This window comes from Pseudomonas sp. PB120, assembly GCF_009761815.1.
Classification (GTDB): Bacteria; Pseudomonadota; Gammaproteobacteria; order Pseudomonadales; family Pseudomonadaceae; genus Aquipseudomonas.
On record NZ_RWIN01000137.1, the window covers coordinates 1 to 46,095 of the forward strand.

Genomic DNA, 46,095 nt, shown 5'->3' on the forward strand with positions numbered 1-46,095 from the left:
TCCCGCTGGACTGCGCAGCAGGCCTTTTTTTGGGGCCGCTTCGCGACCCAGCGGGAGCAAGCTCCCTCGCCACAGGTTCAGCGAAACAGCATTGGGTTTATCCCGCCCATAAAAAAACCGGCCTCAGCGGCCGGTTTTTTTATGCCTCGAACCTGGCTTACAGCTTGCCAGCGTTCTCGGTCAGGTAAGCAGCGACGCCTTCGGTCGAAGCGGTCATGCCTTTGTCGCCTTTTTTCCAGTTGGCAGGGCAAACTTCGCCGTGCTCTTCGTGGAATTGCAGAGCGTCGACCAGACGGATCAGCTCTTCCATGTTACGGCCCAGCGGCAGGTCGTTGATGATCTGCGAGCGGACAATGCCTTTGTCGTCGATCAGGAACGCGCCACGGAAAGCCACGCCGCCTTCGGACTCAACGTCGTAGGCCTTGGCGATTTCGTGCTTCATGTCGGCAGCCATGGTGTATTGCACCTGGCCGATGCCGCCATTGTTCACCGGGGTGTTGCGCCATGCGTTGTGGGTGAAGTGTGAGTCGATCGAAACAGCGACCACTTCAACGTTGCGTGCCTTGAAGTCTTCCATGCGGTGGTCCAGAGCGATCAGCTCGGACGGGCAAACGAAGGTGAAGTCCAGTGGGTAGAAGAACACCAGGCCGTATTTGCCTTTGATGGCCGAGGACAGGGTGTAGCTGTCTACGATCTCGCCATTGCCGAGTACGGCCGGGACGGTGAAGTCTGGGGCTTGTTTGCCTACGAGTACGCTCATTGGATATCTCCTGGTGTAAAGACGTGAAGAACCGGGTTCGCATCAGCCTGCCACCCTGAGGCGACAGCCCTGTGACACGATCCCGTTTCGCAAAGACCGGCCATCATACACTGCGTGTTTGACCTGTCCAAAAAAGCGTCCTCTACAACTGGACGTGAATCCCCCAGAGTAAAAACCGTTCGTCGGTCATACCCTTTTATGCCGCAAAGGTCTTAGAAACCACTTTGACAATCATTCTCGTTAACATTAAGATCCATCGCAATTGAGTCACAACCAGCGACGGTTTTCACTTATGTATGTTTGCCTCTGCACTGGCGTCACCGACGGTCAAATCCGCGATGCAATCTATGAAGGTTGCTGCAGCTACAAAGAAGTCCGTCAGGCCACCGGCGTTGCGAGTCAGTGCGGCAAATGTGCCTGCCTTGCCAAGGAAGTGGTTCGCGAAACCCTGACCAAACTGCAATCGGCCCAGGCAGCGATACCTTTTCCAGTTGAATTTACAGCCGCCTAAATCTCGTATTTCAAAGAACCGGACTCATGTCCGGTTTTTTTATGCCCGCAAATCAATTGCTTAGACGCTAGACGCGGAACACAAACATTCTTATTCCGATTAATTTTCACTTAAGTTTCAATAACTTAGGTTTGACACTCTTAATTACGCGGCTCAAACTCTGTTTTATAGACGGCTAATACAGGGCAGGACCCCATCATGAAAGGCGACGTTACAGTCATCCAGCATCTCAACAAGATCCTTGCCAATGAGCTGGTCGCGATCAATCAATACTTCCTGCATGCACGCATGTACGAAGATTGGGGCCTGAACAAGCTCGGCAAGCACGAGTACCACGAATCCATCGACGAGATGAAGCACGCGGACAAGCTGATCAAGCGCATTCTGTTCCTGGAAGGCCTGCCGAACGTGCAGGATCTGGGCAAGCTGCAGATCGGCGAACACACCCAGGAAATGCTTGAGTGCGACCTGCGCATCGAACGCACCGGCCATGCCGATCTCAAAGTAGCCATCGCTCATTGCGAAACCGTGGGCGACTTCGGTAGCCGCGAACTGCTTGAAGAAATTCTTGAGTCCGAAGAAGAACATATCGACTGGCTGGAAACTCAGCTGGGCCTGATCGATAAAGTCGGCCTCGAGAACTATCTGCAATCGCAGATGGGCGAAGAGTAAGTTAGCGCCTGCTAGACTCGAAACAACAAAAAGCCCCGCGCTCTTTTGAAGAGGCGGGGCTTTTTGGTTTCTTCAGGGCCTGCCGGGCTTGGGAATATTCCTAAAGCCTGCCCCGAACAAGTCGATAACCCGGCATCGAGAGCTGTTGGCGATCCCCTGTCGCCCGCCACCTTTTTCCACAGAAGGTTTTTATGTCTTCCAACAAAGCCCGCGCAGATTCACTTTCGCTTCTGCTGTTCACCTTGCGCAGCGGCAAGCTCATGGCAATCAACCTGCTGAAAGTCAGTGAAATCATCCCCTGCCCGCCCCTGACCCGACTTCCGGAGTCGCATCCCCACGTCAAAGGCATTGCGACCCTGCGCGGTGCTTCGTTGTCGGTGATCGACCTGAGCCGCGCCATCGGCGAGCGTCCGCTGGAAGACCCGAACGGTGGCTGCCTGATCGTCACTGACGTCAGCCGCTCCAAACAAGGTTTGCATGTTCAGGCGGTGAGCAAGATCGTCCATTGCCTGACCACTGACATCCGCCCACCGCCCTTCGGTTCTGGCGGCGTGCGCTCCTATATCACCGGCGTGACTTCCGTCGACGGCACGCTGGTGCAGGTGCTGGACATTGAAAAAGTGATCCACGGCATCGCCCCGGCACAGATTGAAATGGCCCCGACGGAACTGAGCATGGAAGACGCCGAAGTCCTGGGCAACGCACGAATTCTGGTGGTGGATGACAGCCAGGTCGCGCTGCAGCAATCGGTTCACACCCTGCGCAATCTCGGCCTGCAATGCCACACCGCCCGCAGCGCCAAGGAAGCCATCGATTGCCTGCTGGATCTGCAAGGCACGGCGCAGCAGATCAACCTGATCGTGTCCGACATCGAAATGTCCGAGATGGACGGTTATGCCTTCACCCGCACCCTGCGCGAAACGCCGGATTTTTCGCATCTCTACGTGCTGCTCCACACCTCTCTGGACAGCGCGATGAATAGCGAAAAGGCGCGTCTTGCCGGGGCCAATGCGGTACTGACCAAGTTCTCTTCGCCAGAACTGACCAAGTGCCTGATCGAAGCGGCCAAGGCCGTTGCCGAACAAGGTCACTGAGTGTTGGCCGAAGCGTTCTGCTTTCTGATGCGGCGCAATCTTGCTGAGGATGTGCCCGCCATCCAGTGGCCCGACGGAATTGAGTTGACCCACTACCGCCCCGAACTCGCCGACGCCGTTCATCACTTGATGCAACTGGGCTACAAGTCCGGCGGCGGTCGCGTGCCGGCACTTGATGCCTGGCAGCAGCGCTTCGAATCCGATCCTGAATACGACCCCGGCCTGTGCTTTATTGCCCTGGATGCCGATGGCGTCGTCGGTGTTGCTCAATGCTGGACCAGCGCCTACATCAAGAACCTGGTGGTGCATCCCAGCGCTCAGCGCCAAGGCCTGGGCCGCGCGTTGGTGCTGCATACATTCAGCGTGTTTAAGCAGCGCAGGGAAGGCTTCGTGGATCTGAAGGTGCTGGAAGACAACCTTCGTGCACAGCGGCTGTATGAAAGCGTCGGGATGCGCGTAGTCCGCCGGGAACCGGTCCCTGTCTGACAGACTCCAACCTTGGCCAATTCGCCCAAGGATGCCTGAACCGTGAAAATCTCAACCCTGACCTTCCTCTGCCTGACTGCCCTCGCCAGCCAGGCTCACGCCTCCAGCCCTGACGCATGGGCCGCCTACGACAAAGTGGTCATCGCCAGTTGCACCAAGGCCAGCGGCCTGAAAAACGCCAAACCTGTGGGCAACGCCGCGCAATTCGATGACCGGGTCGGCTATACCGCCCTTCTGCTCCAAGGCCAATACCCGCAAAAACACATGAAGGGCCTGCAAGGCTCGGAACTGTGCCTGTACAACAAGAAAAGCAAAATCGCGTACGTCACGGAGTGGGACTCGATCCGTCCGACAGTGAACGCGCAGTGAGTGGCGCATAACTTGCTTCGATGCAGCCCTTCGCGGCGGCATTCTGACGCCGCTTCACGCCCCCGGATGCGACTGACCGCTCAATGAATACGACATTTTCCTGCGTAGGCTGCGGCAAATGCTGCACTGACCACCACGTGCCCCTGACACTGCCGGAAGCCCGCATGTGGGCGAACGACGGCGGGCAGGTCATTGTGTTGGTGGAAGGTTTCCTGGGGAACGGTCTGGGCCTGCCCGCGCAGCAACGTGAACACGCCGAACGCCGTTCGGTGGTGGTCCAGAGCGGCAACACCAAGGCCTGCGTGGCGATTACTTTTGCCGCCTACAATGTCGGCCGCTGCCGAAATCTGGACCAGGACAACCTCTGCCAGATCTACGAACGCCGGCCGCTGGTGTGCCGTATCTACCCGATGGAAATCAATCCGCACATTCCGCTCAACATCGCGGTGAAGGAGTGTCCGCCCGAATCGTGGGAAAAAGGACCGGACCTGATTGTCGGTGGTGAATTGGTGGATCAGGAGCTGATCAACTTGATCCAGCGCTCCCGTCAGGCCGATCGCGATGACATTCTCATCAAAGAAGCGATTTGCGCGTCTTTGGGGATTCGTACTACGGCGTTGAAAGGCGACGGGTTTACCGCTTATCTGCCGGACATGAATGCGTTGGTGGCCGCGATTGACCAGGCAGCCGGGCAGCCGCTGACGGAGTTGGCCAGTGAGTGGCAGTTCCATGTGTCGGGTGACGATATCGCAGGGCAAGTACAAGCGGCCGGGGCGCGAGTGGCGACGGATGCGCCACTGAACTATGCGTTCATTTCGTTGCGGGCCGCTTGACCCAAAGCTTGCAGCCTGCGATGGGCCCATCGTTTCAAAACTTGAAATTCAGCGCTTGCCCATCGAACGGCGAGTCCCTGGAGGCGCGGCGCCCGGGGTTTTGGTGTGGCCATTCTTGGCGCCGTTCTTGTACCACGGCTGGCTGGCGTTCTTGGCTGCAGCCAGGTCACCCGGTTTGAACGGGAACTTGAACGCCGGAATTGCGGCTTTGGTTTCGCTGTCTGCGCTGGAGTCGACGCTGTCTGGCAGGTCTGCCTGGTCGTCGCTCGAAACGTCGGCAACCGGCGGTTGTGTCGGGGATGTCATGAAAGCTCCGGGTGATGCAATAAAGTCGGGCCCGGTCAGCGAGCCACGAAAGGCGGCAGTATACCTGTCTCGGGAGCGGCAAGCTTCACACAGCAAGCAAGCTGGTCGGGTTTTGTGTTGACCGCGCTGCCGCCTTCGCGAGCAGGCTCGCTCCCACAGTTGATCTACGTCGAACATAAACTGTGTATTTCACCACCATCCAGTGTGGGAGCGAGCCTGCTCGCGATGAACGATAACTCGGTCACCCCGACTGAACGCCCAAACTGACAGCGCCGTCAGTTAGCAGTCACTTTCCTGACCGTCGCACAGGTTTATAAAGGAAGGTATAAACCTGCCCCTACTCCCGACCACCCAGCCCCGGCGCCCCACTCGCATGCGAATTCAGAAAAAACCCGTCTTGCTCGCCGCCCTTCTGATTGTTCTGGCAGCGCTGGGCCTGTGGTACGCCACCAAACCCGCCACCACCAAACTCGCGGCCTCGACGGCCATTCCGGTGCGGGTGGTCAGCGTCGCCAAAAAAGACGTGCCCCGTTACGTCAGCGGCATCGGGTCGGTGTTGTCCCTGCACAGCGTCGTGGTCCGCCCTCAGATCGACGGCATCCTCACCAAAATCCTGGTCAAGGAAGGCCAACTGGTGAAGCAAGGCGACTTGCTGGCCACCATCGACGACCGCTCGATCCGCGCCAGCCTCGACCAGGCCCGGGCCCAATTGGGTGAAAGCCAGGCGCAACTGCAAGTGGCGTTGGTCAATCTCAAGCGCTACAAGTTGCTGAGCGTTGACGACGGCGTTTCGAAACAGACCTACGACCAGCAACAAGCCCTGGTCAACCAACTGAAAGCCACCGCCCAAGGCAATCAGGCCTCGATCGATGCGGCCCAAGTGCAGCTTTCCTACACGCAGATTCGCTCCCCGGTGTCCGGTCGTGTCGGCATTCGCACCGTGGACGAGGGCAACTTCCTGCGCATGACCGACGCCCAAGGGCTGTTCACCGTGACCCAGATCGACCCGATTGCCGTGGAGTTCTCCTTGCCGCAGCAAATGCTGCCGACCCTGCAAGGCTTGATCAGCGATCCCGAGCACGCACAGGTGAAGGCCTACATCGGTGCCGACACCGACGGCGAAACCGGCAACCTGCTGGGCGAAGGCCACCTGACATTGATCGACAACCAGATCAACGCCAACACCGGGACCATCCGTGCCAAGGCTGAATTCAACAACGCCGGGCAGAAACTCTGGCCGGGCCTGCTGGTGACGGTAAAAATCCAGACGGCGCTGGAGAAGGATGCGCTGGTGGTGCCTCCAACCGTCGTACAACGCGGCCTCGATCAACATTTCGTTTACCGGATCAACGGTGACAAAGTCGAAACCGTTCCGGTGCAGATGGTCTATCAAGGCAGCGGCCAGGACATCATCAAAGGCGTGAAACCGGGCGATGTGCTGGTCAGCGATGGCCAATCAAGGCTCAAACCCGGTTCGACCGTGCAGGTGCTGACCGACCCACCGCAAGTGGTGCAAACGGAGCCGAAACCATGAAGGGCCACGGCTCGGTTTCCGCGTGGTGCATCGACCATCCGGTGGCCACCATTCTGCTGACGTTTGCCCTGGTATTGCTCGGTGTCATCGCCTTCCCGCGACTGCCGATCGCCCCGCTGCCCGAAGCCGAGTTCCCGACCATCCAAGTGGCCGCGCAACTCCCCGGTGCCAGCCCGGAAACCATGGCTTCGTCGGTGGCCACACCGCTTGAAGTGCAATTCAGCGCCATCCCCGGCGTCACCCAGATGACCTCGAGCAGCGCCCTCGGCTCGACCAACCTGACCCTGCAATTCACCCTCGACAAGAGCATCGACACCGCCGCGCAGGAAGTGCAGGCCGCGATCAACACCGCCGCCGGCAAACTGCCCAAGGACATGCCGACCCTGCCGACGTGGCGCAAGGTTAACCCCGCCGACAGCCCGGTGCTGATCCTCAGCGTCAACTCATCGCAGATGCCCGGCACCGAGCTCAGCGACCTGGTCGAAACCCTGCTCTCCCGTCAGATCAGCCAGATCGACGGCGTAGGCCAAATCAACATCACCGGCCAGCAACGTCCGGCGATCCGTGTTCAAGCCTCGGCGGACAAACTGGCGGCCATCGGCCTGACGCTGGCGGACATACGGCTGGCGATCCAGCAGACCAGCCTCAACCTGGCCAAAGGCGCGCTGTATGGCGAGTCGAGCATCTCAACGCTGTCGACCAACGACCAATTGTTTCATCCCGAGGAATACAGTCAGCTCATCGTTTCCTACAAGGACGGCGCACCGGTTCATCTGAAGGATGTCGCCAAAGTCGTCAACGGTTCGGAAGATGCCTACGTGCAAGCCTGGGCCGGCGACAAGCCCGGGGTGAACCTGGTGATCTCCCGGCAACCGGGGGCCAACATCGTCGAAACCGTGGACCGCATTCAGGCTGCACTGCCCGCGCTCGAAGCCATGCTGCCGGCGTCAGTAGAGGTCAAAGTGCTGGTCGACCGCACACAGACCATTCGCGCCTCGCTGCATGAAGTGGAAGTCACCCTGCTGATCGCGATCATGCTGGTCGTAGCGGTGATGGCACTGTTCCTGCGCCAATGGTCGGCAACCATGATTGTGTCGGCGGTGCTCGGCGTTTCGCTGACCGCCAGTTTCGCCCTGATGTACATCATGGGTTTCAGCCTGAACAACCTGACGCTGGTGGCGATCGTGGTGGCGGTGGGGTTTGTGGTCGACGACGCGATTGTGGTGGTGGAGAACATTCACCGCCATCTGGAGGCCGGTGACGGCATGCGCGAGGCGGCGATCAAGGGCGCGGGCGAGATTGGTTTTACCGTGGTCTCGATCAGTTTCTCACTGGTGGCGGCGTTCATTCCGCTGCTATTCATGGGGGGTGTGGTCGGGCGACTGTTCAAGGAATTTGCCCTGACGGCCACGTCGACGATCATGATTTCGGTGGTCGTGTCGCTGACCCTGGCGCCAACGCTGGCGGCCCTGTTCATGCGTGCGCCGGTGCATCACGCCCACAGCAAGGCAACGTTCGGCGAGCGCTTGCTGGCCGGTTATGAAAAGCTGCTGCGCCGCGCCCTCGCCCATCAGAAATTGATGATCGGCGTGTTTGGTCTGTCCCTCGGCCTGGCCATCGCCGGTTACATCTTCATTCCGAAGGGGTTCTTTCCTGTACAGGACACTGGTTTTGTCCTCGGCACCACCGAAGCCGCCGCTGATATTTCCTACGGCGACATGGTGAAAAAACACCTGGCGATGGCGGAAATCGTCGCCGCAGACCCAGCGGTCGAGGCGTTTTCCCACTCGGTCGGCGTATCGGGCAGTAACCAGACGATTGCCAACGGTCGCTTCTGGATTTCCCTGAAAAAACGGGGTGATCGCGACGTCTCCGCCAGCCAGTTCATTGACCGCATCCGTCCGCAACTGATGAAAGTCCCGGGCATCGTGCTCTACCTGCGCGCCGGCCAGGACATCAACCTCAGCTCCGGCCCGAGCCGTGCACAATACCAATACGTGCTCAAAAGCAACGACGGCCCAACCCTCAGCACCTGGACCCAGCGCCTCACGGAAAAACTGCGCAGCAACCCGGCGTTCCGCGACATTTCCAATGACCTGCAACTGGGCGGCAGCATCACCCACATCAGCATCGACCGCAGTGCGGCGGCACGTTTCGGGCTGACCGCCAGCGATGTCGACGAAGCGCTGTACGACGCTTTCGGCCAGCGGCAGATCAACGAATTCCAGACCCAGATCAACCAGTACAACGTGATCCTCGAACTGGACACCAAACAACGCGGCAAAGCCGAAAGCCTGAACTATTTCTACCTGCGTTCGCCGTTGAGCGGGGAAATGGTGCCGCTGTCGGCGCTGGCGAAATTCGATGCGCCCACGGTGGGGCCACTGTCCATCGCCCATGACGGCATGTTCCCGGCCGCCAACCTGTCGTTCAACCTGGCGCCCGGTGTGGCACTGGGCGACGCGGTCATCATGCTCAATCAGGCCAAGGCCGAAATCGGCATGCCGGCGGCCATGAGCGGCAACTTCCAGGGCGCGGCCCAAGCGTTCCAGAGTTCGCTGGCCAGCCAGCCATGGCTGATCCTGGCGGCGCTGGTGGCGGTGTACATCATTCTCGGCGTGCTTTACGAGAGCTTCGTGCATCCGTTGACCATCATCTCGACCCTGCCGTCGGCCGGCCTCGGCGCAGTGATCATGCTGTGGATCTGCGGGCAGGACTTTTCGATCATGGCGCTGATCGGGCTGGTGTTGCTGATCGGGATCGTGAAGAAAAACGGCATCCTGATGATCGACTTCGCCCTCGATGCCCAACGCAACGGTGGTTTGCCACCGGAAGAAGCGATCTACCAGGCGTGTATCACCCGGTTCCGGCCGATCATCATGACCACCCTCGCCGCCCTGCTCGGCGCGCTGCCGCTGATGCTCGGCTACGGCACCGGCGCCGAACTGCGCCAACCCTTGGGGATCGCGGTGGTCGGTGGTTTGCTGGTAAGCCAGGCGCTGACACTGTTTACCACTCCGGTCATATACTTGTGGCTTGAGCGGCTTTTCCACCGGCCCAAACCCGCACCGCTGCCGGTGCTGGCGACCACAGACTGAGGCGGGGTCATGCGCGTTCTGATTATCGAAGACGAGGAAAAAACCGCGGACTATCTGCACCGCGGTCTGACGGAACAGGGTTACACCGTGGACCTGGCCCGAGACGGTGTCGAAGGCCTGCACCTGGCGCTGGAAAGCGACTACGCGGTGATTGTGCTCGACGTCATGCTGCCGGGCCTCGACGGCTTCGGTGTACTGCGCGCCTTGCGTGCGCGCAAACAAACGCCGGTGATTATGCTGACCGCCCGCGAACGGGTCGAAGACCGTATCAAAGGCCTGCGCGATGGCGCCGACGATTACCTCGGCAAACCGTTTTCCTTCCTTGAACTGGTGGCGCGCCTGCAAGCCCTGACACGGCGCAGTGGCGGTCACGAGCCGGTGCAAGTGAGCATCGCCGACCTGTGGATAGATTTGATCAGCCGCAAAGCCACCCGTGCCGGCACCCGCCTGGACCTGACCGCGAAAGAGTTTTCGCTGCTCAGTGTGCTGGCCCGTCGGCAAGGGGAAATCCTGTCGAAAACCGCCATCGCCGAAATGGTCTGGGACATCAATTTCGACAGCGATGCCAACGTCGTCGAAGTCGCGATCAAACGCCTGCGCGCCAAACTCGACGGTCCGTTCGACGAAAAACTGCTGCACACGATTCGTGGCATGGGTTATGTGCTGGAGAGCCGTGGTGTCCAGTAACTCCATTGCACTGCGCCTGAGCGGGATGTTCACGCTGGTGGCGTTGCTGGTGTTCCTGTTGATCGGCTGGGCGCTGTATCAACAGGTCGACAAAGGCCTGGGCCTGCTGCCCGAAGCCGAACTGGACGCACGTTACAGCGTGCTCGAATCCACTGTCGGCCGTTACGGCACGCCTGAGCATTGGGTGAAGATCAACAACAAGCTCAAGCTGCTGGGTGAAGAAGACAAGCGCATCAGTTTCTGGATCATCAGCGGCGATCCGCACTACGAATACGGCAACCTGACCCCACAGATTCGCGCCTTCGCCGAAGGGCCGCTGGGCATGCGTGATTTGCAGCTACCGGACCAGCCTTATCCACAGAAGGTTCTGGTCAGCCAGTTCCCGGCCAAGGATCAACGACCGTCGTTGCGCTTCATGATCGGCATCGACACCGAGACGTTTTTCCAGACCCAGCATCATTTGCTGATCGCCCTGATCAGCCTGGCGATCATTGGTGTGCTGCTTGCGTCGGCGTTGGGTTACTGGGTGGCACGGATTGGCCTGAAGCCTCTGATCAAGTTGTCCCAGGAAGTCCAGCGCCTGGCGCCGCCGTTGCGTTCAGGACGGTTGCGTTTGTCGTCGCTGCCCCCCGAGCTGAACCAGTTCGCCAACTCGTTCAATTCCACGCTGGGGCGGGTTGAACAGGCTTACACACGGTTGGAATCGTTCAACGCCGATGTCGCCCATGAACTGCGTTCACCGTTGACCAACCTGATCGGTCAAACGCAAGTGGCGCTGACTCGCGGTCGTTCGGCGGAACACTATTTCGAAGTGCTGCAATCCAACCTGGAAGAACTTGAGCGATTGCGTTCGATCATCAACGACATGCTGTTCCTCGCCAGCGCGGACCAGGGCAGCAAAGCGACCAAACTGACCTCCACTTCATTGGCCGATGAAGTGGCAACCACGTTGGAGTATCTGGATTTCATTCTTGAGGACGCGCAGGTTCAGGTACAGGTCAGTGGCGATGCCCAGGTGCGCATCGAGATCGCGCATTTGCGTCGTGCGTTGATCAACTTGCTCAGCAACGCGGTGCAACACACTGAGCCCGGGCAAGTGATTCAGGTAACGATCGAAGCGGAGGACCATCAGGTCAGCATCGGTGTCGCTAATCCCGGTTCGCCGATTGCCAGCGAGCACCTGCCACGCCTGTTCGAACGCTTCTACCGGGTCGATGCGTCGCGCAGCAACAGCGGCAACAACCACGGCCTGGGCCTTGCGATCGTCAAGGCGATTGCGTTGATGCACGGCGGGGATGTGTTTGTACGCAGTGATCACGGCATGAATACCTTTGGTATCCACCTTCCCGTATAAATAACCCCGATCCCCTGTGGCGAGCGAGCTTGCTCGCGCTGGGCTGCGAAGCAGCCCCAAATCAATGAACGCTCTCCTCGCAGGAAAATCGCATTTACCCTTTTGACGACTGCTGCGCAGCCGAGCGGGAGCAAACTCCCTCGCCACAAGAGCACAGCAATCGACTATTGCCTTAACCGCAACAGTCCTTTCAAGAATCCACTCTTTTTCCCTTCTCCAAATCGCCTTATCTTTGCCCGCACCAAACAGCACTTGCCAAGCAAGAAGGTCTTAAAGATGTCCAACACTATGGGTATTGCCAGCGCTTTCGTTTTGTCCTCTTTGTTCCTCTCCCCGTTCGCCATGGCTGAAGAGTCGCCGGCGTTCGTCGCACACAACGCAGCGCGCGCCGCCGCGTACGAAGCGTATCAGGGCGAGATGACGGCCAAGGCTCAGGACGCTGCGCAAGCCCCTCAAGCGGCGACTTCCCAGGCCCAGCCACAGGCCGGGAAAGACAGCTGATTGCAACTAACTGCTCTGTTTCCCTCGACACTCTTCATCGGCTCTTCCCTTTGAAAAGTTGTCTTCAAAGCCGCTGTGATCAGCGGCTTTTTTTTGCCTGTTCATTACATCCCCTGCAAAGATGAAACGGTAGGAGCGAGCGAGCTCGGGAAAAACCCCAGAGCGCCGCTGGGCATCTGGTTTACGCGTCATCGTTCACGACCTTCGCGAGCAAGCTCGCTCCTACAGTTAAGGAACTACGCTTACTCAGTCATTCCCGCAGATTTGAGCCCCATGACCGTACGCAGTACTCCCCATCGTTCAAACCGCGCCGGTCGGCCAGAGATCCTGGTGATCCTCGGCAGCAGCCTGACGGTCATTGCCATTCTCTGTATTGTCACCTTCCTGCTGATTCGCGAACACGCCAACGCCCAGCATGAAGCCACCCGCAGCGCGACCACCATCGCGCAGTTGATCGACGCCGACGTGCTGCGCACCGTCGAACTCTATGACTTGACCCTGCAAGGCCTGATCGCGGCCTCGCAACGAGACGACCTGAAACAGGTTTCGCCGCAGATCCGCCATCTGGTGCTGTTCGACCGTTCCACCGCCGCTCGCTTCAAAGGCGACATCATGTTGTTGGACAAGCATGGCGACGTCCTCGCCGATTCTTCGTTGCTCGAACCCAAACCGGGCAACTTTGCCGATCGCGACTATTTCCTGGCCCATGTCAGCAACACTGACACGGGCATGTTCATCAGCAGGCCCTTCAAACCCCGGTGCGATTGCGACGACAAAAACGAATGGCGAATCAGCTTCAGCCGCCGCATTTCGTCGACCACCGGTGAATTTATGGGCGTCGCCGTGGCGTCGATGCGCCTGAGCTACTTCGATCAGTTGTTCAACAGCCTGAACATAGGCACCGGCAGCACGCTGGCCATCATCAACCGCGATGGCATCCTGCTGGCGCAAAAGCCGCACCTGGAAAACGACCCGATCGGCAGGAGTTTCGCCAACCGCCCCAATGTATTGCGCATGCTGAGTGAGGGCAGCGGCAGTTTCGATAGCGTGTCCAGCGTCGATCAGCAACAGCGCCTGTACACCTTTTCCCGGGTCGGTAACCTGCCATTGACGGTGATCGTCGCGCTCTCCGGCGAGGAAGTGTTCGCCACCTGGAAACGCACGGCGGTGGTGATCAGCGGTGCGACCGGCGTGCTGTGCATTGGCCTGCTCTGGCTGACGTGGTTACTGTGCCGGGAGCTGAGCCTGCGTCACCACGCTGAGCAGGAGCTGGCGCAACTCGCGGCCACGGACGCCCTGACCGGCGTGGCCAACCGTCGGATGCTGGATCAAACCCTGCGCCATGAGTGGTTTCGCGCTCAACGCTCCGGCAAACCGCTGTCGGTGCTGATGATTGATGCCGACCACTTCAAGGCATTCAACGATCAACATGGCCATCAGGCCGGTGATGACGCACTACGCGCATTGGCCAAGGTGATTTCCGACAACGTGCGCCGCCCCGCAGACCTGGTTGCCCGATACGGCGGGGAGGAGTTTTCGGTGATCCTTGCTGAAACCGATAGTGCGGGTGCGCAGCAGATCGCCGAACACATCCGTTTGGCGGTGGAACGATTGCCCTTCGTGGCGGGCGTGGAATCACCGATTACTGTCAGTATCGGTATCAGTACCTGGACCCGGAATTCCGATATCAGCCTGGAGCAGCTGCTGTTTGCGGCGGACATGGCGCTGTATCAGGCCAAGGATGGGGGGCGCAATCGGGTGGTGGCTGCGCAGTGAGTTATCCAGTGCTGCGACCGGCCTCATCGTCGGAACGCCGCCCGCAGCAAGCTAGCTCCTACAGTGGAATGCATTCCAAATGTGGGAGCCAGCCTGCTGGCGATGAGGCCCGACCAGACACCACAAAATCCAGGCATAAAAAAAGGCCACCCGAAGGCAGCCTTTAAAAACTAGAGAGGTTTTTTGCTTACACCGCCGCGACGGGACGCATGTAAGAGATCGGTGCAGTGCTGGCGTCTTCGAAAGTCACGACTTCCCAAGCATCTGTCTGCTCAATCAACTTGCGCAGCAGCTGGTTGTTCAATGCATGTCCGGACTTGAAGCCCTTGAACTCACCAATCAGGCTATTGCCCAGCAGGTAGAGGTCACCAATTGCATCGAGGATCTTGTGCTTCACGAATTCGTCTTCGTAGCGAAGGCCGTCTTCGTTCAGTACACCATCCGCGTCGACCACAATAGCGTTTTCAACGCTGCCGCCGAGTGCGAGGTTGTGCTTGCGCAGGTACTCGATATCACTCATGAAACCAAAGGTACGGGCGCGGCTGACTTCTTTTACGAACGAAGTGCTGGAAAAATCCACGCTTGCACTTTGTGTGCGGTCACGGAAAACCGGGTGATCGAAATCGATCTCGAAGCTCACTTTGAAACCTTCGAAAGGGACGAAAGTGGCGCGCTTGTCGCCGTCTTCCACTGTCACTTCCCGCAGGATCCGGATGAACTTCTTGGCTGCGTCCTGTTCTTCCAGGCCGGCCGATTGAATCAGGAATACGAAAGGTCCAGCGCTACCATCCATGATCGGAACTTCGGACGCGGAGAGCTCGACGTAGGCGTTATCGATGCCCAGGCCAGCCATGGCCGAGAGCAAGTGCTCCACCGTATCCACTTTGGTGTCACCACTGACCAACGTGGTCGACATCGTGGTTTCACCAACGTTTTCCGCGCGGGCAGGAATCTGCACCACAGGGTCGAGATCGGCACGACAAAACACAATGCCGGTGTCGATAGGTGCTGGCTTGAGGGTCAGGTATACCTTCTCCCCGGAGTGCAGGCCTACACCTGTGGCACGGATAATATTTTTCAGTGTGCGTTGTTTAATCATGGCTTGGGCCGCTTCAGCGCAAATTGCGAACTGGTATCAACAAAGGCTGGCGATGATAGCAGACCAGACCTTTGCTGAACACCAATCACCTTCATAGCCCTGATACATTCCATTAATCGGCCTGACGACGCAGGAAAGCCGGGATGTCCAGGTAGTCCAGATCATCTTGCGGATTCATCTTCGCGGCAGCCGCAGCACCGGCTTGAGCCTGGTTGCGCATGACGGTCGGACGGTCGAGATCACGGTAGTTCACAGCCGGCGCGTCCTGACGAGCAGGCGCTTGTTGCTGTGGCTGGGCGGCCATGGAAGTGTGAACGGTATTGTCGATGACCTTGACAGGCTTCTCGATTTTAGCGCCCAGACCGGTGGCAACCACGGTCACGTGCAGCTCGTCGCGCATGTCCGGATCGATAACGGTACCGACCTTGACCATGGCGTGCTCGGAAGCGAAGGCTTCGATGATGCTACCCACGTCGGAGTACTCGCCCAGGGACAGGTCAGGACCGGCGGTGATGTTCACCAGGATGCCGCGTGCACCTTGCAGGTTCACGTCTTCCAGCAACGGGTTGCGAATGGCCGCTTCGGTGGCCTCGCGTGCACGGTTCGGACCGCTGGCGCAGCCAGTGCCCATCATCGCCATACCCATTTCGCTCATCACGGTACGTACGTCGGCAAAGTCGACGTTGATCATGCCCGGACGCTTGATGATGTCGGAGATACCGCGAACGGCACCGGCCAGTACATCGTCTGCCTTGGCGAAAGCCGACAGCAGGCTGGCGTCTTTACCGAGGATGGTCAGCAGCTTCTCGTTGGGAATGGTGATCAACGAGTCGACGCTTTCCGACAGCAGGCGGATGCCTTCGTCGGCCAGCTGCATGCGCTTGCGACCTTCGAACGGGAACGGACGGGTCACCACCGCAACGGTGAGGATCCCCATTTCCTTGGCCACTTCAGCAATGATCGGCGCAGCACCGGTACCGGTACCGCCGCCCATGCCGGTGGTGATGAACACCATGTTAGTGCCCTGCAGGACTTCGGCAATGCGCTCACGATCTTCGAGAGCGGCCTGACGACCTACTTCAGGGTTGGCGCCGGCGCCCAGACCTTTGGTCACGCCGGTGCCCAGTTGCAGGATGGTCCGCGCGCTGATGCTCTTCAGCGCCTGGGCATCAGTGTTGGCGCAGATGAATTCAACGCCTTCAATGTTGCTCTTGACCATGTGATTGACAGCGTTGCCGCCGCCTCCGCCAACACCGATAACTTTAATGACCGGGCTTGCGGGGATGTTGTCTACGAGTTCGAACATTTTCCCTCTCCTTTGATTCTCTAGTTTTTTCGCCTACTGCCTGTATCTACAACGGTGCTGCGGTAATTCTTTTAGAAATTGCCTTGTACCCAGCTCTTGATGCGATCGAGCAAGGCGGCTTTCGGTTCGTCATTGCTGTAGCTGTCGCGGCTGCTGATGCCCGAGAACGAAACCCCGTCGGACTGCTTCTGCAGGCCGTACATCAACAGGCCGACGCCGGTGGAATAAATCGGGTTGCGGACCACGTCGTCCAGGCCCTTGACGCCATGCGGCACGCCCAGGCGCACCGGCATGTGGAAGATTTCCTCGGCCAGTTCGGTGGCGCCTTCCATCTTCGACGTACCGCCGGTCAGCACGATGCCTGCCGGGATCAGGTCTTCGTAGCCACTGCGACGCAGTTCGGCCTGGATCAGCGTGAACAGTTCGTCGTAACGCGGCTCGACCACTTCGGCCAAGGCCTGACGGGACAGTTCGCGCGGTGGACGGTCGCCAACGCTTGGCACCTTGATGGTTTCACCGGCACCGGCCAGCTTGGCCAGGGCGCAGGCGTAGCGAATCTTGATTTCTTCGGCGTACTGGGTCGGAGTGCGCAACGCCATGGCGATGTCGTTGGTCACCTGATCGCCCGCAATCGGGATCACCGCGGTGTGACGGATCGCGCCCTCGGTGAAGATCGCGATGTCGGTGGTGCCGCCGCCAATGTCCACCAGGCACACGCCCAGTTCTTTCTCGTCGTCGGTCAGTACCGAGTACGCGGACGCCAGTTGCTCGAGAATGATGTCGTCGATTTCCAGACCGCAGCGACGCACGCATTTTTCAATGTTCTGTGCGGCGTTGACGGCGCAGGTCACTACGTGAACCTTGGCTTCCAGGCGTACGCCCGACATGCCCAGTGGCTCGCGAACGCCTTCCTGGTTATCGATCACGTAATCCTGCGGCAGGGTGTGCAGCACGCGCTGGTCAGCCGGGATCGCCACGGCCTGGGCCGCGTCGAGCACGCGCTCAAGATCGGCGGAGCTGACTTCGCGATCACGGATGGCAACGATGCCGTGGGAGTTCAGGCTGCGGATGTGATTGCCCGCCACGCCCACGAACGCCGAGTGGATCCGGCAACCGGCCATCAGCTGCGCTTCTTCGATCGCGCGCTGGATCGACTGCACGGTGGACTCGATGTTCACCACCACGCCTTTTTTCAGGCCGCGGGACGGATGAGTGCCGATCCCGACGATTTCGAGCGTGCCGTCGTCCGAGACCTCGCCGACCAGCGCCACCACTTTGGAGGTGCCGATATCGAGACCGACGATCATTTTTCCGCTTTGCACGTTTGCCATGGGGTCCTGCCTCTCTTAATTCTTCGCGACAGCGGGTTGGGCTGTCGTAGGCGCTACAGGTTCCCGCCAGCCAACAGCGAGGCCGTTGGCGTAGCGCAGATCGATGCGCGCAATGTTCGTAATCTGTTCTTTAAGCGTCTTGTCGTAGATGGCGATAAAACGGCGCATCTTTTCCACCAGGTTGCCGCGGCCCAGCAGCAGTTCGATCCCCGGGCCGGCACTGCCGGGACCGGTGGTCAGGAACCAGCTGCCCCGTTCACGCAACTCCAGGCGTGCAATCGAGAAGCCCAACGGCCTGAGCATCTGGCTCAGCACCTGGTATTGCTGCATCACTTGCTGCTGAGCCCGCTGTGGGCCGAACAGCTGTGGCAAGTGTTCGTAGTTCGCCAGCTCACGCGGAGTGAATGCCTGGCCCTGGTTGTTCAACAGCGATTCATCACCCCAACGGGCCACCGGCAGTTGTTCTTCCAGGCGGATCACCACTTGATCCGGCCACACCCGACGCACTTCGGCGTGGGCAATCCATGGCATCGTTTCAAGCTCGGTGCGCATGCTTTCCAGGTCGATGGTGAAGAAGCTCGACGCCACGTAAGGGGCGATCCGCTGCTGCACCGCTTGCTGGCTGATGTAACTCAAATCGCCCTGCACGTTGATCTTGGTGATCGGCCGGTCGGCGTACGGCAGCAAGCGCTGTGCACCTTCGTAAGTGCCGAACCCCAGCGCGACCAACAACACCGGCCAGAACAGGCTTTTCAGAAAACCAAAATTGGCTTTCGGCAGGCGCGCGGACATCGGCTCTTTGGCCACCATTCGGCTGGCACCCCGTGGCACCGGCTTGCGGCCGGGTGCGGGAGGTGGCTGATGTCTTAGCTGAGCGCCTTGCATGGTCTTAACCTCGCGGCTCGTTGTTGCCGGCAATGCTGGCGGCCAGAATCGCCAGGACCAGTTGCTGGAAATCCAGACCGGCAGCACGGGCCGCCATCGGCACCAGGCTGTGATCGGTCATGCCCGGTGCGGTGTTGACTTCCAGGAACCAGAACTGCCCATCGGCGTCCTGCATCACGTCTGCCCTGCCCCAACCGGCAATACCCAGTGCCTCACAGGCTTTCGCCGTGAGGTCCATGAGTTCTTTTTCCTTGTCGCTGTCGAGGCCGCACGGGATCCGGTACTGGGTATCGGAAGCCACGTACTTGGCGTCGTAATCGTAGAAACTGTGCGTCGTGCCCAGGGCAATCGGTGGCAACACCTGGTCACGCAGGGTGGCGATGGTGAACTCGGGACCTTGAATCCATTGTTCAACCAACACTTGCGAATCGTAGGTACTGGCCGCTTTCCACGCGTCGATCAATTCGGGCGTGGAAGTCACTTTGGCCATACCGATACTTGAACCTTCATGGGCCGGTTTGACGATCAAAGGGAAGCCCAGTTCCGTCGCTGCGGAAATACAATCGGCCTCGCTGCTCAATACCGCGTGACGCGGCGTCGGAATGCCCAGGCTGTGCCAGACCTGCTTGGTCCGCAGCTTGTCCATCGCCAGTGCCGACGCGAGGATGCCGCTGCCGGTGTAGGGAATGCCCAGGCATTCGAGCAGGCCTTGCATGCTGCCGTCTTCACCGCCACGACCGTGGAGGATGATGAAGGCGCGGTCGATTTTTTCGTTCAGCAAACGCTGCAACAGGTCGTCGCCCACGTCGAGACCGAACGCGTCCACGCCCGCACTTTTCAGCGCTTCGAGTACTGCGTTGCCCGACTTCAGGGACACCTCGCGCTCGGCACTCTTGCCGCCGAACAGCACGGCGACGCGGCCGAAATCTTTCGGCGCGAGCGTGGAGACGAGATTGGCGTAAGCAGCAGTCATTTCAACTTCCCCACACTTGGCGCGGCAACGGCGCCAGCGAACAACGGACTCTTCAACAGTTTTGGAGCAAGGCCACCGATATCACCGGCGCCCTGGCACAGCAGGATGTCGCCGGCACGCAGCAGCGGCTTGACCACTGGCGCGAGGTCGACACCGCGCTCGATATAGATCGGGTCGAGCTGACCGCGCTGACGGATGCTGTTGCACAGCTTGCGGCTGTCAGCGCCCGGGATCGGCTCTTCACCGGCCGGGTACACTTCCATCAGCAACAGGACGTTGGCGTCGGCCAGTACATTGACGAAATCGTCGTACAGGTCGCGCGTGCGACTGTAACGGTGCGGCTGGTAGACCATCACCAGGCGACGCTCCGGCCAGCCACCGCGCACGGCCTTGATCACCGCGGCGACTTCGGTCGGGTGGTGACCGTAGTCGTCGACGAGCATCACGTTGCCACCGTCTACCGGCAGTTCGCCGTAGACCTGGAAACGTCGACCCACGCCCTGGAACCCGGACAGGCCCTGGACGATGGCTTCATCGCTGACGCCCTCGTCGCTGGCAATGCAGATGGTCGCCAGTGCGTTCAGCACGTTGTGGTTGCCCGGCATGTTCACCGAGACGTCCAGCGGCTCGCGCTCGGGACGCAACACGGTGAAGAAGGTCTGCATGCCTTGCTGGCGCACATTGATGGCGCGCACGTCGCAGTCTTCGCCGAAGCCATAGGTGACGGTCGGACGCTTAACCAGCGGCAGGATTTCACGGACCACCGGATCGTCCAGGCACACCACGGCCAAACCGTAGAACGGCAGGTTGTGCAGGAACTCGACGAAGGTTTTCTTCAGTTTGTTGAAGTCACCGTCGTAGGTCGCCATGTGGTCGGCGTCGATGTTGGTGACCACGGCCACCAGCGGCTGCAAATGCAGGAAACTGGCATCGCTTTCGTCGGCTTCGGCAATCAGGTAACGGCTGGTGCCCAGCTGGGCATTGGTACCCGCGGCGTTCAGACGGCCACCGATGACGAACGTCGGGTCCAGGCCACCGGCTGCGAACACCGAAGCGATCAGGCTGGTGGTGGTGGTTTTGCCATGCGTACCGGCCACGGCGATGCCATGGCGGTAGCGCATCAGCTCGGCCAGCATTTCGGCGCGCGGCACCACGGGAATACGGCGCTCCAGCGCAGTGGCGACTTCAGGGTTCGACGTATTGACCGCACTGGAGACCACCAGCACGTCGGCAGCCGCAGCGTTTTCGGCGCGGTGGCCGATGAAAATCTGTGCACCGAACGATTCCAGACGCTCGGTCACTGGCGAAGCTTTCAGGTCGGAACCTGACACGTCATAGCCCAGGTTCAACAACACTTCGGCGATTCCGCACATGCCCACGCCGCCGATGCCGACGAAGTGGATGCGACGGATGCGGCGCATTTCCGGTTGCGGCATGGCTTTCTGATTCTCAACCATGGGCCACCTCCAGGCAGGTATCGACCACGCTACGTGTTGCATCGGGTTTGGCCAGGCGGCGTGCCGCCGTGGCCATGTCGGTGAGTCGTTGTGGTTGCATCAGGACCTCTGTCAGGCGTGCGGCAAGATCCGCTGCGCCAGTCGTTCTTTGCGGCATCAGGAAGGCAGCGCCTTCACGGGCCAAATAATCGGCGTTGCGGGTCTGGTGATCGTCGATCGCGTGGGGCAAGGGCACCAGCATCGAGGGCAGACCGGCGGCGGCCAGTTCACTGATGGTCAGCGCACCTGCGCGGCACACCACCAGGTCGGCCCAGCCATAGGCTTGGGCCATGTCTTTGATGAAGGGCTGCACCTGCGCCTCGACGCCAGCCGCGCGATAGCGCTCTGCAGTCACTTCATCGTGGTTTTTGCCGGCCTGATGGAACACCTCCGGACGCAGGTCGGGGGCGACTTGCGACAGGGCTTCAGGCAGCAACTTGTTCAACGGTTCTGCGCCCAGGCTTCCGCCCAAGACCAGCAAACGCGCCTTGCGACCGGCCAGGGCTGGTCGCTGTGTGTCGAGGAACAGCTCGGTGCGCACCGGGTTACCGGTGGTCCGACGGCTGTCCGACAGGGTAAAGGTGTCGGGGAACGCTTCACAGACTCGAGCGGCCAACGGCACCAGCAACCGATTGGCGGTACCGGCCACGGCGTTCTGTTCGTGAACGATCACCGGCACGCCGGCCAGTTTGGCTGCGACGCCACCAGGGCCGGTCACATAACCACCGAAGCCGACAACGCACACTGGCTGCAGCTGACGAATGATCGCCCGCGCCTGCCAGACGGATTTGAGCAACATGAACGGAGCCTTCAGCAGGGACAACTTGCCTTTGCCGCGCAGACCGCTGGCATTGATCCGGTGCAGCTCGATACCGGCCATCGGCACCAGGTCGTTCTCGATGCCGCGCGGTGTCCCGAGCCAGTGCACGGTGTAACCACGGGCCTGGAACTCGCGAGCACAGGCCAGCGCCGGGAACACGTGGCCGCCGGTGCCGCCCGCCATGATCAAGACGTTAGCGCCCATGGGGTGTCTCCTCGGCGAAGTCACTTTCATGGAACTCCGTCTCCTCACTGCCCAGATGGGTTCGACTCTCCCACTCGATGCGCAGCAACAGACCGAGGCACGCGCCACAGATCACCAACGAACTGCCGCCATAACTGAGGAACGGCAGGGTCAGCCCCTTGGTTGGCAGCAGGCCCACGTTCACCCCGATGTTGATCAGGAACTGACCGATCCACAGGAACGACAGGCCATACGCGATATACGCGGCGAAGAACTGCTTGGCCTTCTCGGCCCAATAGCCGATGTACATGCCGCGAATACAAACGAAAACGAACAGCGCGACCGTGCACAACGAACCCACGGCACCCAGTTCTTCAGCCAGGACCGAGAACACGAAGTCGGTGTGGGCTTCCGGCAGGTAGAACTGTTTCTGCACGCTATTGCCCAGGCCAACGCCCAGCCATTCACCGCGACCGAACGCGATCAGTGCTTGCGACAACTGGTAGCCAGCGCCGAATTGGTCAGCCCATGGGTCGGCAAAGTTGGTCAACCGCGCCATTCGATACGGCTGCACTTGAATCAACAGCACCACCGCCGCGACCGCCAGAACCACCATCAAGGAGAACCGGAACAGCCCGACGCCACCCAGGAACAGCATCGCTGCCGCAGCGCCCATCATCACGACGGTGGCACCGAAGTCCGGTTCCATCAGCAACAGGCCGGCCATTGGCAGCAACACGATGAAGGGCTTGAAGAAGCCCATCCAGCTTTCGCGCACTTCTTTCTGGCGACGTACCAGGTAACCGGCGAGGTAGATCACCACGAACACCTTGGCGATCTCGGAAGGCTGGACGTTGAAGAAGCTGAAGCCGATCCAGCGCATCGAACCGTTCACTTCACGGCCGATCCCCGGCACGATCACCATCACCAGCAAACCGAATGCACCCAGCAACATCAGCCAGCCCAGACGCTGCCAGGTGGCGATCGGAATCATCATGGTGATGACGCAGGCACCGAGGCCCAGCACGATGTAAACAAGGTGGCGAATCATGTAATACAGGGCGCTGCCCGACTGCACGGCCCCCACTTCGGTCGACGCCGAGGCGATCATGACCAGCCCCAGGCCGATCAATGCCAGGCAACCGGCGAGCATCGGGAAGTCGAGGTCGATACCACGCCCGGTGATGATCGGCGATGGATACGGCTTGATGATATTCAACAGGCTCATGCCAGATCCTCCACAGCGCGGACGAACTGGTGACCACGGTCTTCGTAATTCTTGAACATGTCGAAACTGGCGCAGGCTGGCGACAGCAGCACTACGTCGCCCGGTTGCGCGGCGGCGCGGCATTGCTCCACCGCTTCGACCAGCGACCCGACGCGGATCAGCGGCACGGCGTCGCCGATGGCTTCGCCGATCTTGTCGGAGTCACGACCCATCAGGATCACGGCGCGGCAGTTGGCCGCCACCGGATCACGCAGGTCCTTGAACTCGGCGCCCTTACCGTCGCCACCGGCGATCAGCACGACCTTGCCGTCGATATCCGCGCCCAGGCCTTCGATGGCGGCCAGTGCGGCGCCCACGTTGGTGGCTTTGGAATCGTTGTAGTAGCCCACGCCATCCAGGTCGCGGACCCATTGGCAGCGATGCTCAAGCCCGGCAAAGGTGCGCAGGCTCGCCAACATCGCGTCGAACGGCAGGCCGACCGCATGGCCCAGCGCCAGAGCCGCCAGGGCGTTGGACTGGTTATGGGCGCCGCGAATTTTCAACTCGCGTACGGGCATCAGGTTCTGGAATTCGAAGGCCAGGTACTTCTCGCCGTCTTCTTCGCGGATACCGAATGCCTTGAAATCGGGTTTGCTCAGACCAAAGGTCCAGCAGGGTTGGCCTTCGCCCATCAATGGACGGCTCAGGGCGTCCTGACGGTTGACCACGAACTGCCTGGCACCACGGAAGATCCGGTGCTTGGCCAGGTGATAGGCCGGCAGGCCGCTGTAGCGATCCATGTGGTCTTCGCTGACGTTGAGCACGGTGGCCACTTCGGCGTTGAGTTGATCGGTGGTTTCGAGCTGGAAGCTCGACAGCTCCATCACGTACAGCTCGACGTCGTCGCGCAGCAGGTCCAGCGCCGGAGTGCCGAGGTTACCGCCGACGGCGACACGCTTGCCGGCCGCTGCCGCCATCTCGCCCACCAGCGTGGTCACGGTGCTTTTTGCGTTGGAACCACTGATGGCCACGATCGGCGCCTTCGCGTTACGCGCGAACAGCTCGATGTCACCGGACAATTTCACGCCACGGGCGGCGGCGGCCTGCAGGGCCGGGGTCGCCAGCGCCAGGCCGGGGCTCACGTAGAGCTCGTCGGCACGGCACAGGAATTCGACGTCCAGCTCGCCACAACGCACTTCCACGTGCGGATAGTCACGCTTGAGCGTGGCCAGTTCCGGTGGATTTTCCCGCGTATCGGCCACAGCAAACGACGTGCCCCGGTTCGCCAGGAAGCGAACCAGGGACATGCCGCTCTTGCCGAGGCCGACAACGATGCGGAAGTGGTCAGAAGCGATCAGAGACACGAGTTTCTACCTCAGCTTCAGGGTGGCAAGGCCGACCAATACGAGAATCACGGTGATGATCCAGAAACGGACGATCACGCGCGGCTCGGGCCAGCCCTTGAGTTCAAAGTGGTGGTGGATCGGTGCCATGCGGAACACACGGCGACCGGTCAGCTTAAAGGACGCAACCTGAATGACGACTGACAGGGTTTCCATCACGAACACGCCGCCCATGATGAACAGGACGATTTCCTGACGGACGATCACCGCGATGGTGCCCAGGGCTGCGCCGAGCGCCAGCGCGCCGACGTCACCCATGAAGACTTGTGCCGGATAGGTGTTGAACCAGAGGAACCCCAGACCGGCACCGATCAATGCGCCGCAGAATACGATCAACTCGCCCGCGCCCGGTACGTAAGGGATCAGCAGGTATTCAGCGAATTTCACGTTACCCGACAGGTAGCAGAAAATACCCAGGCCACCGCCCACCATCACGGTCGGCATGATTGCCAGGCCGTCGAGGCCGTCGGTCAGGTTGACCGCGTTGCTGGAGCCGACGATCACGAAATAGGTCAGGACAATGAAGCCTGCGCCCAGCGGAATGCTGTAGTCCTTGAGCATCGGCAGGATCAGCGTGGTTTCCACCGGTGTCGCTGCGGTCATGTACAGGAAAATCGCCGCGCCCAGGCCAAATACCGACTGCCAGAAATACTTCCAGCGGCTCGGAAGGCCGCGGGAGTTCTTCTCGATGACCTTGCGGTAGTCGTCGACCCAGCCGATGGCGCCGAACAGCAGCGTCACCAGCAATACGACCCAGACGTACCGATTGGTCAGGTCAGCCCACAACAATGTGCTGACACCGATGGACGACAGGATCAGCGCGCCACCCATGGTCGGCGTGCCGGACTTGGACAGGTGCGATTGCGGACCGTCGTTGCGAACGGACTGGCCGATCTGACGATTCTGCAGAGTACGGATCATCCACGGGCCATAGCACAGCGACAAAACCAGCGCGGTCAGCACACCCAGAATCCCGCGCAGGGTCAGGTACTGGAAGACCGCGAAGCCTTTGTAGAACTGTTGCAGATACTCCGCTAGCAGCAGCAGCATTAATGTTTCTCCAGACTGGACCCGCACAAAGCGGCAACGACGTTTTCCATCGCAGCGCTGCGCGAGCCCTTGATCAAAATGGTGGTGTTTGTGTCTTGCTCGGCGCCCAGGGCCTTGATCAGCTCCGCCTGAGTGGCAAAGTGAAAAGCCTGCTGGCCGAATGCGTTCACGGCGTGCGTCATCATCGGGCCGACGGCATACAGCGCGGAAACCTTGCCCCGGGCGTATTCGCCCACGTCGCGGTGCCCCTGCTCCGCCCAATCGCCCAACTCGCCGATATCCCCGAGCACCAGGACGGTGCGGCCGGAAAAGCCGGCAAGTATATCAACGGCGGCGCACATTGAGGTGGGGTTCGCGTTGTAGGTGTCGTCGATAACGCGCATGCCGTTGGTGGCCAGTTGCGCAACGGTACGACCCTTGACCGGCTGCACCGCACCGAGGCCGGTAGCGATGCCGAACAGCGACACGCCCAAGGCATGCGCGGCAGCGGCGGCGGCCATGGCGTTGGCCACGTTGTGGGTGCCGAGCAGGTTCAGTTGAACGCGCTCCACACCTTCTGGGCTGTGCAGGTTGAATGCCGGGCATCCACGGGCATCGCGATCCAGGTCGCTGGCGTAGAAATCGGCGCTGACATTGCTCAGGGCAAACGACAGCACTTTGCGGCCGGCAGCGCGGGTTTTCCAGATGTCGAACGCCTTGTCGTCAAGATTGAGCACGGCGACGCCATCGGCCGCCAGACCTTCAATGATCTCGCCCTTGGCTTCAACGATTTTTTCAGGCCCGCCGAACTCGCCAACGTGGGCGGTCCCTGCGTTATTGAGGATGGCCACGTGCGGCTTGGTCATGCCGACGGTGTAGGCAATTTCACCAAGACGCGAAGCGCCAAGTTCGATCACGGCGGCGGTATGTTCCGGCGCCAGTTCGAGCAGGGTCAGGGGCACGCCGAGTTCGTTGTTCAGGTTGCCACGGGTTGCCAGCACCGGACCGCGAGTACGCAGGATGCTCGCGAGCATTTCCTTGACCGTGGTCTTGCCACTGGAACCGGTGATGGCGGCCACTGGCTTGGTGAAAGCGGCACGGTTGAGTGCGCCCAATTGGCCCAGCGCCTGGCGTGTGTCCTTGACCAGCAATTGCGGCAGCGCACTGTTCGCGACTTCACGCTCGACCAGCGCCGCCACGGCACCCTTGTTGGCCACGTCGTTCAGGTAGTCATGGCCGTCGAAGCGCGGGCCGGTCAGCGCGATAAAGAGCTGGCCCGGCTTGATCGCACGGCTGTCGATGCTGACACCGTCAAAAGTGGCATCGGCCACGATCAACCGCCCATTCAAGGCGTCGGCGATTTCGCTCAGTTTCAAGGTTTTAAGCATGAGCCACCTCCCACGCGGTCAAGGCGTGATCGGCCTCGACGAGATCGGAGAAATCGTGACGTTCGCCGTTGATTTCCTGATAGTCCTCATGACCTTTGCCGGCCAGGACAATCACGTCATCCACCGAAGCACTGGCGATCAACTGGGCAATGGCTTTGCCACGACCCGCGACAAAGCTGACTTTATCCACCGCCGTGAAACCGGCACGGATGTCGTCGAAAATCAACGCAGGGTCTTCGGTGCGCGGGTTGTCATCGGTTACCAGAACGCCGTCGGCCAGGCGTTCGACCACTTCGGCCATCAGCGGACGCTTGCCGCGATCGCGATCACCGCCGCAACCAAACAGGCACAGCAAACGACCTTTGGCGTGCGGGCGCAGGGCCGTCAGTACTTTTTCCAGTGCGTCCGGGGTGTGGGCGTAATCGACCACCACCAATGGCTGGGTACCGCCACCCAGGCGCTGCATGCGACCGGCCGGGCCTTCGAGTTTCGGCAGCACCTTGAGAATTTCGTCCAGCGCGTAATCCAGCCCAAGCAGTGCGCCGACGGCGGCCAACACGTTGCTCAGGTTGAATCGGCCGAGCAAGGTGCTGCGCAAATGGTGCTCGCCCTGGGGCGTGACCAGCGTGGCGCGCACGCCTTCATCGTCGAATTGCGCTTCACGGCAATACAGGTAGGCGTTGCTATCGAGCAGGCTGTAGGTGATCAACCGCGACTCGCGTTTTTCGGCGGCCAGTTGCCGGCCGAACTCGTCGTCGAGGTTCACCACCCGGCATTTCAAATCATTCCAGGCAAACAGCTTGGCCTTGGCTTCGCCATAGGCCTGCATGGTGCCGTGGTAATCCAGGTGATCGCGAGACAGGTTGGTCATCACCGCAACATCGAACGCCAGCGCGGTGACGCGCCCCTGATCCAGGCCATGGGAAGAGACTTCCATGGCCACGGCTTTGGCGCCGGCCTTTTTCAGGTCGGCGAGGGTCGCTTGCACGGCGATCGGGTTCGGCGTGGTGTGCAGACCGCTTTCCAGCGCGCCGTAGAAACCGGTGCCCAGGGTGCCAACGATGCCGCAATGCTGGCCGAGCAAATCCAGTGCTTGCGCAACCAGTTGCGTCACGCTGGTTTTGCCATTGGTGCCCGTCACGCCTACCAGGTTCAGGTGGCGGCTCGGGTCGCCATAGAACCGTCCGGCAATGTCCGACAGCTGCGCTGCCAGGCCTTTGACGGGAATCAGCGGCACATCGGTGATAGGCAGCACGTTGGCGCCTTCGACTTCATAAGCTACGGCAGCGGCACCGCGCTGCAACGCGTCGGTGATGTGCGCACGACCGTCGAACTTGGCACCCGGCACGGCGAGAAACAGATCGCCTGCGCGCACGCTACGACTGTCGAGGCTGAGCTCGCGGATCAGCAGATCGCGGCCGGCGTGGGCAAAAATCTTGTTCAGACTCAGAGACATCAGCCGCGCCCTCCATTGGCTTTCAGCGGAACGACCGGTGCAGCGTTGGCCTGTTGAGTAGGTGGCAGGTTGTCCGGCGTGATGTTCATCAGGCGCAGCGTCCCGGACATCACTTTGCTGAACACCGGTGCCGATACCAGACCACCGAAGTAACCGGCCTTGGTCGGTTCATCGATCACCACCACGATTGCGTAACGCGGATCGCTCATCGGGCCAAAGCCGGCGAACAGCGAGCGGTACGAGTTTTCGGCGTAGCCTTTAGAGCCCACCGAAGTCTTGCGTGCGGTACCCGACTTGCCGGCCACGTGGTACGCCGGTACCTGCGCACGGAATACACCGCGCGGGGCCTCGATCACCTGGGTCAGCATGCCTTGCATGGTTTTGGCGACGGCTTCCGGCAGCACTTGCGTGGTTTGCGGCGCCTTGTCGGTCTTGATCAGGGTCAGCGGCGCGAGGCGACCGTTGTTGGCCAGGGCCGAGAAGGCATGGACCAACTGGATCGCGGTCACGGAAATACCGTAGCCATAGGACAGCGTGGCGGTTTCAGCCTTGCGCCATTCGCGGTAGTTCGGCAGGTTGCCGACGCGCTCACCCGGGAAGCCCAGGCCGGTGTCCTGACCCAGGCCGACTTTTTGCGCCAGACGGAAAATGGTTTCACCGCCGATATCGAACGCGACCTTACTCATGCCGACGTTACTGGAGTTGATCAGAATGCCGGTCAGGTCGAGCACCGGACCTTCAGTCTTGGACACGTCCTTGATGGTGTATTTACCGATCTGCAGGCTGCCCGGATACACCTCGACGGTGTCGCTCGGCTTCCAGCGCCCGGTTTCGATAGCGGCGCTCATGGAAATCGCCTTCATCGTCGAACCCGGTTCGAACACGTCGATCATCGCGCGGTTACGCATCATCGCCGGTTGCAGGTTGCGGCGGTTGTTCGGGTTGTAGGTCGGCTGGTTGACCATGGCCAGGATCTCGCCGGTCTTCACGTCCATGATCACCAGGCTGCCGGCCTTGGCGCCGTTCTCGATGATCGCGTTGCGCAGCTCGCGGTTGGCCAGGTATTGCAGGCGCAGGTCAATGGACAACGCCAAGGGCTTACCGGCCTTGGCGTTTTTGGTCACCTGAACATCCTTGATAAGTCGACCACGCCGGTCCTTGATGACCTGTCGCTTGCCGGCGACACCGGCCAGCCATTCGTCATAGGCCAGCTCGACACCTTCGCGACCGTGGTCATCGATATCGGTGAAACCGACCATATGGGCGGTGACTTCACCGGCCGGGTAGAAACGACGGAACTCTTCGATCCCGTAGACGCCCGGGACTTTCAGGTCGAGCACGGACTGGCCCTGCTCAGGGGTCAGCCCGCGCACCAGATAAATGAATTCTTTGTTGGCTTGTGCCTCGAGGCGCTCGGCCAGGGCTTTAGGGTCTTGGCCCAGCGCGGCCGCCAGGGCTGGCCACTTCTCTTTGGCCAGTTGCATTTCCTTGGCGTTGGCCCACAGGGTGGTGACCGGGGTACTCACGGCCAAAGGCTCGCCGTTACGGTCGGTAATCAGACCACGGTGAGCCGGAATCGGAATATGACGAACGCTTCGCGCATCGCCCTGCCCCTTGAGGAAGGCACGGTCGACGACTTGCAGGTCGATGATACGCCAGCAGATAGCAATCACCATGACGCCGAGCAAACCCAGCACCACGCGGAACCGCCATGGAAAGAGTGCACCTTCGAGTTTCATCATGGCGCCACCATCTGCACTTCAGCTGCGCCAGGAATGCGCATCTTCAGTTGCTCGGTGGCCAGCACTTCGATCCGGCTGTGGGCGGTCCAGGTGCTCTGCTCGAGAATCAGGCGACCCCATTCAGCCTGCGCCTTGTCGCGCACGCTTAGCTCGTTGTACAGCGAGTTCAACAGCTGACGGTTCCAGTGGGCGCTGTACGACACGCCGATCGCCGAAACGAGCACGCCAATAAACAGCAGCAGCATGAAAAAGCTTCCGCCGGGAAGTGGCTTGGCGAAGAGCTTGCTCACCGCAGCTTCTCCGCGACGCGCATGACGGCGCTACGGGAACGTGGGTTGGCTTTGAGTTCGGCCTCGGAGGCGGACTGCGCTTTGCCATGGATTTTGATGATCGGTTCGAAGGCGACGTGGCGCACCGGCAGATTGCGCGGCAAGTTGTCGGCTTCGCCTTTTACCAGCTTGCGCATGAACAGTTTGACGATGCGGTCTTCCAGCGAGTGGAAGCTGATCACGACCAGGCGGCCGCCCACTTCCAGGCATTCCAGTGCGGCTTCGAGGCCGGCTTCCAGGTCGCCCAGTTCGTTGTTGACGTGAATACGCAGGCCCTGGAACGCACGGGTTGCAGGGTTCTTGCCTTTCTCCCACGCCGGGTTGGCCACTTTCAGGACTTCTGCCAGGTCGGCCGTACGCTCGAACGGCTTGATGTCGCGGCGCTCGGCCACGGCACGGGCCATGCGACCGGAAAAACGTTCTTCGCCGTATTCCTTGAACACGCGGGCGATTTCTTCCACCGGCGCAGTGTTGACGAATTCGGCGGCGCTGATCCCGCGGGACGGGTCCATGCGCATGTCCAGCGGGCCATCGTTGAGAAAACTGAAGCCACGCTCAGGGTCGTCGAGCTGCGGCGAAGACACGCCCAGGTCGAGCAGCACACCGCTGACCTTGCCGTCCAGGCCACGATCCGCGACTTCCGAACCGAGCTCGGCAAAGCTGCGCTGCACAACGACAAAGCGGCCGTCTTCGGCCGCTAGCGCTTGCCCGGTGGCAATCGCTTGTGGATCTTTGTCGAATCCAAGCAACCGGCCATCAGGCCCGAGCTGGCTGAGAATCAACCGGCTGTGTCCGCCGCGCCCGAACGTGCCGTCCAGATAGCAGCCATCAGGACGTACGGCGAGAGCCTCGACGGCTTCGTCAAGCAGTACGGTGATGTGGTTAAAGCCGCTATCAATAGTCACAGGATCAAATCACGCAGTTCATCAGGCATGGCGCCCGGTTGTTGAATAGCAGCCAGGTCAGCGGCAGCAACCGCATCCCAGGCATCCTCGTCCCATAATTGGAACTTGTTCAGTTGGCCTACCAACATCGCGCGCTTATCCAACTTGGCATATTCACGAAGACGCGGCGGAACCAGAAAACGACCACTGCCATCGAGCTCGAGGTCGACGGCATTACCAATCAGCAAACGTTGCAGGCGGCGGTTCTCTTCGCGAAGCGAAGGCAGTGCGCGCAGTTTGGTTTCAATAATTTCCCACTCATCAAGCGGGTAAACACACAAACACGGATCAACGGCATCAATTGTGATGATCAGCTGTCCGGAACTACGCGAAACGAGCTCGTCACGGTACCGGCTCGGCATAGCGAGACGGCCCTTTGCGTCGAGACTGATAGCGTTGGCTCCGCGAAACACGACAGCGTTTCTCCAAATTTTAGCGTTTTGCGTTTAAAAAACCCACTTTATGCCACTTTCCGCCACTTGTGCACACTATAGGAATGCGGCCACCGCAGCGTCAAGGCGCGGATTAAAGGAAAACCCTTACAGAACTGAGATTTAGGAGCGTATCGAGAGGGGTAACGAGAATCTGGGAGATGAAACTGTGTAATAACTTGAGTCAACACAGAAGGCTGCGCTCAGAAGTTAAAGTAGTTTGTTAAGAGTAAGATTTTTTCGGTATTACGAAAGTGCTTCTGCTGATGATTCTGGAAGGAGGGAAATTGCCATTACGAGCGCCCTGCTCAATGATTCAAACAGGGAGGGGAAAAAGGTGGAGAGTCGATCTGTAAGCCGGGTTCTGTCTTGAACAGTCATTCGTCTACGATGGCCATCACTGGACATCTTTAGCAACCTACCCGGTCCCAGCGCGGGCCACGCCTTGGGACCCTATTTGGTCTTGCTCCAAGTGGGGTTTACCTAGCCACGAACTGTTGCCAGACGTGCGGTGCGCTCTTACCGCACCTTTTCACCCTTACCGGCGCCGAAGCGCTTAGGCGGTTATTTTCTGTGGCACTTTCCGTAGGCTCACGCCTCCCAGGCATTACCTGGCACTTCGCCCTATGGAGCCCGGACTTTCCTCCCCCCCCTAATTTTCATAGAGGGCAGCGACTGTCCGATCGACTCTCCGCCGCGAAGGTTAACGGCAGAGCGGCCGAAGAACAAGCGCTAAACGCCGCAGGGCACGCCTGCACGTCGGGATTTACTCGCCTTTTTGTTTATCCAGCGCGACCTGATAGAGAACATTCTTACGTTCGCCGGTAATTTGTGCCGCCAACGCGGCGGCACGCTTGAGCGGCATTTCCTCGAGCAGCAGATTCAAAATACGCATCGCCTCGCTGCTGACGGCATCCTCGGACTCGGGAGCCGACCAGCCCGCCACCAGCACGACGCACTCGCCCCGCTGCTGATTGCTGTCCGACTCGACGAATTCGCGCAACTCGGCCAGCGGCAGGCCTTTAAGGGTCTCGAACGTCTTGGTCAGCTCCCGCGCCAGCAATGCCGGACGCTCCGGACCGAAGACCAGCTCCATGTCCTGCAGGCACTCGAGGATGCGGTGCGGAGCTTCATAGAAGATCAACGTGCGCGGTTCTTCCTTGACTAGCTCCAGACGAGCGCGCCGCCCCACGGCCTTGGCCGGCAGAAAGCCTTCGAAAATAAAACGATCCGACGGCAACCCCGCCGCCGACAACGCAGCAATCAAGGCACAGGCGCCCGGCACCGGCACCACATTGATGCCCGCTGCACGCGCCTGACGCACCAGGTGATAACCCGGATCGGAAATCAACGGCGTCCCGGCGTCCGAGATCAACGCCACATCGTCACCCGCCAGCAGACGGGTGATAAAGCGGCTACCTTCATCCCTTTCGTTATGCTCATGGCACGCGGCCAGCGGCGTGGGAATACCGAAATGTTGCATCAGCCGCTGGGAATGACGGGTGTCCTCGGCAGCGATCAGGGCGACGTCGCGCAGGATTTTCAACGCTCGCGCGCTGATGTCGTCCAGGTTGCCAATGGGCGTCGCCACCACATAAAGCGAGCCAGCGGCGGAATTCAAAGCACCTGGAGCAGTCAAAGCGCACACCTCATGATCGGTAAAACCGCCATTGTAGCGCGTAGCGACGCTCACGATACGAGCAAGCCGCTCGTGGTTTTTCGGTCTTTTGTGGCGTGCAGCAACATTTGCACGAGCTAAATTGATCGATTCACGCCAGTAACATCGCGCCCCGGCCAGTGCTTGGGTACAATTCCACGCTAATTTGATCGAGTATCAGGAACACTACATGATCGCTTGCCTGCGGCTGTTCACTGCCCTCTGCCTCGCTGCCTTGCTGGCGGCTTGCGCCAGCTCGCCCTCCTCCAGCCTTGGCGAACTTCCACGGACCCCGGATGCCAGTATCGAGCAACTGCTCGAACAGGCGGCTCAAAGCAAAGACCCGGAAAAAGCCTCGCTGTTGCGCCTGAGCGCGGCGGACCTGGCGTATCGCCAGGGCAATGCCGGCCAATCAGCACAAATCCTGCAACAGGTACCGGTGGAACAACTCAAGCCTGGCCCACAGGTTTTCGCCCAGACGCTGGCCGCCGAACTGGCCATGGCCCGCAACCAGCCGAAAGCCGCGCTGACTGCCTTGAGCCATCCGAGCCTGCAACGCCTGGGCGAACTGCCCGTTGAGCAGCAGGTGCGCACCGGCACCGTTCACGCCCGCGCACTGGAGGCCGATGGCCAGACCCTGGCCGCTGCACGTGAGCGCATCTTTATCGCGCCGATGCTGAGCGGTGAAGCCGCCAGCAAAAACCACGAAGCGATCTGGGCCCTGATCGCCTCGCTGCCCACCGATCAATTGCAACCCTCCACCACCGATGACCTCGGCGGCTGGATGGGTCTGGCGCTGGCGGTGAAGTCCGCTGGCACCGTGGAACAGCAGCAAGCAGCGATCGACAACTGGCGCAAACAAAACCCCAAACACCCGGCGGCCATTCAGTTGCCACTGGCACTGACCAAGCTCAAGGAACTGGCCGGCCAGTCCCTGAGCAAGATCGCCCTGCTACTGCCGCAAGACGGCCCGCTGGCATCGGTCGGCAAAGCGCTGCGTGAAGGCTTCATGGCCGCGCATTACCAGGCACAACAAGCCGGGCAGAAGCCACCAGCCATCGAGTTTTATGACAGCTCGCGCCTGACATCCATGGACGAGTTCTACCGCAAGGCCCAGGCTGACGGCGTGCAACTGGTTGTAGGCCCGCTGGAAAAACCGCTGGTCAAACAGCTCAGCACTCGTCCGCAATTGCCGATCACTACCCTGGCGCTGAACTACAGCGAAGGCGAACAAGGTCCGCCACAGCTGTTCCAGTTTGGTCTTGCCGCTGAAGACGAAGCCCGCGAAGTGTCCCGTCGCGCTCGCGCCGATGGCCTGCATCGCGCCGCCATCATGGTGCCGAAAGGCGAATGGGGTGATCGCGTACTCAGAGCCTTCAGCCAGGACTGGCAAGCCAATGGCGGCAGCATCGTCGCCACCGAACGCGTTGACCAGCCGGTGCAACTCGCCCAGCAGATCGCCGATATGTTCCAGCTGCGTCAGAGCGAAGGTCGCGCCAAGAGCCTGCAAAGCACTGTGGGTTCGCAGGTAGCTGCCCAGCCATCGCGCCGCCAGGACATCGAATTCATCTTCCTGGCCGCAACCCCGCAACAGGCCCAGCAGATCAAGCCGACCCTGAACTTCCAATACGCAGGTGACGTGCCGGTTTACGCCACGTCCCACGTGTTCAGCGCCAGTGGCGACGTGAACCAGTACAACGACATGAACGGCATTCGCTTCTGCGAAACCCCATGGTTGCTGGACGCCAATGATCCGCTGCGCAAACAAGTCACGGCACAATGGCCGCAAGCCGCTGGCAGCCTGGGTCGGTTGTATGCAATGGGTGTCGATGCCTATCGCCTGGCACCACGCCTGGGTCAACTCAAGGCACTTCCGGACAGCCGCATCGAAGGTCAGTCGGGCAGCCTGGGCATGACGCAGAACCAGCGCGTCGTACGCCAGTTGCCATGGGCGCAGTTCGTCAGCGGTCAGGTTCAACGCCTGCCAGACACCCCGCGCTGATGCCCGACAGGTCTCGCCAACAAAGCGGCAAGGATGCCGAGCGCCATGCGCTCGAGCATCTTCAACAACAGGGTCTGCGCCTGCTGGCGCAGAACTGGTTGTGTAAACGCGGCGAGCTTGATCTGGTCATGCTTGATGGCGATACAGTAGTATTCGTTGAAGTTCGCTATAGAAAAAACACTCAATGGGGTGGCGCGCTCGATAGCATCGATGGGCGCAAACGGCAGAAACTGATAGTTGCCGCGCAGTATTTTCTTCAGCGCGAGTCGCGTTGGGCCAATTCCCCTTGCCGTTTCGACGTGGTTGCCATCGACAGCAGCCTCGATCAGTTGAACTGGTTGCAGAATGCCTTCGACAGCTGATCGCGCACGTCCTGAACCGGACACCTTTACCCAACACTTTTGCTCTTTGCTTTGCGGGCTGCACATTCATGTGCCAAGTAGCCGCGCTAATTAAGGTCACACAGATGGACATGCAATCCCGAATTCGCCAGCTTTTTCAGGCCAGTATCGACACCAAGCAACAGGCGATGGAAGTACTTGCACCGCACATCGAGCAAGCCAGCCAGGTCATGGTCAACGCCCTGCTCAACGAAGGCAAAATGCTCTCTTGCGGCAACGGCGGCTCCGCCGGCGATGCCCAGCATTTCTCGTCCGAGCTGCTCAACCGCTTCGAACGTGAACGCCCGAGCCTGCCAGCCATCGCGCTGACCACAGACAGCTCGACGATCACCTCGATCGCCAATGACTACAGCTACAACGAAATATTTTCCAAACAGATCCGCGCCCTTGGCCAGCCGGGTGACGTATTGCTGGCAATTTCCACCAGCGGCAACTCGGCAAACATAATTCAAGCGATCCAGGCCGCACATGATCGCGAAATGATTGTCGTAGCATTGACGGGACGTGATGGCGGAGGCATGGCATCGCTGCTTTTGCCTGAAGATGTCGAGATTCGCGTACCGGCCAATGTCACCGCACGTATTCAAGAAGTCCACCTGCTGGCGATCCATTGCCTTTGCGACTTGATCGACAGCCAACTGTTCGGGAGTGAAGAATGACCCCTAATCGCCTAGGCCTACTGGCCTTGACACTGTGCCTCGGCATCAGCGGCTGTACCTCGGTAGTTAACGCCAGCCGTGAAGCACCGATCGATGACGACCGCGGCACCCGCACCTTGGGCAGCAAGATCGACGACTCCCTGATCGACACCAAAGTGGGCGTGAACATCGCCAAGGCCGATCCGGCGCTGGATAACGACTCGCACATTGTTGTCACCAGCTTCAACGGTGTCGTGCTGCTCGCCGGACAAACCCCGCGCGCGGACCTCAAGGCCAAGGCTGAACAGGCCGCCGCCGCTGTCCAGCGTGTGAAGACGGTTCACAACGAACTGCAGGTCCTGCCACCTTCCGGCTTCCTGGCTCGCCAGAACGACACCTGGCTGACCTCCAAGATCAAGACCCAGATGCTCACCGATCCGAGCATCCCGGGCTCGCGCATCAAGGTAGTCACCGAGAACGGCATCGTCTATCTGCTGGGCTTGCTGACCAAGCAGGAAGCGGCTCAGGCGACCAATCTGGTGCAAGGCGTTTCGGGCGTGCAAAAGATCGTGAAGTTGTTCGAATACATCGACTGATAACCCTGCAGGAGCGAGCTTGCTCGCGAAGAACGTTCGGTGAACGCATTTATTCAGACGGCACGCATCAACGTTCACGTCCATCGCGAGCAGGCTCGCTCCTACAGAGGCAATAAAAAAGGCGATCCATTTGGATCGCCTTTTTTGTTACTTCACCACTTTCAGACTTGGTCGACCGCTAGGACGCGGCGGCTCGGAGTCTGGCGGCGGAAGATCATCTTCCGGCTCAATCTCTTCCTCGTCTTCCATAGGCGATTCCAGATCGAACACCATGCCCTGGCCGTTCTCCCGGGCGTAAATACCCAGGATCGATGCGATAGGCACGTACAGGGTGTGCGGCACGCCACCAAAGCGACCTTCGAAGCTGACGGCGTCGTTGTCCATGTGCAAATGACGCACGGCGGCCGGTGATACATTCAGGACAATCTGTCCGTCACTGGCAAAACCCTGAGGCACCTGCACCGACGGATACTCGGAATTGACCAGCATGTGCGGGGTGCAATCGTTATCCACAATCCACTCGTAGAGCGCGCGGACCAGATAAGGTCGACTGGAGTTCATAGCGGCTCCTTAAGCCTTAGCGCATATCGCGTTCGACACCAGACAGACTCGCCTGGAAAGCCTCACGCGCAAACGAGCGCTCCATATAATCAAGCAGCGGCTTGGCAGGCCGCGGCAGTTCAATACCCAGAATCGGCAATCGCCAGAGTATTGGCAATAGGCAGCAATCCACCAGACTTTGTTCCTCGCTGAGGAAAAACGGCTTGTCGGCGAACAACGGCGACACACCTGTCAGGCTCTCACGCAGCTCTTTACGAGCTACGACACGGGCAGCTTCCTTGGTCCGCGAATCCAGGATCAGATCCACCAGACCACACCAGTCACGCTGAATACGGTGAATCAGCAGACGGCTGTTTGCACGCGCCACAGGATAAACCGGCAGCAATGGCGGGTGCGGGTAACGCTCATCCAGATATTCCATCACCACGGTCGACTCCCACAACGCCAGGTCACGATCGACCAGGGTGGGCAAGCTGCCGTAAGGGTTCACTTCGATCAGTTTAGGCGGCTGGCGGCCAGCTTCCACGTAAATGATCTCTGCGCTGACACCCTTCTCTGCCAGTACGATACGCACTCGGTGGGAATAGTGGTCGGCGGGGTCGGAGTAACAGGCCAACCGATTGGTCACGCCCATGGCGGTCCTCCTCGCTTGTAGAAATTATCGGAAGCGGAAAAACGCGCGCGCCCAGAGGACGCCTCCCGTAACGCCTGGAGAACCAGACTCGTTACACCTTCAGAGACGCCCCTGGGCGCGCGCGATCAACAGCAATGGTTACAGCTTAATCAATGGACGTCTTTCCAGTATTCACGCTTGAGCAAGTAAGCGAATACGAAGAAGAACGCCAGGTACAGCAACACATAGGTACCGATGCGCTGATGCTGCAGCTTCACCGGGTTGGCCGAATAGGCCAGGAAGGTTACCAGATTCTTGACCTTCTCATCGAACTGCTCTTGGTTCAGCGTGCCGGTTTTCGGCAGCACGGTCAGCTGATCGCACGCTTCATGGGTCAGAGGCGTACCGGTCAGCGGATCGTATTGCTTCTTGCCGTCTTCGACGATTTGAACTTGTTTGCAGCCTACCACCTGACGACCTTGCAGGCCGACCAGCACGTTAGGCATCCCGACGTTCGGGAAGACCTTATTGTTCACACCCCAAGGGCGCGACGGGTCTTCGTAGAACGAATGCAGGTAACCGTAAAGCCAGTCAGTACCCCGCACGCGAGCGACCAGGGTCAGGTCGGGCGGTGCCGCACCGAACCAGGTCTTGGCGTCCGCTGGCTGCATGCCGATGCTCATGTGGTCACCGATCTTGGCGCCGGTGAACACCAGCTTCTCGAGCATCAGTTCGTGCGGGATGCCTAGGTCATCGGCAACACGCTCGTAACGCTGGAACTTGGCACTGTGGCAGCCCATGCAATAGTTGGCGAAGGTGCGCGCGCCATCCTGCATCGCAGCCTTGTCGGAAACGTCGATATCGACCTTTTCCAGCTCAGGACCACCGTGTTCAGCCGCGAAGGACAGGACAGGCAAGGCAGCAAGCATCAATACAGCAAATAGTTTTTTCATCAGCCAGTCACCCTTTCCGGAACCGGTTTGGTCTTCTCGAGCCTGGTGTAGAACGGCATCAGAATGAAGTAGGCGAAGTACAGGAAAGTGCAGACCTGCGACAGCAACGTACGCTCAGGGGTCGGCGCCATAACGCCCAGCCAGCCCAGAATCACGAACGAAATACAGAACACCCAGAGCCAGATCCTGCTCAGCCAGCCCTTGTAGCGCATGGATTTGACCGGGCTACGGTCAAGCCAGGGCAGCACAAACAGCAAGGCAATCGAAGCACCCATGGCGACTACGCCCAGGAGCTTGTCCGGAACCGCCCGCAAAATCGCGTAGAACGGGGTGAAGTACCAGACCGGAGCAATGTGTTCTGGTGTCTTGAAGGCGTTCGCCACTTCAAAGTTCGGCTTCTCGAGGAAGTAACCGCCCATTTCCGGGAAGAAGAACACGATCGAGCAGAAGATGAACAGGAACACCACCACGCCGACGATATCTTTCACGGTGTAGTACGGGTGGAAGGCGATGCCGTCCAGCGGTACGCCGTTTTCGTCTTTGTGTTTCTTGATGTCCACGCCGTCCGGGTTGTTCGAACCGACTTCGTGCAGCGCCAGGACGTGCAACACCACCAGACCGAGGATCACGATCGGCAAGGCCACGACGTGCAGGGCGAAGAAGCGGTTCAGGGTAATACCGGAAATCAGGTAGTCACCACGGATCCACTGGGTCAGGTCGTTGCCGATGACCGGGATCGCACCGAACAGCGAGATGATCACCTGGGCCCCCCAGTAAGACATCTGGCCCCACGGCAGCAGGTAGCCCATGAAGGCCTCAGCCATCAGCGCCAGGTAAATCAGCATGCCGAAAACCCACACCAGCTCACGGGGTTTCTGGTACGAACCGTAGAGCAGACCACGGAACATGTGCAGATAAACCACGATGAAGAACGCCGAAGCGCCGGTGGAGTGCAGCAGTCGCAGGATCGAGCCGTACTCGACGTCGCGCATGATGTATTCGACGGAAGCAAACGCCTCTTCTGCCGAAGGGGTGTAGCTCATGGTCAGCCAGACACCCGTTACGATCTGGTTGACCAGAACGAGCAGGGCCAGGGAGCCAAAGAAATAGAAGAAGTTGAAGTTCTTCGGGGCGTAGTACTTGCTGAGATGGTCTTCCCACATTTTGGTGGCGGGAAAGCGCGCATCAACCCAATCCATGAACTTGCTCATCACGCTTTCTCCGTATCGACGCCAATGACAATGATGTCATCGGTCTCATAGGAATGCGGGGGAACTGGCAGGTTCAAGGGCGCAGGTTGCGACTTGTAGACGCGGCCAGCCAAATCGTAGTGGGAACCGTGGCAAGGGCAGAAATAACCACCGACCCAGTCTTTGCCCAAGTCCGCGGGTGCCACTTCAGGACGGAAGGTTGGCGAGCAACCCAGGTGCGTGCAGATGCCGATCAGCAGCAGAACTTCTGGCTTGATCGAACGCGTTTCCGGGTCGACATAGGTCGGTTGTGTCGAGTTCTTGGAGGTAGGGTCAGACAGCTGGCCCTCGATCTTCTTCAGATTCCCCAGGATTTCCGTAGTACGGCGGACAATAAACACCGGCTGGCCGCGCCACTCAGCAATCATCTGCTGGCCTGGCTCGATCTTGCTGACATTCACTTTCACCGGTGCACCTGCGGCTTTCGCCTTGGCACTGGGAAACCATGACCCCACGAACGGGACCGCAGCCCCCACCGCTCCTGCAGCACCCACCACGGATGTGGCTGCTACCAAGAAGCGACGCCGGCCTGCATTCACGCCGTCATTGCTCATTCAGTCCTCTCCCATCAGCTTTGTGGCCTGTTAAATCAGGCATCTACTAAGTAAATCTATGTACTTATAAAAATTTTGCCGAATGGTAATGAAAAGCCCCAATTCTGACAAGGTAATTACCGAAGGGCCCCACTCCCAAGCCTTGTAGTATAGGGGCTCTACGGATGTGGCAAGTTGTCACAGCGCAATTCTTTAATAAATCGCACGCACAAAAAAACGCCCAGCTCCGTGAGGAAACTGGGCGTTCTTTTTTGAACGTGAAAGCGAATTAACGCTTCGAGTACTGCGGACGCTTACGCGCTTTACGCAGACCGACTTTCTTACGTTCAACTTCACGAGCATCGCGAGTTACGAAGCCAGCTTTGCGCAGAGCGCCACGCAGGGTTTCGTCGTAGTCCATCAGAGCGCGAGTGATGCCGTGGCGGATTGCGCCAGCTTGACCACTTACACCACCGCCGATCACGGTGACGTAGATGTCGAATTTCTCGACAGTCTCAGTCAATTCCAGCGGCTGACGAACTACCATGCGGGCAGTTTCGCGGCCGAAGAAATTATCCAGCGAACGGTTGTTGATGGAGATGTTACCAGTACCCGGACGCAGGAAAACGCGTGCGGTTGCGGTCTTGCGACGGCCAGTGCCGTAATTTTGAGTCGCCGACATAATGAACTATTCCGTTAAAACTTCAGTTCTTGGGGCTGCTGAGCAGTATGAGGGTGTACAGCGCCCGCATAGACTTTCAGCTTACGATACATGTCGCGACCCAGCGGGTTCTTAGGCAGCATGCCTTTGACCGCGGTCTCGATCACGCGCTCAGGGGCTTTAGCGATCAGCTTTTCGAAGTTGATCGACTTGATGCCGCCCGGGAAACCGGAGTGGGAGTAGTAGATTTTGTCGGTGGTTTTAGCACCGGTTACACGAATCTGCTCGGCATTGATAACGACGATGTAATCGCCGGTGTCAACGTGAGGAGTGTACTCAGCTTTATGCTTGCCACGCAGACGGCTCGCGATTTCGGTGGCCAGACGACCCAGGGTCTGACCTGCAGCGTCGACGACAAACCAGTCGCGCTGTACTGTTTCCGGTTTAGCAGTAAAAGTTTTCATTCTTTATAGCCTCAGGGGCCGCCCTGTAAATTAGACGGCGGATCTTACTGAATAGTGCGTACTTTGACAAGTCAAAGGCAGCCGGATACAGACGCTTTCGGGGGCTCGGGTCGGCGCGTCCGTTCAACGGCAAGATTCTTCGGCGGCGGCGCATCACTTCCACTGCAGAAAGAGGTGCGCAATTATGCAGATTGCGAAAAATATTTCAACCTGCTTTTATGATTGTTTTGCCCAAGGAGCACCTGATGGACTATCGACAGCTAGGCCGAACCAATCTGAACGTGAGCGCCATCTGCCTCGGAACCATGACCTGGGGCGAGCAAAACAGCGAGGCTGAAGCCTTCGCGCAGATTGAACGGGCCAAAAGCGCCGGGATCAATTTCATCGACACCGCCGAGATGTACCCGGTGCCGCCCAAGGCCGAAACCTACGCCACCACCGAACGTTACATCGGCAATTACTTCAAAAGTCACGGTGATCGCGCCGACTGGATCCTGGCCAGCAAGATCGCCGGCCCCGGCAACACCATCGATTACATCCGTGACAAAAACCTGCGCCACAACCGCCAGCACATCACCGAAGCGGTGGATGCCAGCCTCAAGCGCCTGCAAACCGACTACATCGACCTTTACCAGCTGCACTGGCCAGAACGCAGTACCAACTTTTTCGGACAGCTGGGCTACAAGCACAAGACCGAAGCCAACCTGACACCGCTCGAGGACACCCTCGAAGCACTGGACGAACAGGTCAAGGCCGGCAAGATTCGCCACATCGGCCTGTCCAATGAAACCCCGTGGGGCACCATGCGTTTCCTCGCCCTGGCCGAAGCCCGTGGCTGGCCGCGCGCCGTCTCGATCCAGAACCCCTACAACCTGCTCAACCGCAGTTTCGAAGTCGGCCTGGCGGAAATCGCCATCCGCGAACAGTGCGGTCTGCTCGCCTATTCGCCGCTGGCGTTTGGTTTTCTCTCGGGCAAGTACGAAGGTGGCGCTCGCCCGCCAAAAGGCCGCCTGAGCCTCTACAGCCGTTTCAGTCGCTATTTCAACCCACAGTCAGAAGCAGCGTGCAGCCGTTATGTGGCTTTGGCCCGTGAACACGGCCTCGACCCGGCGCAAATGGCGCTGGCGTTCGTGACGCAACAGCCGTTCGTGACCAGCAACATCATCGGCGCGACCACCATGGAGCAACTGGAGAGCAACATTGCCAGCTTCGAGTTGAAGCTGTCGGATGAAGTGCTGGAAGGGATTGAGGCGATTCACAAGGATCATCCGAACCCGGCGCCTTGATTGATTCATAGACCCAATCGCGAGCAGGCTCAATCCCACATTTGGAATGCATTCCCCCTGTGGGAGTGAGTCTGCTCGCGATGGCGCCCGCGCAGTCACCGCAAGATCAAAGCGACCGCGCAATAATCTCCTTCATGATCTCATTGGTCCCGGCATAGATCCGCTGCACCCGCGCATCAGCCCATGCCCGCGCTATCGGGTATTCCCACATGAACCCGTAACCGCCATGCAACTGCACGCATTCGTCGAGCACCTTGCATTGCAGATCCGTGCCCCAGTATTTGGCCATCGCCGCTGTCGGTACGTCCAGTTTGCCCTGCAGATGCAACTCCAGACAGCGATCGACAAAGACCCGACCAATCTGGATCTCGGTCGCCATCTCTGCCAGTTTGAACCGGGTGTTCTGGAAATCAGCGATGGCCTTGCCGAACGCCTTGCGCTCGCGGGTGTATTCCAGCGTCCATTGCAGCCCGGCCTCAGCCGAAGCGAGCCCGCCGATGGCAACAGTAAGGCGTTCCTGCGGCAACTCCTGCATCAGGTAAGCGAACCCCATCCCCGCCTGGCCGAGCAGGTTTTCCTTGGGCACTCGCACGTCCTGGAAGAACAGCTCTGAGGTGTCCTGAGCCTTCATCCCGACCTTTTCCAGGCGCTTGCCTTTGGCGAACCCCGGAGTATTGGCTTCCACCAGAAACAGACTGGTGCCCTTGGCACCCGCCTTCGGATCGGTCTTGGCCACCACAATCACCAGGTCAGCCAGGAAGCCGTTGGTGATGAAGGTTTTCGAGCCGTTGATCACGTACTCGTCGCCATCCAGTACTGCGGTGGTTTTCACCCCTTGCAGGTCGGAACCGGCGCCCGGCTCGGTCATGGCAATCGCGGTGACCATCTCGCCAGAGATCAGTTTTGGCAGGTATTTGTGTTTCAGCTCTTCACTGCCGTAATGCAAGATGTAGGGCGCGACAATGTCGGAGTGAAGAGAGAAACCGATACCGGTCAGGCCGAGACGACCGACCTCTTCGATCACCACCGCGCTATAGAGAAAATCCGCCCCCAGCCCGCCGTACTGTTCCGGCAGATGCGAGCACAGCATCCCGGCCTCCCCCGCCTTGTTCCACAACTGACGGTCGATATAGCCCTGTTTTTCCCATTGCTCATGAAAGGGCACGGCCTCTTTTTCGAGGAACGTTCGCACGCTGTCGCGAAAAAGTTCGTGCTCGGGACTGAACAAGGTTCTGGGGATCATGCGGCACCTGTTGTTATTGTTGGAGGGAAACGGCCTCCAGAGACTAAGCCTCGCATCCGATACAGGACACTGGACACATCAGACAAAAAATAAGACGATCCAGCCGTCCGGTGACCACTTTCCCCTATAAGAATAAAGTTGAATTATGTCTAACCAAGTCTCCACGCCCTTGCGGCGCGTCAGCATCCTGGCTATCGACCGGGTTTTCGCTACCACTCTCATGCAAGCCAAGGATTTCTTTCACCTGGCCAGCCTGCGCTACGGCAAACAACTGGGCCACGGCCTGACTCCAGTGTTCGAAACCCGACTGGTCAGCCCCGATGGCCAACCGGTAAACAGCTTCAGCGACGTGATCATGCCGGTCGACGGCGGCCTGGAAAACGCCGACATCATTATCCTTCCCGCTTTCTGGGACGACTTCGAAACACTCTGCAAACGCTACCCCCAAGTCCTGCCATGGCTGCGCCAGCAACATGCACGCGGCGCGGTGCTGTGCGGCGAGGCCACCGGGGTGTTCTGGCTCGCGGAAGCCGGGTTGCTCGATGGCAAGGAAGCGACCACCTACTGGCGCTTCTTCAACGCCTTTGCCGAGCGTTATCCCAAAGTACAACTCAATCAGGACAAACACCTGACCGACGCCGATAACTTGTATTGCGCCGGCGGTACAACCTCGTCGTGCGATCTCTACATTTACCTGATCGAGCGTTTCTGCGGCGCCAATGTCTCCCAGGCCGTCGCGCGAGACATTCTGTATGAAGTGCAGCGCAGTTATTCGCCGGGCAGAATCGGTTTCGGCGGGCAGAAGCTACACCAGGACGTGATCATCCTGCAGATCCAGCATTGGCTCGAAGAACACTTCGCCGACAAATTCCGCTTTGAAGACGTCGCCCGCGAACACGGCATGAGCATCCGCAACTTCATGCGCCGCTTCCAGACCGCCACCGGCGACAAACCCCTGCATTACCTGCAACGCCTGCGCATCGAAACGGCCAAGGGCCTGCTCTCCGGCAGCCGCAAAAGCATCAAGACCATCAGCTATGAAGTCGGCTATGACGACGCGAGCTTCTTCGCCCGACTGTTCCGCCAGCACACGGAGTTGTCGCCGAACCAGTATCGGCAGCAGTTTCAGCAAGCCGCCTGATACAACACAATTCCAATGTAGGAGTGAGCCTGCTCGCGATAGCGGTGTGTCATTCAATAGAGATGTTGAATGACACACCGCTATCGCGAGCAG

General features: G+C 59.5%; 45 protein-coding genes and 1 other RNA gene. 18 read left to right on the forward strand and 28 right to left on the reverse strand.

The window, feature by feature from the left end; all coding sequences use genetic code 11:
- Window positions 1-157 precede the first annotated feature (157 nt).
- Window positions 158-760, reverse strand: a complete 603-nt coding sequence (locus tag EJA72_RS24765) for a peroxiredoxin (RefSeq protein ID WP_157714525.1) — start codon at window positions 758-760, stop codon at window positions 158-160.
- Window positions 761-1,052: 292 nt separating this feature from the next.
- On the opposite strand from EJA72_RS24765, the gene EJA72_RS24770 reads away from it, so the two are divergent.
- From EJA72_RS24770 to EJA72_RS24795, 6 genes are all read left to right on the forward strand, one after another.
- A complete protein-coding gene (locus EJA72_RS24770) occupies window positions 1,053-1,271 on the forward strand; it encodes a bacterioferritin-associated ferredoxin (RefSeq protein ID WP_007943567.1) in 219 nt (72 codons plus the stop codon).
- Between the two features lie 198 nt (window positions 1,272-1,469).
- Complete coding sequence (gene bfr / locus EJA72_RS24775) at window positions 1,470-1,943, forward strand: bacterioferritin (RefSeq protein WP_157714526.1); 474 nt, start codon at window positions 1,470-1,472, stop codon at window positions 1,941-1,943.
- Between the two features lie 191 nt (window positions 1,944-2,134).
- Window positions 2,135-3,037 carry a chemotaxis protein CheV gene (locus EJA72_RS24780; protein WP_157714527.1) on the forward strand — a complete coding sequence of 301 codons (903 nt, stop codon included), beginning with the start codon at window positions 2,135-2,137 and terminating at the stop codon, window positions 3,035-3,037.
- A 27-nt stretch (window positions 3,038-3,064) separates the two neighbouring features.
- The gene (locus tag EJA72_RS24785) at window positions 3,065-3,523 is read left to right on the forward strand and encodes an N-acetyltransferase (RefSeq protein WP_157714554.1); all 459 of its coding nucleotides are present in this window, start codon (window positions 3,065-3,067) and stop codon (window positions 3,521-3,523) included.
- A 42-nt stretch (window positions 3,524-3,565) separates the two neighbouring features.
- Window positions 3,566-3,892 (forward strand): hypothetical protein, encoded by a 327-nt coding sequence (locus EJA72_RS24790; protein WP_178129567.1) that lies wholly within the window; start codon window positions 3,566-3,568, stop codon window positions 3,890-3,892.
- Between the two features lie 83 nt (window positions 3,893-3,975).
- The gene (locus EJA72_RS24795; RefSeq protein ID WP_157714528.1) at window positions 3,976-4,725 is read left to right on the forward strand and encodes a YkgJ family cysteine cluster protein; all 750 of its coding nucleotides are present in this window, start codon (window positions 3,976-3,978) and stop codon (window positions 4,723-4,725) included.
- Between the two features lie 48 nt (window positions 4,726-4,773).
- Here EJA72_RS24795 and EJA72_RS24800 read toward each other — a convergent pair whose 3' ends face one another.
- Complete coding sequence (locus EJA72_RS24800; RefSeq protein WP_157714529.1) at window positions 4,774-5,031, reverse strand: hypothetical protein; 258 nt, start codon at window positions 5,029-5,031, stop codon at window positions 4,774-4,776.
- Window positions 5,032-5,404: 373 nt separating this feature from the next.
- Between EJA72_RS24800 and EJA72_RS24805 the strand changes: the two genes are divergently transcribed.
- The 6 genes from EJA72_RS24805 to EJA72_RS24830 all read left to right on the forward strand — a co-directional run bounded on the left by EJA72_RS24805 (window position 5,405) and on the right by EJA72_RS24830 (window position 13,981).
- The gene (locus EJA72_RS24805; protein ID WP_157714530.1) at window positions 5,405-6,565 is read left to right on the forward strand and encodes an efflux RND transporter periplasmic adaptor subunit; all 1,161 of its coding nucleotides are present in this window, start codon (window positions 5,405-5,407) and stop codon (window positions 6,563-6,565) included.
- Window positions 6,562-9,663: a multidrug efflux RND transporter permease subunit gene (locus EJA72_RS24810; RefSeq protein ID WP_157714531.1), complete on the forward strand. Its 3,102-nt coding sequence runs from the start codon at window positions 6,562-6,564 to the stop codon at window positions 9,661-9,663. Before EJA72_RS24805 ends, EJA72_RS24810 begins: the two co-directional genes overlap by 4 nt.
- Before the next feature lie 9 nt (window positions 9,664-9,672).
- Entirely contained in the window at window positions 9,673-10,350 is a 678-nt protein-coding gene (locus EJA72_RS24815) for a heavy metal response regulator transcription factor (protein ID WP_007916978.1), read from the forward strand.
- Window positions 10,340-11,704, forward strand: coding sequence for a heavy metal sensor histidine kinase (locus EJA72_RS24820; protein ID WP_178129568.1), 1,365 nt, complete (start codon window positions 10,340-10,342; stop codon window positions 11,702-11,704). The genes EJA72_RS24815 and EJA72_RS24820 overlap by 11 nt, the downstream gene beginning before the upstream one ends.
- A 276-nt stretch (window positions 11,705-11,980) precedes the next feature.
- Window positions 11,981-12,205 (forward strand): hypothetical protein, encoded by a 225-nt coding sequence (locus tag EJA72_RS24825; protein ID WP_157714533.1) that lies wholly within the window; start codon window positions 11,981-11,983, stop codon window positions 12,203-12,205.
- Between the two features lie 273 nt (window positions 12,206-12,478).
- Entirely contained in the window at window positions 12,479-13,981 is a 1,503-nt protein-coding gene (locus EJA72_RS24830; RefSeq protein ID WP_157714534.1) for a diguanylate cyclase, read from the forward strand.
- A gap of 187 nt (window positions 13,982-14,168) precedes the next feature.
- On the opposite strand, the gene lpxC is transcribed toward EJA72_RS24830, so the two are convergent.
- From lpxC to rsmI, 18 genes are all read right to left on the reverse strand, one after another.
- Window positions 14,169-15,080 (reverse strand): UDP-3-O-acyl-N-acetylglucosamine deacetylase, encoded by a 912-nt coding sequence (gene lpxC, locus EJA72_RS24835; RefSeq protein ID WP_045059296.1) that lies wholly within the window; start codon window positions 15,078-15,080, stop codon window positions 14,169-14,171.
- 112 nt (window positions 15,081-15,192) lie between these two features.
- Entirely contained in the window at window positions 15,193-16,386 is a 1,194-nt protein-coding gene (gene ftsZ / locus EJA72_RS24840; protein ID WP_157714535.1) for a cell division protein FtsZ, read from the reverse strand.
- A gap of 71 nt (window positions 16,387-16,457) precedes the next feature.
- Window positions 16,458-17,717 (reverse strand): cell division protein FtsA, encoded by a 1,260-nt coding sequence (ftsA, locus tag EJA72_RS24845; RefSeq protein ID WP_157714536.1) that lies wholly within the window; start codon window positions 17,715-17,717, stop codon window positions 16,458-16,460.
- A gap of 15 nt (window positions 17,718-17,732) precedes the next feature.
- Window positions 17,733-18,602, reverse strand: a complete 870-nt coding sequence (locus tag EJA72_RS24850; RefSeq protein WP_157714537.1) for a cell division protein FtsQ/DivIB — start codon at window positions 18,600-18,602, stop codon at window positions 17,733-17,735.
- 4 nt (window positions 18,603-18,606) lie between these two features.
- Window positions 18,607-19,575 carry a D-alanine--D-alanine ligase gene (locus EJA72_RS24855; RefSeq protein WP_157714538.1) on the reverse strand — a complete coding sequence of 323 codons (969 nt, stop codon included), beginning with the start codon at window positions 19,573-19,575 and terminating at the stop codon, window positions 18,607-18,609.
- The gene (gene murC, locus EJA72_RS24860; protein ID WP_157714539.1) at window positions 19,572-21,032 is read right to left on the reverse strand and encodes a UDP-N-acetylmuramate--L-alanine ligase; all 1,461 of its coding nucleotides are present in this window, start codon (window positions 21,030-21,032) and stop codon (window positions 19,572-19,574) included. Before murC ends, EJA72_RS24855 begins: the two co-directional genes overlap by 4 nt.
- On the reverse strand, window positions 21,025-22,095 hold the full coding sequence (gene murG, locus EJA72_RS24865; RefSeq protein ID WP_157714540.1) for an undecaprenyldiphospho-muramoylpentapeptide beta-N-acetylglucosaminyltransferase: 1,071 nt from the start codon (window positions 22,093-22,095) through the stop codon (window positions 21,025-21,027). The genes murC and murG overlap by 8 nt, the downstream gene beginning before the upstream one ends.
- Window positions 22,085-23,302, reverse strand: coding sequence for a putative lipid II flippase FtsW (gene ftsW / locus EJA72_RS24870; protein WP_157714541.1), 1,218 nt, complete (start codon window positions 23,300-23,302; stop codon window positions 22,085-22,087). Before ftsW ends, murG begins: the two co-directional genes overlap by 11 nt.
- Window positions 23,299-24,645, reverse strand: coding sequence for a UDP-N-acetylmuramoyl-L-alanine--D-glutamate ligase (gene murD / locus EJA72_RS24875; protein ID WP_178129569.1), 1,347 nt, complete (start codon window positions 24,643-24,645; stop codon window positions 23,299-23,301). The genes ftsW and murD overlap by 4 nt, the downstream gene beginning before the upstream one ends.
- Before the next feature lie 6 nt (window positions 24,646-24,651).
- A complete protein-coding gene (gene mraY / locus EJA72_RS24880) occupies window positions 24,652-25,734 on the reverse strand; it encodes a phospho-N-acetylmuramoyl-pentapeptide-transferase (RefSeq protein ID WP_008005012.1) in 1,083 nt (360 codons plus the stop codon).
- Window positions 25,734-27,101 carry a UDP-N-acetylmuramoyl-tripeptide--D-alanyl-D-alanine ligase gene (gene murF / locus EJA72_RS24885; RefSeq protein ID WP_157714542.1) on the reverse strand — a complete coding sequence of 456 codons (1,368 nt, stop codon included), beginning with the start codon at window positions 27,099-27,101 and terminating at the stop codon, window positions 25,734-25,736. Before murF ends, mraY begins: the two co-directional genes overlap by 1 nt.
- Window positions 27,094-28,557 carry a UDP-N-acetylmuramoyl-L-alanyl-D-glutamate--2,6-diaminopimelate ligase gene (locus tag EJA72_RS24890; protein ID WP_157714543.1) on the reverse strand — a complete coding sequence of 488 codons (1,464 nt, stop codon included), beginning with the start codon at window positions 28,555-28,557 and terminating at the stop codon, window positions 27,094-27,096. Before EJA72_RS24890 ends, murF begins: the two co-directional genes overlap by 8 nt.
- Window positions 28,557-30,296 (reverse strand): penicillin-binding protein 2, encoded by a 1,740-nt coding sequence (locus EJA72_RS24895; RefSeq protein WP_178129572.1) that lies wholly within the window; start codon window positions 30,294-30,296, stop codon window positions 28,557-28,559. The genes EJA72_RS24890 and EJA72_RS24895 overlap by 1 nt, the downstream gene beginning before the upstream one ends.
- The gene (gene ftsL / locus EJA72_RS24900; protein WP_003205353.1) at window positions 30,296-30,589 is read right to left on the reverse strand and encodes a cell division protein FtsL; all 294 of its coding nucleotides are present in this window, start codon (window positions 30,587-30,589) and stop codon (window positions 30,296-30,298) included. Before ftsL ends, EJA72_RS24895 begins: the two co-directional genes overlap by 1 nt.
- Complete coding sequence (rsmH, locus tag EJA72_RS24905; protein ID WP_372240739.1) at window positions 30,586-31,533, reverse strand: 16S rRNA (cytosine(1402)-N(4))-methyltransferase RsmH; 948 nt, start codon at window positions 31,531-31,533, stop codon at window positions 30,586-30,588. Before rsmH ends, ftsL begins: the two co-directional genes overlap by 4 nt.
- Window positions 31,530-31,985: a division/cell wall cluster transcriptional repressor MraZ gene (mraZ, locus tag EJA72_RS24910; protein WP_178129570.1), complete on the reverse strand. Its 456-nt coding sequence runs from the start codon at window positions 31,983-31,985 to the stop codon at window positions 31,530-31,532. Before mraZ ends, rsmH begins: the two co-directional genes overlap by 4 nt.
- A gap of 355 nt (window positions 31,986-32,340) precedes the next feature.
- Window positions 32,341-32,694: RNase P RNA component class A (gene rnpB / locus EJA72_RS24915), an RNA gene on the reverse strand.
- 75 nt (window positions 32,695-32,769) lie between these two features.
- Window positions 32,770-33,642 (reverse strand): 16S rRNA (cytidine(1402)-2'-O)-methyltransferase, encoded by an 873-nt coding sequence (gene rsmI / locus EJA72_RS24920; protein WP_157714545.1) that lies wholly within the window; start codon window positions 33,640-33,642, stop codon window positions 32,770-32,772.
- Window positions 33,643-33,850: 208 nt separating this feature from the next.
- Here rsmI and EJA72_RS24925 point away from each other — a divergent pair, with 208 nt between their 5' ends.
- From EJA72_RS24925 to EJA72_RS24940, 4 genes are all read left to right on the forward strand, one after another.
- Window positions 33,851-35,662, forward strand: a complete 1,812-nt coding sequence (locus EJA72_RS24925; RefSeq protein ID WP_157714546.1) for a penicillin-binding protein activator — start codon at window positions 33,851-33,853, stop codon at window positions 35,660-35,662.
- Entirely contained in the window at window positions 35,662-36,024 is a 363-nt protein-coding gene (locus tag EJA72_RS24930) for a YraN family protein (protein WP_157714558.1), read from the forward strand. The genes EJA72_RS24925 and EJA72_RS24930 overlap by 1 nt, the downstream gene beginning before the upstream one ends.
- A 104-nt stretch (window positions 36,025-36,128) precedes the next feature.
- Window positions 36,129-36,722 carry a phosphoheptose isomerase gene (locus EJA72_RS24935; protein ID WP_007972584.1) on the forward strand — a complete coding sequence of 198 codons (594 nt, stop codon included), beginning with the start codon at window positions 36,129-36,131 and terminating at the stop codon, window positions 36,720-36,722.
- On the forward strand, window positions 36,719-37,297 hold the full coding sequence (locus EJA72_RS24940) for a BON domain-containing protein (protein ID WP_157714547.1): 579 nt from the start codon (window positions 36,719-36,721) through the stop codon (window positions 37,295-37,297). Before EJA72_RS24935 ends, EJA72_RS24940 begins: the two co-directional genes overlap by 4 nt.
- Before the next feature lie 147 nt (window positions 37,298-37,444).
- Here the strand turns inward: EJA72_RS24940 and EJA72_RS24945 are convergent, their stop codons facing one another.
- The 7 genes from EJA72_RS24945 to rplM all read right to left on the reverse strand — a co-directional run bounded on the left by EJA72_RS24945 (window position 37,445) and on the right by rplM (window position 42,332).
- Window positions 37,445-37,858 (reverse strand): ClpXP protease specificity-enhancing factor, encoded by a 414-nt coding sequence (locus EJA72_RS24945; RefSeq protein ID WP_157714548.1) that lies wholly within the window; start codon window positions 37,856-37,858, stop codon window positions 37,445-37,447.
- 16 nt (window positions 37,859-37,874) lie between these two features.
- Window positions 37,875-38,492: a glutathione S-transferase N-terminal domain-containing protein gene (locus EJA72_RS24950; RefSeq protein WP_007905304.1), complete on the reverse strand. Its 618-nt coding sequence runs from the start codon at window positions 38,490-38,492 to the stop codon at window positions 37,875-37,877.
- A gap of 149 nt (window positions 38,493-38,641) precedes the next feature.
- On the reverse strand, window positions 38,642-39,424 hold the full coding sequence (locus EJA72_RS24955) for a cytochrome c1 (protein WP_157714549.1): 783 nt from the start codon (window positions 39,422-39,424) through the stop codon (window positions 38,642-38,644).
- Window positions 39,424-40,635, reverse strand: coding sequence for a cytochrome bc complex cytochrome b subunit (locus EJA72_RS24960; RefSeq protein ID WP_157714550.1), 1,212 nt, complete (start codon window positions 40,633-40,635; stop codon window positions 39,424-39,426). The genes EJA72_RS24955 and EJA72_RS24960 overlap by 1 nt, the downstream gene beginning before the upstream one ends.
- Entirely contained in the window at window positions 40,635-41,228 is a 594-nt protein-coding gene (gene petA, locus EJA72_RS24965) for a ubiquinol-cytochrome c reductase iron-sulfur subunit (protein WP_027922675.1), read from the reverse strand. The genes EJA72_RS24960 and petA overlap by 1 nt, the downstream gene beginning before the upstream one ends.
- Before the next feature lie 268 nt (window positions 41,229-41,496).
- A complete protein-coding gene (gene rpsI / locus EJA72_RS24970) occupies window positions 41,497-41,889 on the reverse strand; it encodes a 30S ribosomal protein S9 (protein ID WP_003205364.1) in 393 nt (130 codons plus the stop codon).
- 14 nt (window positions 41,890-41,903) lie between these two features.
- A complete protein-coding gene (gene rplM, locus EJA72_RS24975) occupies window positions 41,904-42,332 on the reverse strand; it encodes a 50S ribosomal protein L13 (protein WP_007905295.1) in 429 nt (142 codons plus the stop codon).
- A gap of 245 nt (window positions 42,333-42,577) precedes the next feature.
- On the opposite strand from rplM, the gene EJA72_RS24980 reads away from it, so the two are divergent.
- Window positions 42,578-43,618: an NADP(H)-dependent aldo-keto reductase gene (locus EJA72_RS24980; protein WP_157714551.1), complete on the forward strand. Its 1,041-nt coding sequence runs from the start codon at window positions 42,578-42,580 to the stop codon at window positions 43,616-43,618.
- 106 nt (window positions 43,619-43,724) lie between these two features.
- Here EJA72_RS24980 and EJA72_RS24985 read toward each other — a convergent pair whose 3' ends face one another.
- Window positions 43,725-44,861: an acyl-CoA dehydrogenase family protein gene (locus EJA72_RS24985; RefSeq protein WP_157714552.1), complete on the reverse strand. Its 1,137-nt coding sequence runs from the start codon at window positions 44,859-44,861 to the stop codon at window positions 43,725-43,727.
- A 244-nt stretch (window positions 44,862-45,105) separates the two neighbouring features.
- Between EJA72_RS24985 and EJA72_RS24990 the strand changes: the two genes are divergently transcribed.
- Window positions 45,106-46,002: a GlxA family transcriptional regulator gene (locus tag EJA72_RS24990; protein ID WP_178129574.1), complete on the forward strand. Its 897-nt coding sequence runs from the start codon at window positions 45,106-45,108 to the stop codon at window positions 46,000-46,002.
- Window positions 46,003-46,095: the final 93 nt, after the last annotated feature.

Bases quoted from the DNA above. Each gene is read 5' to 3' on its own strand.
- EJA72_RS24770 (WP_007943567.1), top strand. From the start codon at position 1,053: ATGTATGTTTGCCTCTGCACTGGCGTCACCGACGGTCAAATCCGCGAT.
- EJA72_RS24895 (WP_178129572.1), bottom strand. From the start codon at position 30,296: ATGAAACTCGAAGGTGCACTCTTTCCATGGCGGTTCCGCGTGGTGCTG.
- EJA72_RS24985 (WP_157714552.1), bottom strand. From the start codon at position 44,861: ATGATCCCCAGAACCTTGTTCAGTCCCGAGCACGAACTTTTTCGCGAC.
- lpxC (WP_045059296.1), bottom strand. From the start codon at position 15,080: ATGATTAAACAACGCACACTGAAAAATATTATCCGTGCCACAGGTGTA.
- murC (WP_157714539.1), bottom strand. From the start codon at position 21,032: ATGGTTGAGAATCAGAAAGCCATGCCGCAACCGGAAATGCGCCGCATC.
- EJA72_RS24955 (WP_157714549.1), bottom strand. From the start codon at position 39,424: ATGAAAAAACTATTTGCTGTATTGATGCTTGCTGCCTTGCCTGTCCTG.
- EJA72_RS24765 (WP_157714525.1), bottom strand. From the start codon at position 760: ATGAGCGTACTCGTAGGCAAACAAGCCCCAGACTTCACCGTCCCGGCC.
- rpsI (WP_003205364.1), bottom strand. From the start codon at position 41,889: ATGTCGGCGACTCAAAATTACGGCACTGGCCGTCGCAAGACCGCAACC.
- EJA72_RS24855 (WP_157714538.1), bottom strand. From the start codon at position 19,575: ATGACTGCTGCTTACGCCAATCTCGTCTCCACGCTCGCGCCGAAAGAT.
- ftsW (WP_157714541.1), bottom strand. From the start codon at position 23,302: ATGAGCCTGTTGAATATCATCAAGCCGTATCCATCGCCGATCATCACC.
- EJA72_RS24800 (WP_157714529.1), bottom strand. From the start codon at position 5,031: ATGACATCCCCGACACAACCGCCGGTTGCCGACGTTTCGAGCGACGAC.
- EJA72_RS24795 (WP_157714528.1), top strand. From the start codon at position 3,976: ATGAATACGACATTTTCCTGCGTAGGCTGCGGCAAATGCTGCACTGAC.
- petA (WP_027922675.1), bottom strand. From the start codon at position 41,228: ATGAGCAATGACGGCGTGAATGCAGGCCGGCGTCGCTTCTTGGTAGCA.
- EJA72_RS24930 (WP_157714558.1), top strand. From the start codon at position 35,662: ATGCCCGACAGGTCTCGCCAACAAAGCGGCAAGGATGCCGAGCGCCAT.
- EJA72_RS24950 (WP_007905304.1), bottom strand. From the start codon at position 38,492: ATGGGCGTGACCAATCGGTTGGCCTGTTACTCCGACCCCGCCGACCAC.
- EJA72_RS24925 (WP_157714546.1), top strand. From the start codon at position 33,851: ATGATCGCTTGCCTGCGGCTGTTCACTGCCCTCTGCCTCGCTGCCTTG.
- EJA72_RS24945 (WP_157714548.1), bottom strand. From the start codon at position 37,858: ATGAACTCCAGTCGACCTTATCTGGTCCGCGCGCTCTACGAGTGGATT.
- EJA72_RS24980 (WP_157714551.1), top strand. From the start codon at position 42,578: ATGGACTATCGACAGCTAGGCCGAACCAATCTGAACGTGAGCGCCATC.
- ftsZ (WP_157714535.1), bottom strand. From the start codon at position 16,386: ATGTTCGAACTCGTAGACAACATCCCCGCAAGCCCGGTCATTAAAGTT.
- EJA72_RS24780 (WP_157714527.1), top strand. From the start codon at position 2,135: ATGTCTTCCAACAAAGCCCGCGCAGATTCACTTTCGCTTCTGCTGTTC.
- mraY (WP_008005012.1), bottom strand. From the start codon at position 25,734: ATGCTGCTGCTGCTAGCGGAGTATCTGCAACAGTTCTACAAAGGCTTC.
- EJA72_RS24830 (WP_157714534.1), top strand. From the start codon at position 12,479: ATGACCGTACGCAGTACTCCCCATCGTTCAAACCGCGCCGGTCGGCCA.
- EJA72_RS24935 (WP_007972584.1), top strand. From the start codon at position 36,129: ATGGACATGCAATCCCGAATTCGCCAGCTTTTTCAGGCCAGTATCGAC.
- EJA72_RS24960 (WP_157714550.1), bottom strand. From the start codon at position 40,635: ATGAGCAAGTTCATGGATTGGGTTGATGCGCGCTTTCCCGCCACCAAA.
- ftsA (WP_157714536.1), bottom strand. From the start codon at position 17,717: ATGGCAAACGTGCAAAGCGGAAAAATGATCGTCGGTCTCGATATCGGC.
- EJA72_RS24940 (WP_157714547.1), top strand. From the start codon at position 36,719: ATGACCCCTAATCGCCTAGGCCTACTGGCCTTGACACTGTGCCTCGGC.
- EJA72_RS24825 (WP_157714533.1), top strand. From the start codon at position 11,981: ATGTCCAACACTATGGGTATTGCCAGCGCTTTCGTTTTGTCCTCTTTG.
- rplM (WP_007905295.1), bottom strand. From the start codon at position 42,332: ATGAAAACTTTTACTGCTAAACCGGAAACAGTACAGCGCGACTGGTTT.
- EJA72_RS24810 (WP_157714531.1), top strand. From the start codon at position 6,562: ATGAAGGGCCACGGCTCGGTTTCCGCGTGGTGCATCGACCATCCGGTG.
- EJA72_RS24785 (WP_157714554.1), top strand. From the start codon at position 3,065: ATGCGGCGCAATCTTGCTGAGGATGTGCCCGCCATCCAGTGGCCCGAC.
- bfr (WP_157714526.1), top strand. From the start codon at position 1,470: ATGAAAGGCGACGTTACAGTCATCCAGCATCTCAACAAGATCCTTGCC.
- murF (WP_157714542.1), bottom strand. From the start codon at position 27,101: ATGCTTAAAACCTTGAAACTGAGCGAAATCGCCGACGCCTTGAATGGG.
- EJA72_RS24890 (WP_157714543.1), bottom strand. From the start codon at position 28,557: ATGTCTCTGAGTCTGAACAAGATTTTTGCCCACGCCGGCCGCGATCTG.
- EJA72_RS24850 (WP_157714537.1), bottom strand. From the start codon at position 18,602: ATGCAAGGCGCTCAGCTAAGACATCAGCCACCTCCCGCACCCGGCCGC.
- murG (WP_157714540.1), bottom strand. From the start codon at position 22,095: ATGGGCGCTAACGTCTTGATCATGGCGGGCGGCACCGGCGGCCACGTG.
- EJA72_RS24815 (WP_007916978.1), top strand. From the start codon at position 9,673: ATGCGCGTTCTGATTATCGAAGACGAGGAAAAAACCGCGGACTATCTG.
- EJA72_RS24805 (WP_157714530.1), top strand. From the start codon at position 5,405: ATGCGAATTCAGAAAAAACCCGTCTTGCTCGCCGCCCTTCTGATTGTT.